Source organism: Streptomyces sp. NPDC051567, from assembly GCF_044454165.1.
In the GTDB taxonomy this organism is placed as follows: Bacteria; Actinomycetota; Actinomycetes; order Streptomycetales; family Streptomycetaceae; genus Streptomyces.
On record NZ_JBITDK010000031.1, the window covers coordinates 1 to 57,671 of the forward strand.

Annotated in this window: 46 protein-coding genes and 1 pseudogene (1 of these 47 running past the window's edge); 29 read left to right on the forward strand and 18 right to left on the reverse strand. The window is 72.7% G+C overall.

Annotated features, from left to right (window positions below; all coding sequences use genetic code 11):
* The 6 genes from ACIA5F_RS26220 to tyrS all read left to right on the forward strand — a co-directional run.
* On the forward strand, positions 1-522 hold a 522-nt coding region (locus ACIA5F_RS26220; protein ID WP_399357003.1), incomplete at its 5' end, for a hypothetical protein.
* Positions 519-1,535 (forward strand): hypothetical protein, encoded by a 1,017-nt coding sequence (locus tag ACIA5F_RS26225; protein WP_399357005.1) that lies wholly within the window; start codon positions 519-521, stop codon positions 1,533-1,535. The genes ACIA5F_RS26220 and ACIA5F_RS26225, both read left to right, overlap by 4 nt.
* A gap of 16 nt (positions 1,536-1,551) precedes the next feature.
* On the forward strand, positions 1,552-2,253 hold the full coding sequence (locus ACIA5F_RS26230) for a class I SAM-dependent methyltransferase (protein ID WP_399357007.1): 702 nt from the start codon (positions 1,552-1,554) through the stop codon (positions 2,251-2,253).
* Positions 2,254-2,258: 5 nt separating this feature from the next.
* Positions 2,259-3,347, forward strand: a complete 1,089-nt coding sequence (locus ACIA5F_RS26235; protein ID WP_399357136.1) for a hypothetical protein — start codon at positions 2,259-2,261, stop codon at positions 3,345-3,347.
* Complete coding sequence (locus ACIA5F_RS26240; RefSeq protein WP_399357009.1) at positions 3,344-4,249, forward strand: glycosyltransferase family 2 protein; 906 nt, start codon at positions 3,344-3,346, stop codon at positions 4,247-4,249. Before ACIA5F_RS26235 ends, ACIA5F_RS26240 begins: the two co-directional genes overlap by 4 nt.
* 101 nt (positions 4,250-4,350) lie before the next feature.
* Positions 4,351-5,754, forward strand: a complete 1,404-nt coding sequence (tyrS, locus tag ACIA5F_RS26245; protein WP_399357011.1) for a tyrosine--tRNA ligase — start codon at positions 4,351-4,353, stop codon at positions 5,752-5,754.
* Positions 5,755-5,872: 118 nt separating this feature from the next.
* Here tyrS and ACIA5F_RS26250 read toward each other — a convergent pair.
* Positions 5,873-6,325 (reverse strand): annotated as a pseudogene (locus ACIA5F_RS26250) (NUDIX domain-containing protein); the annotation flags it as partial.
* Between the two features lie 175 nt (positions 6,326-6,500).
* Between ACIA5F_RS26250 and ACIA5F_RS26255 the strand changes: the two are divergent.
* Positions 6,501-7,304: a class I SAM-dependent methyltransferase gene (locus ACIA5F_RS26255; RefSeq protein WP_399357013.1), complete on the forward strand. Its 804-nt coding sequence runs from the start codon at positions 6,501-6,503 to the stop codon at positions 7,302-7,304.
* A 1,052-nt stretch (positions 7,305-8,356) separates the two neighbouring features.
* Here ACIA5F_RS26255 and ACIA5F_RS26260 read toward each other — a convergent pair.
* Positions 8,357-9,520 (reverse strand): magnesium and cobalt transport protein CorA, encoded by a 1,164-nt coding sequence (locus ACIA5F_RS26260; RefSeq protein WP_399357015.1) that lies wholly within the window; start codon positions 9,518-9,520, stop codon positions 8,357-8,359.
* Between the two features lie 297 nt (positions 9,521-9,817).
* Here ACIA5F_RS26260 and ACIA5F_RS26265 point away from each other — a divergent pair, with 297 nt between their 5' ends.
* Positions 9,818-11,359, forward strand: coding sequence for an AMP-binding protein (locus ACIA5F_RS26265; protein ID WP_399357017.1), 1,542 nt, complete (start codon positions 9,818-9,820; stop codon positions 11,357-11,359).
* A gap of 229 nt (positions 11,360-11,588) precedes the next feature.
* Here the strand turns inward: ACIA5F_RS26265 and ACIA5F_RS26270 are convergent, their stop codons facing one another.
* From ACIA5F_RS26270 to ACIA5F_RS26295, 6 genes are all read right to left on the reverse strand, one after another.
* Positions 11,589-13,487: an ABC transporter ATP-binding protein gene (locus ACIA5F_RS26270; protein WP_399357019.1), complete on the reverse strand. Its 1,899-nt coding sequence runs from the start codon at positions 13,485-13,487 to the stop codon at positions 11,589-11,591.
* On the reverse strand, positions 13,484-15,175 hold the full coding sequence (locus tag ACIA5F_RS26275; protein WP_399357021.1) for an ABC transporter transmembrane domain-containing protein: 1,692 nt from the start codon (positions 15,173-15,175) through the stop codon (positions 13,484-13,486). Before ACIA5F_RS26275 ends, ACIA5F_RS26270 begins: the two co-directional genes overlap by 4 nt.
* 462 nt (positions 15,176-15,637) lie before the next feature.
* Positions 15,638-17,218 (reverse strand): AMP-binding protein, encoded by a 1,581-nt coding sequence (locus ACIA5F_RS26280; RefSeq protein ID WP_399357023.1) that lies wholly within the window; start codon positions 17,216-17,218, stop codon positions 15,638-15,640.
* Positions 17,219-17,257: 39 nt separating this feature from the next.
* The gene (locus ACIA5F_RS26285) at positions 17,258-19,030 is read right to left on the reverse strand and encodes a condensation domain-containing protein (protein ID WP_399357025.1); all 1,773 of its coding nucleotides are present in this window, start codon (positions 19,028-19,030) and stop codon (positions 17,258-17,260) included.
* Positions 19,027-20,760, reverse strand: coding sequence for a carbamoyltransferase (locus ACIA5F_RS26290; RefSeq protein ID WP_399357027.1), 1,734 nt, complete (start codon positions 20,758-20,760; stop codon positions 19,027-19,029). Before ACIA5F_RS26290 ends, ACIA5F_RS26285 begins: the two co-directional genes overlap by 4 nt.
* A gap of 69 nt (positions 20,761-20,829) precedes the next feature.
* Entirely contained in the window at positions 20,830-21,537 is a 708-nt protein-coding gene (locus ACIA5F_RS26295) for a helix-turn-helix domain-containing protein (RefSeq protein ID WP_399357029.1), read from the reverse strand.
* A gap of 423 nt (positions 21,538-21,960) precedes the next feature.
* Here ACIA5F_RS26295 and ACIA5F_RS26300 point away from each other — a divergent pair, with 423 nt between their 5' ends.
* The 9 genes from ACIA5F_RS26300 to ACIA5F_RS26340 all read left to right on the forward strand — a co-directional run bounded on the left by ACIA5F_RS26300 (position 21,961) and on the right by ACIA5F_RS26340 (position 33,596).
* Entirely contained in the window at positions 21,961-23,352 is a 1,392-nt protein-coding gene (locus ACIA5F_RS26300) for a KamA family radical SAM protein (protein ID WP_399357031.1), read from the forward strand.
* A gap of 57 nt (positions 23,353-23,409) precedes the next feature.
* Positions 23,410-24,534 carry a capreomycidine synthase gene (gene vioD / locus ACIA5F_RS26305; RefSeq protein ID WP_399357033.1) on the forward strand — a complete coding sequence of 375 codons (1,125 nt, stop codon included), beginning with the start codon at positions 23,410-23,412 and terminating at the stop codon, positions 24,532-24,534.
* Positions 24,531-26,369 (forward strand): amino acid adenylation domain-containing protein, encoded by a 1,839-nt coding sequence (locus ACIA5F_RS26310; RefSeq protein WP_399357035.1) that lies wholly within the window; start codon positions 24,531-24,533, stop codon positions 26,367-26,369. Before vioD ends, ACIA5F_RS26310 begins: the two co-directional genes overlap by 4 nt.
* Positions 26,370-26,557: 188 nt before the next feature.
* Positions 26,558-27,592, forward strand: a complete 1,035-nt coding sequence (gene vioC / locus ACIA5F_RS26315; RefSeq protein ID WP_399357037.1) for an arginine beta-hydroxylase, Fe(II)/alpha-ketoglutarate-dependent — start codon at positions 26,558-26,560, stop codon at positions 27,590-27,592.
* Positions 27,593-27,599: 7 nt separating this feature from the next.
* Positions 27,600-28,355, forward strand: a complete 756-nt coding sequence (locus ACIA5F_RS26320; RefSeq protein ID WP_399357039.1) for a hypothetical protein — start codon at positions 27,600-27,602, stop codon at positions 28,353-28,355.
* A gap of 61 nt (positions 28,356-28,416) precedes the next feature.
* Positions 28,417-30,459 (forward strand): NAD-dependent epimerase/dehydratase family protein, encoded by a 2,043-nt coding sequence (locus ACIA5F_RS26325; protein ID WP_399357041.1) that lies wholly within the window; start codon positions 28,417-28,419, stop codon positions 30,457-30,459.
* On the forward strand, positions 30,456-31,175 hold the full coding sequence (locus ACIA5F_RS26330) for a PIG-L deacetylase family protein (RefSeq protein WP_399357043.1): 720 nt from the start codon (positions 30,456-30,458) through the stop codon (positions 31,173-31,175). The genes ACIA5F_RS26325 and ACIA5F_RS26330 overlap by 4 nt, the downstream gene beginning before the upstream one ends.
* Positions 31,168-32,397 (forward strand): acetyl-CoA carboxylase biotin carboxylase subunit family protein, encoded by a 1,230-nt coding sequence (locus ACIA5F_RS26335; RefSeq protein ID WP_399357045.1) that lies wholly within the window; start codon positions 31,168-31,170, stop codon positions 32,395-32,397. The genes ACIA5F_RS26330 and ACIA5F_RS26335 overlap by 8 nt, the downstream gene beginning before the upstream one ends.
* A 113-nt stretch (positions 32,398-32,510) precedes the next feature.
* Positions 32,511-33,596 carry a glycosyltransferase family 2 protein gene (locus tag ACIA5F_RS26340; RefSeq protein WP_399357047.1) on the forward strand — a complete coding sequence of 362 codons (1,086 nt, stop codon included), beginning with the start codon at positions 32,511-32,513 and terminating at the stop codon, positions 33,594-33,596.
* Here ACIA5F_RS26340 and ACIA5F_RS26345 read toward each other — a convergent pair.
* Positions 33,561-35,162 (reverse strand): CocE/NonD family hydrolase, encoded by a 1,602-nt coding sequence (locus tag ACIA5F_RS26345; protein ID WP_399357049.1) that lies wholly within the window; start codon positions 35,160-35,162, stop codon positions 33,561-33,563. The genes ACIA5F_RS26340 and ACIA5F_RS26345 overlap by 36 nt on opposite strands.
* 58 nt (positions 35,163-35,220) lie before the next feature.
* Between ACIA5F_RS26345 and ACIA5F_RS26350 the strand changes: the two genes are divergently transcribed.
* The 4 genes from ACIA5F_RS26350 to ACIA5F_RS26365 are packed head-to-tail and all read left to right on the forward strand — an operon-like array spanning position 35,221 to position 39,341.
* Positions 35,221-36,735 carry an AMP-binding protein gene (locus ACIA5F_RS26350; RefSeq protein ID WP_399357051.1) on the forward strand — a complete coding sequence of 505 codons (1,515 nt, stop codon included), beginning with the start codon at positions 35,221-35,223 and terminating at the stop codon, positions 36,733-36,735.
* Positions 36,732-37,712, forward strand: coding sequence for a macrolide 2'-phosphotransferase (locus tag ACIA5F_RS26355; protein ID WP_399357053.1), 981 nt, complete (start codon positions 36,732-36,734; stop codon positions 37,710-37,712). Before ACIA5F_RS26350 ends, ACIA5F_RS26355 begins: the two co-directional genes overlap by 4 nt.
* Complete coding sequence (locus tag ACIA5F_RS26360) at positions 37,709-38,563, forward strand: alpha/beta fold hydrolase (RefSeq protein WP_399357055.1); 855 nt, start codon at positions 37,709-37,711, stop codon at positions 38,561-38,563. Before ACIA5F_RS26355 ends, ACIA5F_RS26360 begins: the two co-directional genes overlap by 4 nt.
* A complete protein-coding gene (locus tag ACIA5F_RS26365) occupies positions 38,553-39,341 on the forward strand; it encodes a nucleoside 2-deoxyribosyltransferase domain-containing protein (protein WP_399357057.1) in 789 nt (262 codons plus the stop codon). The genes ACIA5F_RS26360 and ACIA5F_RS26365 overlap by 11 nt, the downstream gene beginning before the upstream one ends.
* Here the strand turns inward: ACIA5F_RS26365 and ACIA5F_RS26370 are convergent.
* The 3 genes from ACIA5F_RS26370 to ACIA5F_RS26380 all read right to left on the reverse strand — a co-directional run bounded on the left by ACIA5F_RS26370 (position 39,317) and on the right by ACIA5F_RS26380 (position 41,767).
* The gene (locus ACIA5F_RS26370) at positions 39,317-39,901 is read right to left on the reverse strand and encodes a GNAT family N-acetyltransferase (RefSeq protein ID WP_399357059.1); all 585 of its coding nucleotides are present in this window, start codon (positions 39,899-39,901) and stop codon (positions 39,317-39,319) included. The two genes, ACIA5F_RS26365 and ACIA5F_RS26370, sit on opposite strands and share 25 nt — an antisense overlap.
* Before the next feature lie 452 nt (positions 39,902-40,353).
* Positions 40,354-40,842, reverse strand: coding sequence for a glutathione peroxidase (locus ACIA5F_RS26375; protein WP_399357061.1), 489 nt, complete (start codon positions 40,840-40,842; stop codon positions 40,354-40,356).
* A 130-nt stretch (positions 40,843-40,972) separates the two neighbouring features.
* Positions 40,973-41,767: a hypothetical protein gene (locus ACIA5F_RS26380; protein ID WP_399357063.1), complete on the reverse strand. Its 795-nt coding sequence runs from the start codon at positions 41,765-41,767 to the stop codon at positions 40,973-40,975.
* Positions 41,768-42,156: 389 nt separating this feature from the next.
* Here ACIA5F_RS26380 and gcl point away from each other — a divergent pair, with 389 nt between their 5' ends.
* The gene (gcl, locus tag ACIA5F_RS26385) at positions 42,157-43,938 is read left to right on the forward strand and encodes a glyoxylate carboligase (RefSeq protein ID WP_399357065.1); all 1,782 of its coding nucleotides are present in this window, start codon (positions 42,157-42,159) and stop codon (positions 43,936-43,938) included.
* 160 nt (positions 43,939-44,098) lie between these two features.
* Here gcl and ACIA5F_RS26390 read toward each other — a convergent pair whose 3' ends face one another.
* From ACIA5F_RS26390 to ACIA5F_RS26400, 3 genes are all read right to left on the reverse strand, one after another.
* Entirely contained in the window at positions 44,099-45,418 is a 1,320-nt protein-coding gene (locus tag ACIA5F_RS26390; protein WP_399357067.1) for a serine hydrolase domain-containing protein, read from the reverse strand.
* A 741-nt stretch (positions 45,419-46,159) separates the two neighbouring features.
* A complete protein-coding gene (locus ACIA5F_RS26395; protein WP_399357069.1) occupies positions 46,160-47,059 on the reverse strand; it encodes a 2-hydroxy-3-oxopropionate reductase in 900 nt (299 codons plus the stop codon).
* 185 nt (positions 47,060-47,244) lie between these two features.
* Positions 47,245-48,078, reverse strand: a complete 834-nt coding sequence (locus tag ACIA5F_RS26400) for a TIM barrel protein (protein ID WP_399357071.1) — start codon at positions 48,076-48,078, stop codon at positions 47,245-47,247.
* Positions 48,079-48,205: 127 nt separating this feature from the next.
* Here ACIA5F_RS26400 and ACIA5F_RS26405 point away from each other — a divergent pair, with 127 nt between their 5' ends.
* From ACIA5F_RS26405 to ACIA5F_RS26435, 7 genes are all read left to right on the forward strand, one after another.
* Entirely contained in the window at positions 48,206-48,457 is a 252-nt protein-coding gene (locus ACIA5F_RS26405) for a hypothetical protein (protein ID WP_399357073.1), read from the forward strand.
* Positions 48,454-48,837, forward strand: a complete 384-nt coding sequence (locus ACIA5F_RS26410) for a helix-turn-helix domain-containing protein (RefSeq protein WP_399357075.1) — start codon at positions 48,454-48,456, stop codon at positions 48,835-48,837. Before ACIA5F_RS26405 ends, ACIA5F_RS26410 begins: the two co-directional genes overlap by 4 nt.
* A 194-nt stretch (positions 48,838-49,031) precedes the next feature.
* Positions 49,032-49,538 (forward strand): 2-oxo-4-hydroxy-4-carboxy-5-ureidoimidazoline decarboxylase, encoded by a 507-nt coding sequence (uraD, locus tag ACIA5F_RS26415; protein ID WP_399357077.1) that lies wholly within the window; start codon positions 49,032-49,034, stop codon positions 49,536-49,538.
* A gap of 2 nt (positions 49,539-49,540) precedes the next feature.
* Positions 49,541-49,975, forward strand: a complete 435-nt coding sequence (gene uraH / locus ACIA5F_RS26420) for a hydroxyisourate hydrolase (protein WP_399357079.1) — start codon at positions 49,541-49,543, stop codon at positions 49,973-49,975.
* Positions 49,976-49,980: 5 nt separating this feature from the next.
* Positions 49,981-50,916 carry a factor-independent urate hydroxylase gene (gene pucL, locus ACIA5F_RS26425; RefSeq protein WP_399357080.1) on the forward strand — a complete coding sequence of 312 codons (936 nt, stop codon included), beginning with the start codon at positions 49,981-49,983 and terminating at the stop codon, positions 50,914-50,916.
* 193 nt (positions 50,917-51,109) lie between these two features.
* Positions 51,110-52,531 carry an 8-oxoguanine deaminase gene (locus ACIA5F_RS26430; protein ID WP_399357082.1) on the forward strand — a complete coding sequence of 474 codons (1,422 nt, stop codon included), beginning with the start codon at positions 51,110-51,112 and terminating at the stop codon, positions 52,529-52,531.
* 221 nt (positions 52,532-52,752) lie between these two features.
* Complete coding sequence (locus tag ACIA5F_RS26435) at positions 52,753-54,237, forward strand: nucleobase:cation symporter-2 family protein (protein WP_399357084.1); 1,485 nt, start codon at positions 52,753-52,755, stop codon at positions 54,235-54,237.
* A gap of 38 nt (positions 54,238-54,275) precedes the next feature.
* Here the strand turns inward: ACIA5F_RS26435 and ACIA5F_RS26440 are convergent, their stop codons facing one another.
* The 3 genes from ACIA5F_RS26440 to ACIA5F_RS26450 all read right to left on the reverse strand — a co-directional run.
* A complete protein-coding gene (locus tag ACIA5F_RS26440) occupies positions 54,276-55,466 on the reverse strand; it encodes a GDSL-type esterase/lipase family protein (protein ID WP_399357086.1) in 1,191 nt (396 codons plus the stop codon).
* 277 nt (positions 55,467-55,743) lie between these two features.
* Positions 55,744-57,372, reverse strand: coding sequence for a malate synthase A (gene aceB, locus ACIA5F_RS26445; protein WP_399357088.1), 1,629 nt, complete (start codon positions 57,370-57,372; stop codon positions 55,744-55,746).
* Positions 57,373-57,636: 264 nt separating this feature from the next.
* A protein-coding gene (locus tag ACIA5F_RS26450) for an NTP transferase domain-containing protein (protein ID WP_399357090.1) crosses the window boundary here: on the reverse strand, positions 57,637-57,671 show its final stretch. The gene runs 637 nt beyond the window's last position; the window shows 35 of its 672 coding nt (coding positions 638-672); its start codon lies off the right edge, out of view; it ends in the stop codon at positions 57,637-57,639.

Genomic DNA, 57,671 nt, shown 5'->3' on the forward strand with positions numbered 1-57,671 from the left:
CCCATCCGCATATTTCACATACCACGGATACACCCACCCACCCACACCCATCAGGAAGTTCGGACGGAATCACCCCAACGAGCTGAAGTCAGTAATACCTTCACCACGGCGCACTCCATCCAGACTCTCCAGGACCTGGCCCGGCTCGTCAGCACTCTGGCCATCACCACCCCGGTCGAGTACTGGCTGATTTCCCAGTACCGGCCCATCGGTCGCGCCAACCCCCAAAAGGCGGAGATCTACGGTTTCGGACGCGAGGACTTCCTCCAGGCCGTGGACGATGCCCGTGCGCTCGTCCCCGACATCCCGGTCTTCGCCCAGCCGACACGCGCCCCGCACGATGCCTACCCGTTCCGCGTCTGGGTCCTCGCGGACGGCACGGTCACAGCTGACCTCGGCAGCGTCTCGGCACCACGCAACGCCGTGCTCGGCAACCTCCTGACCGACGGCTTCGAGCCGCTAGTCCGCCGCGCCTTCGCGCTCCGCGCAGCCTCCCCTTCGCCTCAGGAAGTGACCTCATGAAGTTCGACACCGCCTACTACGAGAACGTCATCGACCAGCACCGCTACGAGCGCCTCGGGCTCGGGGCCATCGACTTCGCCCTCGCCGGCATGAGCCCCGACGACCTGCGCACCAAGTGGGTGTGCCACACCGGTGCCCGCGAGTTCGCCGAGGCGGTGACGTCCGGCGAGCCCGCGATCGTGACCACCGGTGTCGGTCTCGGCGGCCCTCCCCACGCCGGCACCGTGTTCCAGCTGCTGCGCGCGATCAAGCTCCAGCAGCAGGGGCTCGACGTGCAGATCGTCCTCGGGGACCTTGATTCCTACAACGCACGCCGCACCCCGCTGGACGTGGTGCGCCGGATCGCGGACCAGTACGAGGAGTTCGTACGCCGCCTCGGGTTCGACGATCAGCGTGGAGTTCTGCGCCGTCAGGAAGGCCACACCGACGTGCTGGCCACAGCCTTCCTGCTCTCCCGGCACCTCGACGACGCGGACTTCCAATGGGCGGAGGAGGACCTCTCCGGCCTCTACCGCAGCCACGGCGTCTTCGACCACCTCTCGTACGGCATGAAGCAGGCCACCCTCCTCATGGCCGCCGACTTCGTGCATCTCCTCTCGGAAGGGCGGCACGTACTGGTCTCCCTCGGCGTCGACGAGCACAAGTACGTGGCCCTCGCCCGCCGCGGCGCCGAACGCTGGGGGCTCCCCGCACACCGCCTGTCCGGCATCTACACGAAGATGATCCCGGGCCTGGGCGGCCTGCCGAAGATGAGCAAGAGCATCCCCGGCTCGGGCATCGACGCCTCGATGTACGCCGAGGACATCCGCGCCCTGCTCTCCGCCGACACGGATACCGCCCCCGAGGACGACGGCTCGGCCCTGCTCCAGATGTACGCATGCCTCCCCGAGGTCGACGGCCTGGCCTACGACCGCGCGGCGACCGCACGCCGCAGCGGCGCTCCCGAGTGGCAGGCGCTGCGCGAGGAGCTCGTCGAGCGCGTGATCACCGTCTTCTCCCTCTGGCCGAAGTAACCGAAGGAGCCTCCCGATGCACCCCGCCCCCGCCCTGTCCAGTCGCCCGATAGGCGACGCCGCCTCGTACTTCATCAGGAACGGCTACAGCAGCCGCGACACCGTGGACTACTTCGCCGACGAGACGGAAGACGCCACCGTCTGGCAGCCCGACGTCTACCCCTACGCCGCTGCCCAGGCGCAGGAACTCGGCCGTGACGTCCTGATCGACATCGGCTGCGGCCGTGCCGGCAAGCTGGCCACCCTGGCCACTGCCCGCCCCGACTACACCTTCATCGGCGTCGACTTCGGCGACAACCTCCACTGGAGCCGTGCCAACCATCCCTTCGGCCAGTGGATCGAGGCGGACCTGGAAGCCGCCCTCGTCCTCCCGATCGACTCCGCCACCATCCGCCGATCCATCGTGGTCTGCTCCGACGTCGTGGAGCACCTTCTCAACCCCAGGCCGGTCCTCACCCTGATCCGCAGGCTGCTCGCGGAAGGATGCGCCGCCGCAGTCTTCTCCACCCCCGCCCGGGAGTTCCGCAGCGGCTACGACGCCCCTGGACCTCCCCGAAACCCCAGCCACGTCCGCGAATGGGCGAGCGACGAATTTCAGGCCCTGCTGCGTTCCTCCGGCTTCGAGATCCATTACGCCGGGCTCACCCGCAGCGACGACGATTCCAACGGTCTGTCTACCCAGCTGGTGCTCGTCGGCCCCGGAAAGGAGGACGAGTGACCGAGATGGCACCACCCTCGCCGCCACACGCGTTGCGCGTGGTCCACCTACCGGCCCGCACCCCGTACGCACGCAAGCTGCACGGCCAGGACATCCGCATCCTCAACGAGACCACGATCCGCCCCGGCGTCACCGTCCCCGCCGCAGTGAACGCCTCCTGGCTCCTCGCCCACACCCCGCTCAACTGGCTCGATGCGCTGCACCTACACCACATCGACATGGAAGACCTCTCCACGCTGGAGCGCCTCCTCGACGCCTGCGCCACCTCCGGGGTCCGCGTGGTCTTCACCGCACACGACACCCGCCCCATGTACGGCAACACGGCGGAATTCACAGAACGCCTCCGGCTCCTCCTCTCGGCCAACGTCCAGTGGGTCTGCCTGACCGAGAACTCCCTCACCGAGCTGGCCGGCCTCCTGGGAACTCGCCCTCCCGCGACCGTCATCCCTCACGGATACGTCGCACCGCCAGACACCCTGCTCCGCAGAGAACGGGAACAGGGCACCGGCGCCCGCTTCCTCATGTACGGAGCATCCCGCCCCAGCCGCGATCAGCTCTCCCCGGTCATCAACTGGAGCCTGGGAGTCACCGACCCCGCGAGCACCCTGCGGCTCCTCCTCCGCGCCTTCAGCCCAGCCGACTTCACCCCGGACAGTCGCGTACCCCTGCTGCTAGACACCGCACGCCACGACCCCCGCATCCGCTTGTCCATGCACCCGTACCCCACCGACGACGACGTGATCGACGCCGGCCTCACGTCCGATGTCCTCCTGCTCCCCTACCTGTGGGGCAGCCACTCAGGCCAGTTGGAACTCGCCTTTGACCTGAATCTGATGCCGGTCTGCTCCCGCACCGGCCACCTGCCTGAACAACACCGCCAGCACCAGGGACTCGTCGGCGAACCCGAGTGGTTCGACTGGACGACCGGCCACCCCAACCTCTTCGGCGAACGCTTCCTCACAGCCGTCGAGAACGCCACGGCCCGCCTGGCCGCCGCCCCGCGCCACCTCGATCGAACATTCCTCGACTACCGCACCGAGGAGCACAAGGCCATCCTCACCGCCCACGCCCAGATATACGGGAGCGGCCGGTGAACAGCCTGCCCCGGATATCGTGCGTCATCCTCTGCCACAACTACGGCCGCTACCTCGACCGCGCCATCACCAGCTGCTTGGAACAGGAGCCCGGGAGATACGCCCTGCACGAGATCGTCGTCATAGACGACGGCTCCACGGACGAGACCGAGGAAGTATGCGCCCGCTACGAGGGCCGCATCCGAGTCATCCGGCGAGACAGCCGGGGCTTCGGCCAGACCCTGACCGACGCCTTTCGCCTCAGCAGCGGTGACTGGGTGGCCCCGCTGGACGCCGACGACTGGTTCCACCCGACCAAACTGCATATCTGCGCCGAGGCCGTCACCGCCGACCAACTCTTCATCGAGCACTGGGAGCACGTCGTCGATGCCGACGGTCACCAGGTTCTCGCGGAACCACACCCTGGCGGCAACACCAGCACCCTGCTCGTACACCGGGAGGCGGCCCTCACCCTCCTCCCCGTGACGAACGAGATCTTCTTCCACGCCCTGCGGGAAGCCGGCCACGGTCACACCCTGCATGTCCCGCTGGTGCACTACCGACTCCACCCGCTCAGCATGACCGACCGGCACAACCGCGGAGTGTCACAGCTGTACCGGGCCGAGGTCTCCACAGCCCTCGCCCGCCGGCTCCGGACCATGGCCGTCGCACCGCCGAGTTGGACAACGCGCCGCGACCTCCACCGCATGTCCCGGCACTTCCATGCCCTCGCCGCCGGGCACCTCGTGGAAGCACAGGTACAGCTCGGGCACCGCCGCACCTGCGTGCGTCCCCTCACCACCATGCTGATCGATACAGCCTGCTCCAGAGGGTCTCTCACCCCCTGGGTCAGGGCTCTGTCGAGCACCGTAACCGGACGACCGCAGGCACCTGTTTCGAATGATCAGGAACGGCGCCGCTGAGAGTGACTATTCGAATACGGCGGATGAGCAGCGATGATAAAATCGCCCCTTCCAACCACACTGGCCTAGCCAGTTGTCAGACCCAGGAGCGTATAGGCACCATGAGCCGTCTGAGCGAGTCCGTCACCCGCGTCATGCAGATCCTCGAGGGATCGGACCTGGGCGTGGACTATACGGTCGCTCAGCTCCTGGACGAGACAACTGCCCGGCGCTCTCTCGACCTCTCCGACCTCTCCCCTCGGGAGCAGGCCGCCCTGGTCGAAGGGCGCGCGATCAACATGATCCCCTCAGCCGCGGCACTCGCCGAGAAGATCACCGCCGCCCAGGCGGCGGGCCGTCAGTTCGTCATCAAGTACGGCATCGACCCGACGTCCCCCGATGTGCACCTCGGCCATGCGGTGCCCATCATCATCGCGAGCCGGCTCCAGCGCATGGGTCACCATGTCGTCTTCATCATCGGTGACGTCACGGCGAAGATCGGCGACCCCTCCGGGCGCTCGTCCGAAAGGCCCGCCCTCACCGACGACGACATCGCTCGGAACCTCAGTACCTACCAGCAGCAGGTGACGCCGTTCATCGACTTCGAGCGAGCCGATCTGCGCTTCAATGGTGAGTGGCTCAACAAGGTCAGCCTGCCTCAGCTCGTGGAGATCCTGGCCCGCGTGCCGGTGTCCATGTCCCTCCAGCGTGAGGACTTCCGCACCCGGCTCGCCGAGGGGCAGGGCCTGTCGATCGCCGAGTTCGTCTACTCGGTCGTCATGGCCATGGACTCCGTGGCCATCACCGCCGACGTCGAACTGGGTGGGGTGGACCAGCTCCTCAACCTCCAGATGTGCCGCAAGGTCATGGAAATCTCGGAGCAGACTCCCGAGGTCGTCATCACGACCCCGCTCATCGAGGGCACTGATGGCACGGGCGCCAAGATGAGCAAGAGCAAGGGTAACTACGTCGGCCTCACTGCCACCCCGGACGACGTCTACGGCCGCCTGATGTCCATCCCCGACCATGTCACCGAGCCGTACCTGAAGCTGCTGACCGAGTGGACGGACGAAGAGATCCAGGTGATCACCAAGCGCCTGGCGGAGGGCACCGCACACCCCATGGCGGTCAAGCGCATTCTCGCCGGCGAAGTGGTGGCTGCCCTCCACGGCCTGGACGCAGCCCAGGCTGCCCGCGCCGAGTTCACGGCCCGCTTCTCCAAGCGCTCCTTCGGCGACACGCAGAACCTCCCGGTCGTCTCCCTCAAGGAACATGCCGAGACTTCCCTGGGCGTCCTGCTCAGCCAGACGCTGGACTTCGCCCCCAGTCTCTCGGCCGTCCGTCGCATTGCCCAGCAGAACGGACTCCGCCTGATCACCGAGTCCGGCGGCGAACAGCACGCCACCCCGCTCGCCGAGGCCGTTGTCCAGCAGACACTGGCCGCGGTCCTGACCGAGGCCGGCGCGGCCGATGGCGCTGAGCTTTACCTCAAGGCGGGCCGCAAGATCGCCCGCATCAATGCCTGACATCAGGCCAGGCGACGCGTCACCGAGGAGGGACGCTGTCGGTGATTGAAGGCCTTGCTTCGCCCCACCGATTCATTCGGTGGGGTGAAGCGCTGTCTGAGTGCCGGCGGGTGGAAGCAATCTGGGCGTCGAGCACGGCCGTGATGGCCTCGACGTTGCCAGCGGCGAACTCTGCCAGCTCGGGCGGCATCAGCTTGAGCCTTCGGATTGCCGCCGCGGTGAACGGAATCCGCACGACCTCGTAGCCGCCCCGCTCGGGCTTGTCGAACTCGGTGCCCGTGCGCACCTCGGTGTCCATCCGCTCCAGACGCGCCGCGAAGATGTGCTGGACACCTACGCCCCCCTCCAGCGAGTCGGTGATCAGATGAACCAGCTCGGCCCTGCTCAGCTCGCCGCCGAGCTCCTCGAACACCTCCCGGTGCAGGGCGTCCTCGATGCTCGCATCCTCGTCCTCGACGCCGCCTCCGACCGTCACCCAGTACGGCTCCCGCCCCGGCTTGGTTCGCTTGATCAGGACGAGCTCGTCGCCGTACAACAGGATGGCTCTGGAGCTCCGCTTGATGATCGACACCGCTGGTCACCCCTTCGATTGCCGATGGGAGAGGCTGTTGCCTTGGGTCAACTGACGGCTAGCACGGATGCCGGTTGCACCCCGGGCATTCCGTAGAGCCAACTGGATCTTCTACCCCTGCGCCGGCCATGCCGCGGTCGGATATCCGCCTTGCTGGGCCCTACTCTCGCAGGGCATGAAGAACGTCGATGCACGGATCACCGACTTTTACGCCGAGTACGACGAGGCGTCCCGGCTGCACGCAACCGCAGTGGGCCGTCTGGAGTTCGAGAGGACCCGTGAGCTGGTCCGAGGTCACCTGCCTCCGGCGCCGACCCGTGTGCTGGACGTGGGTGGAGGCCCGGGGACGCACGCCCGCTGGCTCACCAAGGACGGCTACGAGGTGCTGCTCGTAGACCCCGTCCCCAAGCACGTGGAGCAGGCCCGCGCGTACGCGCCTGGGTGTTCGGCCAAGCTCGGCGACGCCCGCGATCTAGCCCTCCCGCCCCACTGTTTCGAGGCGGTCTTGCTCTTGGGCCCGCTCTACCACCTGGCGGACCGTACGGATCGGCTCAGGGCCCTCCGGGAGGCCCGCCGGGTCGCGGTGCCGGGCGGTTTGGTGGTAGCCGCAGGGATCTCCCGCTACTCCCTGATGCAGGACTACACCGTCAGCGCGGGTCTGACCCCAGAGCTGCTGGCCGGTGAGATCACGCAGGTCATCAGCACAGGTTCCTACGACGGCAGCAGGGGGTTCACGGTGATTCACTTCCACACCGCAGCTGAGCTCGCCCAGGAGGCCATCGAGGCTGGACTCACTGGTGTGAGCGTGCACGGAGTCGAGGGCCCAGGGTGGGCGTACGTCGTCGCGGCTGGCCGCTTCGCGGACCAGGAGGCGGCTGGAGCGCTGCTTGCGGACGCCATCGCGACGGCCCGCTTGGCAGACGAGCACGGCGTACACGCCGACGCCTCGGCGCACGTTCTCGTGGTCGGTACAGCTTGAGGCGCCGCAGCAGCAGCGGCCACCGTGCAACGCCTCGTCAGGGATATGCCGCATATGGTGACTGTGGTCCCACGTCGAAGCCTGCCCAGCCGGACAGGGGGCCGAGACGCCGCAGGTTCGCGCGGAGAGCGGAGATCTGAACCGCCGGGGCAACTGCGGCAACAGGTCCCGAACTCGACCTCGTATACACGTTCAGCCTGCAAGGAGACTGACGGACGGCCACGAGGACGCGTGCAGTCCCGATCGCCGGCTACGAAGATCTTGCAATGAACCCGGACGATTTGCAGCCCGACCGATCAGGCCGACGGGTGAGCGTCCCGGGTCTGCGCTAGCGAAACTCGCCCATTGTTCACTTCGGCGCACCAGAAGAGCCAGCCGTTGACCCTGCCGCTCCGGCCGCAGCGGCAGAATCCGGTCCGGAGTACGCGCGGGCGCCGACTTCCAGCCGTCCGTCGGGTAGGAGGATGGCGGTCACTTCACCGAACGATGCCGTACCAATCAGCTCGATCCCGGGCTTTAAGATGCTCGAATGGATTAGATCTAGCAAAGCCGTAGCCGTAGCCGACTGGCTGGAACTCCCATCAGAATCGTTCACTCCCATCTCTTCGCTAAAATTCTGAACAATAACTGGCATGCCTCGCTGCATGCGCAAGGCGGATAGTGCGGCGCTACTAAAATATGCTCGGAGTTAAGGGAGATCGTGAGACGGATTCGGCTCGCCATATTCGGGGCGCCGAATTCCAGAAAGTTCGCTACGGGCATAAGGTCACTCATGACTTGCTTTCGCGCTACATCAAGGCCGCCCCGCTGTATCGCCACCCATGCCGATGGCATCGTCGCCGGATCAGCCACCCGGCGCGGTGGGGCCCGCTCTCGGTGATGTTCCACAGGGGCGGAGTGCTTGGGGTCGGGCTGCATCAGACGTGTGGAACGGAAGGTGGGGGTGAAGTGGCTTGCTCCCCAGCGGAGTGGATTCCCCCCCCCAGGCCCTCGAAAGTGGCCTGTTAGGTCATTCGTGAATGTGAATCCGATCAATGGGGTGGAGCTGCTTCCTACAGCCAGTCGCGCTTCTTGAAGATGACGTACAGGCTGACGCACACCACCCCCATCAGGGCCACCGCGAAGGGGTAGCCGAAGGCCCAGCGGAGTTCCGGCATCATCTCGAAGTTCATGCCGTAGATGGTGCCGACCAGGGTCGGGGCGAAGAGGATGGCCGCCCAGGAGGAGATCTTCTTGATCTCCTCGTTCTGTTCGAAGCCCGCCTCGGCCAGGGCGCGCATTTCGGAGTTCTGCTGTTGGGAGACCAGGGTGGCGTTGACCGTCAGGATTTCGGTGAGGGCCTGGCGGAAGCCGTCGACGCGTTCGCTGGTGTGGGTGACGTGGTCGGCCACGTCGCGGAGGTAGCGCTGGAGCTCCTCGTCCGTGCCGTACTTGGCGAAGCCGGCCATCAGGCCGTGGAGCATGCCGACCAGGGGGCGGGTGGCGCGCTGGAACTCGACCGTCTCGCGGGAGAGCTCGTAGATGCGGCGGGAGACCTCCGGGTCGCCGCGGAAGACCTCGGTCTCGATCTCGTCGATGTCGGTCTGGACCCCCGCGACGACCGGGGCGTAGCCGTCGACCACCGCGTCGAGGATGGCGTACAGGGCGGCCTCCGGTCCCAGGGCGAGCAGCTCCGGGGTCTGTTCCATCCGGCGGCGGACGCTGGAGAGGTCGGGGGCGGCGCCGTGGCGGACCGTGATCAGGAAGTCCGGGCCGACGAAGACGTGGAGCTCGCCGAAGTCGACCTCCTCCGGGGCGTCCAGGTAGCGGGCGGCGCGCAGGACGACGAAGAGGGTGTCGCCGTAGCGCTCCAGCTTGGGGCGCTGGTGGGCCTCCATGGCGTCCTCGACGGCGAGTTCGTGGAGGTTGAACTCGGCGGCCAGGGAGTGGAGTTCGGACGCGGTGGGGCGGTGCAGGCCGATCCAGGCCATGCCGTCGGGCTGGTCGCGCAGCTGCCGGAAGGTGTCCGCGAGGGTGGTGGGGGAGGCCACCCGGTGGCCGTCGCGGTAGACGGCGGAATCGATCACGCTGCGGTGGTTCTCCGCCGTGGTGTCCTTCGGCGCGGGCGGCGGGGGCGTCGACGGTCCCGCCGTGGACGCGGCGGCCGGGGCGGCGGGGCGGCGCCATCCCGTGCGCTTCGCGGGCGGCGAGGGGCGGCGGTCTGGGCGCTCCGTCATCGCGGGTCAGCTTCCGGTCGAACGTGTGTTTACGGGCAGGAGCAGGATATATGGGGAAAGGTGCGTCGGACCCCTGCCCGCCCCGCGCCCCGCCGCCTGCCCCGCGCCCCGCCGCCCGGCCCGGACCCGGGCCCGCCCCGGGGCAGGCAGGCAGGCGGTTCCCCGTTCCCGATTGCGGTCGGCATCCTGACTGCCGACAATGCGGTGGCGCCGGCGGATCACGAGGCACCTGCCGGACTCCCGTCCATCATGTGAAGCAGTCCTATGGACACAGTCGTGCCGATACAGGAGAGAGCTATGCGGATTCCGATGACCGTGGCGGACTTCCTCGACCGGGCGGAGCTGGGGTTCTCGTCCAGCCTCGGTGTGGTCGACGAGCCGGATCAGCCCGGTTCGCCGGTCCCGGAGCTGACGTACGGGCGGCTCGGTGAGCGGGTCCGGGCCTGGCAGGCGGGGTTCGACGCGCTCGGCGTCGGCGAGGGCGAGCGGGTGGCGGTCGTCAGCCACAACTCGGCGCGGATGCTTGAGCTGCTGTTCGCGGTGCCGATGAGCGGCCGGATCTGTGTGCCGGTCAACTTCCGCCTCAAGCCGGAGGAGATCGACTACGTGGTGCGACAGAGCGGGTCCTCGGTGCTGCTCGTAGACCCGGAGCTGGACGGCGCGCTCTCCGGCATCAAGGTGCGCCACCGGTTCGTCCTCGGCGAGCAGACCGAAAGCGGGTTGATGCGGTTCGGCGTCGAGCCGCGCCCGTGGTCGCACCCGGACGAGGACGCCACCGCGACGATCAACTACACGTCGGGCACCACCGCCCGGCCCAAGGGCGTGCGGCTGACCCACCGCAACATCTGGGTCAACGGCCTCACCTTCGGGCTGCACGCCCGTGTGTGGGAGCGCGACGTCTACATGCACACGCTGCCGATGTTCCACTGCAACGGCTGGGGAATGCCGTACGTGATGGCCGGCCTCGGCGTCAGGCAGGTGGTGCTGCGCAAGGTCGACGGCACGGAGATCCTGCGCCGGGTCGAGGAGCACGGCGTCACGCTCATGTGCGGCGCGCCCGCCGTCTGGAACGCGGTGCTCGACGCGGCGGCGGCCTGGGAGGGCGCGATTCCGGGCCGTGACCGCGTACGGGTCGTCTGCGCGGGGGCCCCGCCGCCGAGCCGGATGATCCAGCGGATGGGCGAGGAGCTGGGCTGGGAGTTCACGCAGATCTACGGTCTGACCGAGACGTCGCCGCTGCTCACCTTCAACCGGGCCGGGCCGGCCGACGCAGGGCTGCCCGCCGGGGAGCGGGCCCGCAAGCTGTCCCGCGCGGGGCTGCCGGCGCTGGGCGTCAAGCTGAAGGTCTCCGGCTCCGGCGAGGTCCTGGCCCGGTCGAACGTCGTGCTCGACGGCTACTGGGACAAGCCGGAGGAGACCGGGGAAGCGCTGGAGGGCGGCTGGTTCCACACCGGCGACGGCGGCACGGTCGACGAGGCCGACGGCCACCTGACGATCTCCGACCGGAAGAAGGACGTGATCATCACGGGCGGCGAGAACGTGTCGTCGATCGAGGTGGAGGACACGATCTTCAGTCATCCGGCGGTCGCCGAGGTCGCCGTCATCGGGGTGCCGCACGAGAAGTGGGGCGAGACGGTCAAAGCCCTCGTGGTTCTCGCAGAAGGGGCGACGGCGGGGGAGGCCGACATCATCGCCCACTGCAAGCAGCGGATGGCCGGCTACAAGGCGCCGACGACCGTCGAGTTCCGTGAGGCCATCCCGCGCACGGCCACGGGCAAGATCCAGAAGTTCAAGCTCCGCAGGCCCTACTGGTCCGGCCTGGACCGGGAGATCAACTGATCGCCGGTCCCGTACGCGAGGCCGGACGGGGGGTGAGCGGCAGCGGTGTCCGGCGGTCGGCGGGTGTCACCGGCGGTTCTCCGGGGCGCGGGCCGTCGGGGGAGAGGCGTTCCGGGCCCTCGCACCCGTGTGCCGGGTCGGCCCCCGCCGCACGGGGAGCACGTGCCCGCCGCCGACGACGGTCCCGAGGGGACGGAGCCCCTCGGGACCGTGGCGTACGGCCGTTCCGTCAGCCGTTGTGGCGGCGGGCCGAGTCCCAGGAGTGCCACAGGGCCGCGTAGGCCCCGCCGGAGGCCAGCAGGGCGTCGTGGCTGCCGAGTTCGACGATCCTGCCCCGGTCCATGACCGCGATGCGGTCGGCGTCGCGTACGGAGTCCAGGCGGTGCACGATCGAGATGACCGTGCGGCCCTCGATCAGCGCGGCGAGCGACCGCTCCACGCGCCGCGACGCGGTCGAGTCCAGCAGCGCGGTGGCCTCGTCGAGGACCAGCGCGTACGGGTCCGACAACAGCAGCCGGGCGAGGGCCAGCTGCTGGGCGTGGGACGCGGACACCGGCGCGGCGCCGGGCCCGATCTCGCTGTCCAGGCCGTCGGGCAGGGACCGGGCCCAGTCCCCGAGGAGTACGGTCTCCAGCGCGTCCCACAGCGGCGTGTCGGACGGGCCGGAGACCGCTCCATCCGGGGGGCCCTCTTTACCCGGGGGGTCCTCGCCGTCGCGGACGAGCGTCAGGTTGTCCCGTACCGTGCCGGCGAACACGTGCTGTTCCTGAGTGACCAGGACGATCTCGCGCCGCAGCTGGCCGACCGGCAGGGTGGTCAGGTCGGCGCCGCCGATGCGCACGCTTCCCCGGGTGGGCAGGTGCACGCCCGCGAGGAGCTTGCCGAGGGTGGACTTGCCCGCGCCGGAGGCCCCGACCACGACCAGCCGCTCACCGGGGGCGATCTCCAGATCGATGCCGGAGAGGACCTCGCGGCCCGCCCCCGCCCCCGTCCCGTAGTCGAAACCGACGCCCTCCAGGCGGATGGCGTGGCCGTCGGTGGGCACGGGCGGGCGGGACTCCTCGTGGGGCAGCAGATCGACACCGAGGACCCGGCGCAGCGCGGCGTTGCCGATCTGGAGTTCGTCGGTCCAGGTCAGCAGGTCGTTGAGGGGTTCGCCGAGGGCCTGGACGTAGAGCACCACGGCGGTCAGCGCCGCGAGCCCCACCTCGCCCCGCTGGTAGGCGAGTCCGCCGATCAGCAGGGTGAGGGCCATCGGCACCATGGTGGCGAGGTCCAGGCTGGGGAACCAGATGGTCTGCAGCCAGGTGGTGCGCTGCCGGGTGCGCACGACCCGGTCGACGGTCTCGCCGTGGCGCCGTACCTGGCGGGGGCCGAGCCCGAGCGCCTCGACGGTGGCGGCGCCACGGGTGGTCTCGTGCGTGGCGGCCAGCACGTCGGCCTCCTCGGCGAGGAGACGTGCGTACGCGCGGGTGGCGCGCGGCCGGTACCACCAGGTGGACAGCACCGCGAACGGTACGCCGGCCAGCAGGCCAAGGGCGAGCAGCGGCGAGGTGAGCAGGATCGCCACGACCGTGAACAGCAGGGTCACGGCGGCCAGCGCGATCCGCGGCAGGGCCTGGCGGATGCTCTCGTTGAGGCGGTCGGCGTCGGTGGTGGCGCGGCTGAGGAGGTCGCCGGTACCGACGCTCTCCACCTCGGACAGGGGCAGCCCCAGGACGCGGCGGACGAAGTCCTCGCGGGTACGGGCGAGGACCCGCTCGCCGAGCAGGGTCGCCTGGGTGCGGGCGGCGCGGGCGAGCAGGGCGTGGCCGACGAGGACGGCGACGAAGACGAGCGCGAGGACGTCGATCCGGCCGGCGGTGGTGCCGTTCTTGACCGACTCGACCAGGTGGCCCAGGAGCTGCGGGCCGACGAGGCTCGCCACCAGGGCGGCCGCGAACAGCCCGAAGGTGAGGGCCAGCCGGCGGGCCTCGCCGCGGACGAAGCCGCCGACCCAGCGGCGGACCTCGGCCCGGCCGGCGAGCGGCAGCCGTCGGGTCGCGCCGGGCGGGCCGCCGGACGCGGGAGCCGGGACGGCGTCCGGGCCGGCCTCGGGGGAGTGGGCGGGGGCGGGGGCGGTGGTCATGAGGGCACTCCTGCGGAGCGGTCGGGGCTGCCGGGGGCGGTGTCCGCGCCGAGACGGAGCTCGCGGTCGGCGACGCCCCGCCACAGTGGACTGTCGCTGAACACCACGGTGGTCCGCCCGGCACGCAGCGCCGCCACCCGGTCGACGATGCGGGCCTCGGTGTGCGCGTCGACGGAGGAGGTGGGGTCCTCCAGGACCAGTACGTCGGGGGCCGCGAGCAGGGCGCGGGCGAGGAGCAGACGCTGGCGCTGGCCGCCGGACAGGGTCCGGCCGTCCTCGTCCAGGCGGGCGTCCAGCCCTCCGGGCAGGGCGTCGACGACATCGGCGGCGTCGGCGGCGAACAGGGCCCGGTCCAGGTCCTGCCCGGACCGGGCCGTCCCGGCGGTGAGCTCCTCCCGGACGGTGCCGCTGAAGAGGGTGTCGGAGGGGCCGGAGCGCAGGACCCGGGAGCGCAGCTCGTCGGGGTCGGCCCGGTCCAGGGGGACGGCGCCGAGCCGGACGGGGGCCGGGCCCTCGCCGGCGCCGGGGCGGGTGAGCCGGTCGGCGAGGCGGCCGGTGCGGTCGGCGGGCGCGGTGACCACGGTGAGCCGGCCGGCCTCGGCGGTGATGCCGGTGCCGGCGTCGGTGAGCCCGAGGGCGCCCACCGGCAGCGGTTCGGGGTCGGCGGGGCGGACGGTTTCGGGGACCAGGCGCAGCAGGGCGCAGACCCGGCCGGCCGCGACCTTGGCGAGGCTGAGTGTCTCGGCGGCCTCGGTGGCCGTGCTCACCGGCAGGGTGAGGAAGGCGGACGCGCCGTAGAACGCGATGAGTTCACCGGCGGTGATGGTGCCGTTCAGGGCGAGGCGGGCGCCGAGCCAGACGATGCCCACCGTGACCAGTCCCGGCAGGAGGACACCGGCGGCCTGGAGCCATGCCTCCATCCGGCCGGCCGACTCGCCGGCCCGCCGGACCTGCTGGCTGGTGCGGCGGAACCGCTCGGCGAAGCCGGCCTCGCCGCCGATGCCGCGCAGGATGCGCAGCCCGGCGACGATGTCGCCCGCCTGCGAGGTGGCGATGCCCATCTGCTCGCGCTGGGCCTCGTCGCGTTCCTGCAGGGGCCGCAGCAGGGGACCGATGCCGAGGACGGCGGCGGGGACTCCGATGAGCACGGCGAGTCCGAGCACGGGCGAGGTGACGGTGAGGGCCACGGCCACCAGGACGGCGGCGACGACCGCGCCGATGGTGCGGCCGACGACCTCGAAGGCGTTGCCGATGCTCTCCACGTCGGCCGCCGCCGAGGCGGCCACCTCCCCGGAGCGGGTCCTGCCGCGCAGGGTGGCGCCGAGCCGCACGACCTGCCGCACCAGTACCCGGTGGGTGTACGAGAGGGCGTGCGCCTCGGCGCCGACGGCGGCCTGGATCAGCCCGGCGCCCGCGGCGGCCTGCACGAGGCCGAGACCGAGGGCGAGCAACGACCACAGGTAGAGGCCGGCCTGCCCCGAGCCGTGCCCGGCCTCGTCGATGGCCCGGCCGATGATCAGCGGGATCAGCGCGAGCGGGGCCATCCAGACGGTGCCGAGCACGGCGGCGAGGACCAGCGGCCAGGGGCGGATGCGCACCAGCCACCACAGGTAGGCCCAGGGGCCGCGGGCATCGGCCTCGGGGACGTCGTCGGGACGGACCGAGGCGTCGAAGAGTGCGTTCGTCACCGGATCTCTTCCAGGGTGCCCTGGGCTTCGGCCCGGGGAGGAACGGGTCCTCGGGGCGGAGCCGCAGAGCGGCGGAGATCTCTGCGCATCTGGTGTGACCTGTGCTTTCTGTCGATGGTCAGTGGGGGCGGTCAGCTTCCGGACCGTGACGGCGGACGCGACAGCCGATCAGGGGACCGGGCACGCCTCAGGGGACCGGGCGCGCCCGGTCCGCCTGCCGGCTGTGTGCGTCGTCCACGGCCCGTACCGCCCTGCCGGGGGAGTGGGCGCGGTGCCGGTGGGGCCGGAACGCGTGCGTGGCCCGTCCCCCGCCCCCGTCTCCCGCCCCCCGGTACGCGTGTACCGCGACGCCCACGGCCCGCCCCGCCCGCGGCACGGCAGGAGCGCCGCGCGGTGTCCGGCCCGCTACCGGCGGAGGACGGCCCGGCGCTGTCCCCCGAAGGGGGAGCCGGGGTCGCGGCGTCAAAGGTACTGGTCCCGGGTCCGGGTGCGGTCGACCTTGCCGGTGCGGGTGTGTGCCAGTGCGGGGACCACGATGATCCGGTCGGGCACGAGGGGCTCGGGGACGGTGGCCCGCAGTCGCGCGCGCAGTGCGGTCCCGGTGTCCGGGCCGGGGGCTCCCGCGCCCTTCGGGCCGCCGCTGCCGCCTTCCGGGGCGGACCAGCCCGGCAACGGCGGCCGTGCGGTCTCCCGTGCGTCGGAGGCGAGGACCACGAAGGCCACCAGGGTGGTGTGTTCGCCCTTGTCGTGCCCGGCGGCGGCGACGGCGCCGACGCCCGGCAGGCGCCCCAGCGCCTCCTCGACGTCCAGCAGGTCCACACGGTGGCCGCGGATCTTGACCTGGTGGTCGATGCGGCCGTGGAAGACGAGTGAGCCGTCGGCGGCCTCGGAGACCAGGTCCCCGGTGCGGTACCAGCGGCCGGAGCCCCCGTCGAACTCCGCCTCGACGAACCGGGCGGCGGTGCGGACCGGGTCGTCGAGGTATCCGGTGGCCAGCTGCGGTCCGGCCACCCACAGTTCGCCCGGCCCGTCCGGCACGTCGGGCCGTGGCACCACCGCCTGCCGCACCGAGGGCAGCGGGTACCCGATCGGTACCCCGCCGGGGAACCCCGCCGGGGCGCCCGGGCCGGCGAGGACCGCGCTGTGGGTGACCAGCGCGGTCTCGGTGGACCCGTAGGTGTTCAGCAGGACGGCGCGGCCTGCGTCGAGCCGGTGCCAGCGCTCCAGCATGTCGGGGCGGACGGCCTCGCCGCCGATCACGACGGTCTCGATGCCGCGGGGCAGCCTCCGGCCGGTCTCCAGGAGGTGGCCGGTGTAGACGTGCCAGTAGTCCACGGGCAGGTTGACGAGGGTGATCTCGTGGTCGGTCAGCACACGGTCGAGGTCCGCCTCACTGTCCTCCTCCAGGACGACGAGCCCGCCGGCCAGGAGGGTCGGCAGGATCTCCTCCAGGCTGGTGTCGCCGTCCGCCCGGTGGAAGTTGAGGGCGACGGTGTCCGGTCCGACGCCGTACCGCTCGCGCAGGTGCGGCAGAACCGCGTGCAGCGCCCCGTGCGGGACCGCGGCCGCCTTGGGGGCGCCCGTGGACCCCGAGGTGAACAGGACGTACGCCGGGTCCTCGGCGCGCACGGGCTCTCCGCTCTCCCTCACGGGGGCTCCGGAGCGGCCCCAGTTGGGGCGCACGACACGGTCGACGGCGGGCAGCGGGCCGGTCCCGGCGGTGGCGACCAGCTCCCGGCAGCCGAGGGCCCGCAGCGCCGCGTCGGCGTGGCCGACGGGCTCGACGGCCACGGGGACGTAGGCGCGGCCGGCGGTGAGGACGCCGAGGATCGCCGCGATGTCGCGGACGCTGTGGTGGACGACGACACCCACCGGCGGCTGCGGGCCCTCCGGGGCCCGGACGGCGAGGAGATCGGCGACCGCCCCCGCCCAGCGGGCCAGTTGGCCGTATCCGACGGTCACCCCGTTGTCGACGACCGCGGGCCGGCCGGGATCTGAACGGGCGATGGCGAAGAAGGGGTCGAGCACGCTGGGCAGGGTCATGGCGGCGTCTTTTTCTCCTGTTCCGTCCGTGGAGGCGTTTCAGCGGGAGAGCGCGCCGGGCGCGGCGTGCTCGGCCGCCGCGCCCGGGAGGGCGTCGAGGAGCGCGGTGAGGGCGGCCCGGTGGCGGGCGGCGAGCGCGCGCACCGTGGCCTCTTCGTGCAGGGCGCTGGAGTACCACCACTCGACGCGCAGGGTCGCGTCGTCGGTGGTGGCGATCACCTCGACCAGGTGCGGGCGGACCCAGTGCGGGGCCGTGATGTCGCCGACCGGTTCCGGTGCCATGTCCGGCAGGAGGGTGCCCAGCGGCAGGGAGTCCGCTTCGTCGCCCTCGAAGTCGAAGGAGACGTCGCTGGGCGGGGCGGCCCGGAGCGCGGCGGCGACCCGCGGCCGGCCGTGCCGGGCGAGTGCGCCGTGGCCCACGCCGCCGCCCGGCAGGGCCGCGAGGTGGCCCACGGTCCGGGCGAGGCGTTCGGCGGGCGTGCCCGGTGCCAGGTCGAGGCGGACCGGGACGGTGGTGGTGAACCAGCCGGTGGTGCGGGCCAGCCGGGTGTCGCCGACGGTCTCCTCGCGGCCGTGGCGCAGGACGTCGACGCGGACGGCTTCCTCGTGGAGCCGTTCGGCCAGCGTCTCGCCGAGGGCGTGCAGGACGAGGTCACCGGGGTGGGCGCGGTGGGCGCGGGCGGCCGTGTGGAGGCGGGTGGTGAGGCCGGCGGGGAACTCCTCGCGGTGGGTGGCGGCGGTGGCCGCGGTGTTCGCGGCCCGGGGGTCGCCCACCGGGTGGTCCGGGGGGAGGGCGGCGGGGGTGCGGGCGACCTCGGTCCACCACTCGGCCTCGGCCTCCGCCTCGGGGGTGCGGGCGTGGGCGGCGAGGGCCTGGGCCCACTCCGGGTACGAGGTGCCCTCCGCCGGCCACACGTCGTGGCGGCCCGCTTCGAGAGCCGTGTACACCTCCTCCAGGTCCGCGAGGAGCACGGACCACGACACCATGTCGATCGCGAGCTGGTGCACGGCGACCAGCAGCCGGCCCGGGCGGCCGGGCCCCGCGTCGAAGTGGACGAACCGGGCGACCCGGCCGGCCCGCGGGTCCAGGGAGCGCTGCTCGACCTCGCACCGCAGAGTGACCGCGGCGGTGCGTTCGGCGTCGGTGAGTTCGCGGATGTCGACGGTGTCGAGCAGGTCGCCGAGGGCCGTTCCGGGCGGACCGTCGGCCGCCAGGGCCGCGGCGTGCTGCCGGGGCCGCCGGGCGGGCCGCTCCTCGACGGCCAGCCGCAGCGACGCGTGCCCGGCGACGAGGCGCCGGACGGCCTCGGCGAACAGCTCGGGGTCGATGCCGGGCCGGGTGGTGAACAGCATGGCCTGGTTCCAGTGGCCGAGGTCCGCGGGCTGCTCCTCCCACGCCTGTTCCTGGGACGGTGTCAGGGCGACCGGGCCGTGTGCGGCGCCGGGCGGGGCGGCCTCGCCGCCGCCGCGGCGGGCGGCCCGCCCGGCGACGAGCTCGGCGAGGCGCGCCGTCGTCAGCTCCGGGTCGAACAGCTCCCGCAGTTGCAGCCGTACGCCGAACCCGGCCTCGATGCGGCGGGCGGCGCGGATCAGGTCGAGGGAGTCCACACCGAGGTCGCGCAGCGGCGCGTCGAGGTCCGGGTCCGTGGCCAGCACCGCTTCCGCGAGCCAGTCCGCGAGCCGGGCGCGCACTGCCCCGGCGGCCGGGGCGGGTGGGGCGCCTGGGGTGTCCGCGGCGGGTGGGGTGCCCGGGCGCGCGGGGTCGGGCGCCGGGACCGCCCCGGCGGTCTCCGGCCGGGTCGGGGCGGTCACGAGCCGGCCTCCCCGGTCCCGGCGGTGGCACGGCGTATCAGGAAGGGGCCCAGGGCGAGGGCGTCCAGGGGCAGCCGGTGGAAGGTGGCGAGGGCGTCCTGGGGGCTGCACACCACCGGCTCGTCACGGCCGTTGAAGGAGGTGTTCATGATGACGGCGGTGCCCGTGTGCCGGCCGACCTCGCCGATGAGGCGGTGGTAGAGCGGGTCGACGGCGGCCGACACGGTCTGCGGGCGGGTGGTGCGGTCGCTGTGGACGACGGCGGGCATGGCCGCGGCGCCGGCCGCGGTGACCGGAGTCGTGACGATCATGTACGGCAACGGGGTGGAAGTGCCTATGAGGGCCTCGGCAGCCTCCTCCTGCATGCTCGGGGCGAACGGGCGCCACGCCTCCCGGTCCTTGATGCGGACGTTGACCCGGTCGCGGGTGGACTCGGGGTCGGGCACGGCGACCAGGCTGCGGTGGCCCAGGGCGCGGGGCCCGCTCTCGGCGCGGCCCTGGAACCAGCCCGAGACCCCGCCCCCGGCGAGCACCCCGGCGGTGGCGGCGGCGATGTCCGCGGGTTCGGTGTAGGCGGTTCCGGAGGCGTCCAGGGCGCGGCGAATCTCGTCGGGGGTCCACTGCGGGCCCCAGGCGACGGACCCGTTCATGGGCTGGATACGGTCGCCCTCCCGCGCCGCGACCCAGACCGCGGCACCGAGCGAGACGCCCTGGTCGCCCGCGAGGGGCTGTATGAAGAGGTCCCGGACCTCGGGCATGCGCATGATCTTGCCGTTCAGGGTGGCGTTGAAGCCGACACCGCCCGCGATCAGCAGCGTCGTCTCGCCGGTCTCCCGGAGCAGGCCGCGGACCAGGCCCATGACGGCCTGTTCCAGGGCGGCCTGCGCGGTGGCCGCGATGTCGCGGTACTCGAAGGGGTCCCGGTCGGTGACCTTCGTGAAGCGGCGGGTGCGGGGGTCGAAGCGGCGCGTGGAACGGTTCGGGGCGTCGGGAAGGGCCTTCTCCAGGTGCTCCAGCCAGTGCCGGATGGTGGCGCTCTCCTCGTCCGTGGTGCCCGTGGAGCGCAGGCCGGGCGGGACGACGCCGATGGTGAAGTCCTCGTCGGTGAAGCCGAACGCGCCGCCGAACGTGAGGTCGCCGGGGGTGCCGTAGGAGGCCAGGCCCATCATCTTTCCGGCGTTGTCGGAGCCGAGACCGGCGTACTCGCAGACGGCGGCGTAGAAGTAGCCCAGCGACCAGCCGGGGGGGTACGCGCGCAGGGTCTTGATCGCGCCGTCGATGCCGACCGCCAGGGTGGTGCTCTCGTTCTCGCCCTGGCCGTCCAGGACCAGGATCGCGCCGCGGTCGCGCCCGGACAGGTGGTAGGCGCTGGCGGCGTGGGCGATGTGGTGGTTGACGAAGGTCAGCCGGGGGTCGCGGGTGCGCGGGAACAGTTTTCTGGGCAACAGGTGCTCCAGGGCGTCCGCGTCGCCGGCGAACCAGTCCAGGGCGCGGTCCGCGAAGAGCGTGGGAAGGTCCCACCCGTGGGCGACGACGTCGATGTCGTCCAGGGTGAGACCTCCCTCCGCGAGGCAGTACGCGGCGGCGTTCAGCGGCGCTTCCCCGTAGGCGTGCTTGTTACGGGTGAAGCGTTCCTCCTCGGCCAGGGCGACGACTTCGCCGTCCACGACGAGGCAGGCAGCACCGTCATGACTGGCCCCGGGCCAGCCGTTGACTCCGAGCACACGCATGGTCAGTCCCCAAGGGTCGGTCGGGCTCTTCCGGCTCCGCCTCGGGCTCATAGGGCGCTCGGCGTCCGGTCACGCCAACCGATCTTGTCTGCCTGCCGAGTTGTACACGACCTGTGAAGTTGTGCGGAGATCCGCGGCGAATATCGCGGAGGCCGCCTTGAGGACCTCGTTGGTGTGCCGGAGTTCCTCGACCTCGTTGCGCAGCCGGTCCAGTTCGGCCCGTTCGTCGGCGGCCAGCGCGTCCGCGCCGGCCCGGCCGGGGGCCCGGTCCGGGGCGGTCGGCAGGGCCGGCGCGGGCCGGGCCGGGCGGGCTGCGGAGGCGTCCCGGAGGAGGCCGCGCGCGCCCTCGCCTCGCGTGTCCCGTGCGGGGCTTCGGCCCTGGTCCCGCTGTTCCGGGGCCGGGCGGCGGGCCTGGTCCCGCGGCGGGGCGCCGCGGTGCCCAGGGCCCGGCCGCGCGGGGACCGGGCCGGTGTGCCCCGGCTGGCCGCGCGCGAAGGTGGAGCCTCTGTCCTCCAGTTCGTGCCCGAGGCCGTACCAGCGGCGCGTCCACAGCTCCGGGTCGCCGCCGCACGCGGCTATGTAGGCAAGGGTCACTTTCAGGGAGGGTCTGTGCAGGCCACGGGCGGCTTCGGAGAGAGTGGCCACCGAGTAGTGGGCACGCTTCGCCATGATCCGGTAAGAGGGATTTCCGGCTCGTTTCCGCAGACAACGCAGTTCGTGGGCGAAGTTCTCCAGTGGTCCGGCTGTGGGGTCCAGTAACCGTTCTGGCCTGGGCATTCTTCTCCCCTGGTGATCGATTGTGTAGGACGGAACGCGCGTTCCTCCGAGACGTACAACACGATCGGCATATACGGCCCGGTGGGATAATCAGTTGAAAACTCAACAGGAGGAAGGTAAAATCTCCTTATGGGATCTCCCCCATTGGTACATCCTATTTGACATGTCGATCAAGTCGATGTCTGGGATATCCAGCCACTGCCAGGGTGTGAGTTGTCTGATTCCTGACGGGCTCCTGTATCCCACTTCCAACGTCTGCCGGTGGTTTCCGGTTCCTGCTGTACGACAACAGGTTGTACGGATTCCGTCCGTCCCGCGCCCCGCGCCCCGCACAACTTCCCCTCGTGTACAACGCCGCCGCTCTGCAAGATCGAGTCCTGTCAGGCGATACGGCCGAACCGAGCGGGATGGGGTGGCGGGTTGGTGGAAGAAGCACGCAGCCAGACGGAATCAGCAGCGCTAGAGGGCGTCTACGAGTACCGCAGCCGTCCGCTCGTCGAACCGGACTGGCGGCGCTTTCCCGGGTGGCGCGATGTCACCGAAGCCGAGTGGGCGGACCCCCAGTGGCAGCGCGCGCACTGTGTGAAGGACGCGAAAGGACTGCGCGCCGTCGTGGGCGACCTGCTCGACGAGGGTTTCTACGAGGACCTGGAGCGGGACCGGCTGCGACGCGCCACGATGTCGGTGCTGCTGCCGCCCCAGATGGTCAACACGATGGCCCCCGAGGCGCCGACGGCCCGTTCGGGTGAACTGACCAAAGCTTTCTACGACGACCCGGTGCGCCGCTACATGCTGCCGGTGTTCTCCGACCGGCACCCGCACTGGCCCTCACACCCGATGGCCAGCCGCGACTCCCTGCACGAGCAGGACATGTGGGTGGTGGAGGGACTCACCCACCGCTACCCCACCAAGGTGCTCGCGGAACTGCTGTCGACCTGCCCCCAGTACTGCGGGCACTGCACGCGCATGGACCTGGTCGGGAACTCGACCCCCCAGGTCACCAAGAACAAACTCACGCTCAAGCCGACCGACCGGGCCGACCGTATCCTCGCCCACCTCCGCTCCTCGCCCGGTATCCGGGACGTGGTCGTCTCCGGCGGTGACCTGGCCAACATGCCCTGGCCACGGCTGGAACGCTTCATCGACGGCCTGCTGGCCATCGACTCGATCCGCGACATCCGGCTCGCCAGCAAGGGCCTGATCGGCATCCCCCAGCACTGGAACTCCCCTCCCGTGCTGGAGGGCGTCGCCCGCATCGCCCGCACGGCCCGCTCACGGGGCGTGCGGGTCGCCCTGCACACCCACGCCAACGCCGCCCAGCAGGTCACGCCCGGCGTGGCGCGGGCCGCGTGGGCGCTGCTGGGCGCCGGTCTGCACGACGTGCGCAACCAGGGCGTACTGATGCGCGGGGTCAACGACAGCGCGCACGACCTGCTCGACCTGTGCTTCGCGCTCACCGACCACGCGGGGATCACCCCGTACTACTTCTACATGTGCGACATGATCCCGAACGCGGAGCACTGGCGGGTCCCGCTGCACCGGGCCCAGCTGATCCAGCGCCAGATCATGGGTTACCTGCCCGGCTTCTCCACTCCGCGCATCGTGTGCGACGTCCCGATGGCCGGCAAGCGCTGGGTGGACCAGACCGACTCCTACGACCGCCAGCTCGGCGTCTCGCACTGGAGCAAGAGCTACCTCACCCCGCTGGAAGCCGCGGACCCGGATGCCCGCGGCGGCTCGTACCACTACTACGACCCCATCGACACGCTCCCGCTCTCCGGACAGCGTTGGTGGCGGGAAACCCGTCAGGGGTAGAGAAGGGAAACCCGCACAGCCATGAGCAGTCTCCGTCCCCGGCATGAAGATCCTCCGGTGCTCGAGGAGTGGTACCGCCGGCACCTGGGCCCCGATATCCACGACATCAGCTCCAGCGGCGTCCACCCGTACACCTTCGCCGAGATACGCGACCTGTGCGAGATACCGGCCGCCGACCTCGACGAGATCGTCATGGACGACAGCGTCTCGCAGGGCGGCGCCGGCATCCGCCGGGCCGTCGCCGACCGCTACGCGGACGGCGACGCCGACCGGGTGCTGGTCACCCACGGCTCCAGCGAGGCCATCGCGCTCACCCTGAGCACGCTGCTCCACCCCGGCGACCGGGTCGTCGTCCAGGAAGGCATCTACCACTCGCTGGGGCACTACCCGCGGGCCGCGGGCTGCCGGGTCGTCGAACTGCCGGCGACCTCGATCCGCGACGGCGAGATCGACCCCGGCGCGCTGACGGAGCTGGTCACCCCCGGCACCGCGGCCGTCATCGTCAACTTCCCGCACAACCCCAGTGGCGTCACGCTCTCCCCTCAGGGCCTCAAGGAGCTGACCGAGCGGACCGCCGCCACCGGGGCCGTGCTGGTCTGGGACGCCGCCACCGCCGAGATCGCCCACCGCTGGGACGTCCTGTCCGACCCCGGCGCCGACGGCGGGAACACCGTCTCGTACGGCACCTTCTCCAAGACCTTCGGCCTGCCCGGGCTACGGGTCGGCTGGGCCATCGCGCCGAAGGAACTGCTCACGGCCACCTTCCCGCTGCGCGACCGCACCACCCTCTTCCTCTCCCCGCTCGTCGAACTCGTCGCCGAGCGGGCCATGCGCCACGCCGACGTGCTCATCGGCGCACGGGCCGCCGAAGCCCGGCGCAACCTCGCACACCTGACGGACTGGATGGCCGGGCACGAGGGCCTGGTCCGCTGGACCCCGCCCGAGGGCGGCGTGTGCGCGCTGCCCGTCTTCCCCGAGCTGGAGCGGGCATCCGCCGGACCGGAGGCGGTGGAACGGTTCTGTCTGGAACTGCTCTCCCGCCACCGCACCCTGCTGGTGCCGGGCACGGCCTTCGGCGCGCCGTACGGGGCCCGGCTCGGATTCGGCGGCCCGGAGGAGCCCTTCCGGGCCGGCCTCGCGGGACTGTCGCGGTTCCTGCGGACGCGGGGGACCCCCCGGTGACCGCCGCGACCGGGTCCGACGTGCTCGACCTGTGGGACCGGTCCGCCCGCGAACACGCCGGCGCGCCCGCCCTGATGACCCCGCACCGGGTGCTCACGTACCGGGACGCGGACCGGCTCACCGACGCCTGGGCCGCCGGCCTGGCCGGGCACGGCGCGGCCCCCGGACGCCTGGTCGGCCTGGCCTTCGGCGACCCCGCCCGCACCGTTCTCGGCATGCTGGCGGCCCTGAAGGCCGGGGCGGGCTTCACCGTCCTGGACGACCGGCTCCCGGCCGCCGCCCGGGCCGCGCTCGTCCACCGGACCGCGGCGGCGGTGTGGCTCGGCGACGGCTCCCACGCCCCCGACGGCGCGTACGTACCGGCGGACGACGTACTGGCGGACGGCGGCGCCCGACCGGTACGTCCCGCACCGCGGGCCTCCGGCACGGACGTGGCGTACGTCCTGTTCACCTCCGGTTCCACCGGCCGGCCCAAGGGCACCGTCGTCGAACGGGACGCCCTCGGCCGGTTCGCCGCCGGGGTCGCCGAGCGGCTGGAACTGGCCCCGGGCGACCGCTGGCTGCAAGTGGCCTCGCTCGGCTTCGACGTCATGATCGAGGAGGTGTTCCCGGCCCTCGCCGCCGGCGCGGCCGTCGTGTGCCGCGCCGACACCCGGGCCCTGGACGCCGAGGAACTGCACACCGTCATGGCCCGGACCGGGACCACCGTGGTCGAACTGTCCACCCAGTACTGGATGGAGTACGCCCGCTGGCTCGACACCGGCGACGTCACCACCCCGGCCGCCCTGCGCACCGTGGTGGTCGGCGGCGAACGGATGGACCCCCGGCCCTACCGGGCGTGGCAGGCCCGGCAGCCCGCAGCTCTGGCCCATGTGTACGGACTCACCGAATGCACCGTCAGCTCGACCTTCTACACCGGGCTGCTGCCGTCCGCCGCCGTGGAGGTGCCCCTGGGCACCCCGCTGCGGGACGTGGAGATCAGCGTCCGGCGCGACGGCCGCCCGGTACCGGACGGCGAGAGCGGCGAGATCCACATCGGCGGGCCGCTGCTGGCCCGCGGGTTCCTCGACGACGAGGCCGCCACCGCCCGCCGGTTCGTGCCGGACCCGGTCTCCGCCACCCCCGGCGCCCGCCTGTACGTGACCGGCGACCTGGGGCGCATCGACGCCGACGGGCACCTGGTCTTCCTCGGGCGCGTCGACGACCAGGTGAAGATCCGCGGGTACCGGCTGGAGCCGGCCCGGGTGGAACGCGCCCTGTGCGAGGTGGAGGGCGTGGACCAGGCCGTGGTCTTCCCGGACCCGCAGACCGCGACGGTCCTGTGGGCGTTCACCGTGCCCGCCGGACCGCAGGCCGCGCCGCTGCCCGGCGAAGCGGTACACCTGACCGGCGCCGACCGGGACGCGCTGGTCACCCCGCTGGAGGCACAGCTGCCCGACTGGGCGGTGCCACGGATGCTGTACCGGGTCGCCGTCCTGCCGAAGAACCCGCACGGCAAGATCGACAAGCGGCTGCTGGCCACCTGGGCAGCAGCAGCGGCCGTGGCCGGCCCGGCCACGCCCGCGACCCCGGCCGCGGGGCATCCGGACGCGGCGGGGGAACCCCTGCGCACGGTGCTGGGCCTCTTCCGCGAGGTCCTGGGCGCCCCTGGCCTCGGCCCCGACGACAACTTCTTCGACCATGGCGGGCAGTCCCTGCTCGCCATGCGGCTGCTCGCCCGGCTGCGGGAGTCCTTCCCCGCCGCCACGGGGCTGCGCGCGAGCGCGCTGTTCGCCGCCCCGACCCCCCGGCTGCTGGCCGAAACCCTGGCCACCCGCGGGCCCGCCCCCCTCTGACCGGCCGGCACCCCGATCACCCGGAGGCCCGCCGCCACCTGGCGGACCGGCCCGTACCCCCGGCCACCGGGCGGGGTTCCCGGCCGGCCCCGCCGACCACCCGTACACCGGCACCACCCGAGGGCCCGCGGTCCAGGCTCCGGCCATCCGCGGGCGGTAACCATCCCGACCATTCAGCGAGAGTTGGCATGTCGAACCTCACCGACCAGTCCACGCCCGGCTACACCCTCACGGCCGACGAGGCATCCGCCACCGCGGAACTTGGCTTCGAACTGGCCGCCACCTACCCGTCCTTCGGTGACCCCGCCCTCCTGCGCGACCTGCCGCGGCTCGCGGCCCGGCTCCCGGAGGGCGTCCAGCACTTCCTGCGCGAGTTCAAGCTGGCCGACCGTCACGGTCACACCGTGATCCGGGGACACGCATTCGACCAGCGGCGCATCGGCCCCACCCCGGACCACTGGCGCGGCCGCACCCGGCCGGGCCCGGAGTTCCCCGAGGAACTGCTGCTGATGCTGTACTCGGCGCTGCTCGGCGAGCCCTTCGGGTGGGCCACCCAGCAGGACGGCCACCTGGTGCACGACATCTTCCCGATCCGCCAGCACGAGAACGACCAGCTCGGCATGGGCAGCGCCGAGTTGCTGACCTGGCACACCGAGGACGCCTTCCACCCCCACCGCAGCGACTACCTGATCCTCGGCGCGCTGCGCAACCCCGACCACGTCCCCACCACCGTCGGCGAGCTGGACCTGTCCTCGCTGTCCGTCGAGGACGTCGAGATCCTCTTCGAGCCGCGGTTCTGCATCGCCCCCGACGAGTCGCACCTGCCGAAGAACAACACGATCACCTCCGAGGCGGAGGCGGCCCGCTTCGCCGCCATCCAGAAGATGCTCGACGAGCGGCCCCTGGGCCCGCTCCTCTACGGCTCCCGCCAGGACCCGTACATGCGCCTCGACCCGTACTTCACCTCCGTGCCGCAGGACGACGCCGACGCCCGGCGCGCCTACGACGCGCTGTTCAAGGTGATGGACGCCGGGATACGGGAGGTCGTCGCGGACCAGGGCGACGTGCTGTTCATCGACAACCACCGCGCGGTGCACGGCCGGCTCCCGTTCCGGGCCCGCTACGACGGCACCGACCGCTGGCTGAAGCGGGTGTGCGTCACGTCCGACCTGCGACGCTCCCGCGAGATGCGGGCCACGGCCGAGACCCGGCTGCTGGGCTGACGCGCCCGTGTCCGTGTCCGTCCTCACCCTCACCGATCTGTCCCGCGACCCGTGGCTGCTGCCCGGGGTGGACGCCCTGATCGGCGCCAACATGCCCGCGTTCATGAGCTGGGAGTCCCCCGGCAACTGGCGCTGGCACGGCATGTACGACCGCTACCCCGCCCACCAGCTGTGCCTGCTGGACGGGGACGGGCGCCTGGTGGCGGCGGCCAACGGGCTGCCGGTCCGCTGGGACGGCCTCGCCCTGTCGCTGCCCTCCGGCAGCGACGGGGTACTGGTGGAGGCCGTCGACCACGACCCGCCCGGACGGCCTGACGCCGTGTGCATGCTGTCGGTGTCCGTGGACCCCGCCCACCGGGCGGCCGGCCATGCCGAGCGGCTGCTCACCGAGGTCCGGCGGCGCGCCGCCGGAACCGCCCCCCGCGGTGTGATCATCCCGGTCCGGCCCACCCGCAAGCCCCGCTACCCGCTGATCCCGATCGCCGAGTACGCGGCCTGGCGCCGGCCCGACGGCCGCTGCTTCGACCCGTGGCTGCGCACCCACCTCGAACTCGGGGCCCGTCAGCTCGGCATCGCCGAACACTCGCTGGTGATCCGTCAGCCGGTGCCCCGCTGGGAGGAGTTCCTCGGCCACCCGCTGCCGGGCCCGGGTGACCACCCGCTGCCCGGCGGCCTCGTCCCGCTGCGCGTCACCGAAGACGGCCACGGCACGTACGCCGAGCCGAACGTGTGGGTCCACCACCCGGCCGCCCCCGCCCCGTGACCGCCCGCCCGGACGAGGTTTCCCCCTTCGACCTCCCCTTCCGACGAACTCTGGAGAGACCATGACTGCCGTACGCCTCGCGATCGTCGGGTGCGGCGCCGCCGCCCGCGGTTGCCACCTGCCCGCACTGCCCCTGCTCAAGGGCGACGTGCGGCTGACCGCGCTCGTCGACCACGACCCGCGCCAGGCCGAGGCCGCGCTCGCCCTCTACCGCGAGCTCGGGGGCGCCGGCGCCGACCAGGTGGTGACAGCCGCCGACGCGGCCGAGGTCGCCGACGCCTTCGACGCCGCCGTCGTGGTCGCCCCGCACACCCTGCACGCGCCGATCGTCGAGGCGCTGCTGGCCGCGGGCAAGCACGTGCTGCTGGAGAAGCCGATGACCACCTCGGTCGAGGACGCCCGGCGCCTGGCCGCCACCGCCGCCCGCGACGGCGCCCCGGTGCTGGCCATGGCCCACCCGCGGCGCCTGTTCCCCGCCTACGCCTGGGTCAAGCGGCTCATCGACGGCGGTGACCTCGGCGACGTGCTGCGCGTCGACTGGGCGGAGGGCCACCCGTACGCGCACGAACCGGTCTCCTGGTCGATGTTCGACCGGCGTCTCGCCGGCGGCGGTGTCCTCACCGACACCGCCTCGCACGTCTTCGACACCCTGCTGTGGTGGCTCGGGCCCGAGGTGCGGGTCGTCCGCGCCGAGGACAACTCCCTCGGCGGGGTGGAGACCGATGCCACCGTCCACCTGAGCTTCGGCTCCGTCGACGCGTACTGCGACTTCAGCCGCCTCCGTGACCTCGGCATCTCCTGCAAGGTCACCGGAACCAAGGCGACCGTCACCATCGGCACCGACTTCCCGGCGGGGGAGTGTACCCTGACCGGCGCCGACGGCGAGGAACTGCACCGCGGCGACGTGGACGCCGTCGCCCCCGCCCAGGACGAGTGGGAGCTGCTCTTCACCGAACAGCTCGCCAACTTCGCCGCCGCCGTCCGCGCCAGTGCCCCCGCCCACTCCACCCCCGAGGACGGCGTCCGCGTCGTCGAGCTGATCCAGGAGTGCTACGGCGGGCCCGCCCGCGAGCGGTCCGCCCAGCCGTGGACCACGCGGGGCCCCGGAGCCGACGGCGGTGGCGGCCTCCCGGTGCTCGCCGGCCGCACCGTCGCGGTGACCGGCGCGAGCGGCTTCATCGGCGGCCGGACCGTGGAACGGCTCGTCCTCGGCACCGGGGCCCGGGTCCGGCCGGTCGTCCGCGGCTTCGGCCGGGCCGCCCGGCTGTCCGTCCTGCCCCAGGACCGGATCGAGTTCCGGCAGGGCGACCTGCTGGACACCGACTCGCTGCGGGCGGCGTTCGAGGGCTGCGACACCGTCGTGCACTGCGGGTTCGGCAGCTCCGGCGACGAGGCGGAGCGCTGGGCGGCCTCCGTCGAGGGCACCGCGAACGTCCTGGCCGCGGCCCGCGCCGCCGGCGTGCGCCGCGTGGTGCACCTCAGCACCGTCGACGTCTACGACCCGGCCGTCTCCGGCTCCCTGACCGAGGACTCCCCGGCCCGCCCCGCCGATCCCGCCGACCGCGAGTACGAGCAGCAGAAACTCGCCGCCGAACGACTCGTCCTCGACGCCCACGCCCACGACGGTGGCCCCGAGACGGTCGTGCTCCAGCCGGGCGTGGTCTACGGACCGTCGGGCGGCCAGTGGACGACCGCCCAGCTGCGCCGCCCCGAGGGCCACTTCGCGCACCTCCCTGCGGGCACCGGCGGCGGTGTCTGCAACGCCGTGCACGTGGACGACCTGGCCGACGCCGTGCTCCTGGCCGTGGACACCGAGGCCGCGGCCGGCGAGCGGTTCCTCGTCGGCCATGCCGAGGAACTGCGCTGGGGCACCTTCTTCGACGCGATCCGCGCCCTGCGCGCCCTGGGCGCCCCCACCGCGGACGGCGCGGGGGAGCCGGTCGAGGAGTGGGAGCTGGACCTGTACCGCTCCACCGCCCGCGCCGACTACGACAAGGCCCGCCGGATACTCGGCTTCACGGCCCGCGTCCCGTTCACCGAGGGCATCGCCCTGACCGGGCAGTGGGCCGACTGGGCCGGGGAACTTCCGGGAGCCCGGGCATGACCGCCGTCACCGACGTCCTGGTCGTCGCCCCGCACCCCGACGACGACGTCATCGGCTGCGGAGGGTCCATCGCCAAACACGTCCGCGACGGCGCCCGCGTGAGCGTCGTCATCGTCATCGGCCGTGAGCGCAGCGCCCTCGACGACGCGGTCACCGACGCCGAGTTCACCGCCGAGACGGAGGCCGCCGCCAAGGCCCTCGGCGTGCACCGCTGCATCCGCTTCGACGAGCCGTCGCGGGACTTCGCCCTCAGCCGCCGGGTCCACCTGGACCTCGTACGGGTACTGCGCGAGGTGCGCCCGCAGGTGGTCTACCTGCCGCACGACAACGATGACGACGTCGAGCACCGCATGGTCCACCAGCTGACCACCGAGGCGCTGTGGATGGCGCAGTCGGAGTTCTTCCAGGAAGCGGGCGCGCGGCCGATGCCCCCGCCCCGGCTGGTGCTCGGGTACGAGGTGTGGGCGCCGATGGCCCGGTTCCAGTACGCCGAGGACATCGATGGCCAGATCGAGACCAAGGTCGAGGCGATGCGCGCGTACGTCTCCCAGCTGCGGCACGCCGCCTGGGACGAGGGCATCCGGGGCCTGGCCCGCTACCGGGGCGCCGTCACGACCGGCTCCGGGCACGCGGAGGTGTTCCAGGTGCTGAGCCTGGCCGGACCGGCACCCGGGGCACGGGTCGCCGTCGCCCCGGCGGGAGGCGGCCGTGACTGACCGGCTCCTGGTCTGCGGGATCGGCTCCGGCATGGACCACTCGCTGGCCGAACTGCGCTCCCCCCGCCGCGAGCTCGTGGTGGCCACCGGCCGGCCGACCGGCCGGGTCCGGGCGGCGGCGGACCTGCTGCTGGAGTGCGACCCGGACGACGCCGTCGCCGTCCTCGCCGCGCTCGCGGCGGCGGGCGTCGACCGGATCGACGGGGTGTTCTCGCTGGGCGCGGACAACCCGCCGGTGATCAGCACCCTCGCACAGCGCTTCGGCTGCCCGGGGCTGCCCCTGGAGACCGCGCTCGGCTGCACGCTCAAGGACCGGCGGCTGGCGGTCCTGCGCGGGGCCGGACTGGACCTGCCCCGGTTCACGACCGCCGAGAGTGTCGGCGAGGCGGTGCGGGCGGTCGCCGGCATCGGCCTGCCGGCGGTCATCAAACCCAGCGACCAGACCGGTTCGCTGGGCGTGCTGAAGGTGGAGTCCGCCGACCGGGTGCGCCCCCTGGCGCGGGAGGCACTGCGGCTCAGCCCCGGTGGCCGCATCGTGATCGAGGAGTTCCTGGAAGGTACGGAGCACACCCTCGCCGCGTTCATGGCCGACGGCGAACTGCACCGCTTCGGGTTCGCGGACCGCGAGTACGGGCGCAAGGAGGAGTTCGCCCCGCACTTCTTCGAGGGCGGCGACACCCTGCCGAGCCTGCTGAACGCCGAACAGATCGAGGAGGTCACCGACACGGTGCGGCGCGGGGCACGCGCCCTGCGCCTGGACCCGGCGGTGATCAACACCGACATCCTGCGCACCCACGACGGCCGGGTGATCCTCCTGGAGATCACCGGCCGGCTGACCGGTGCCCGGATCGCCACCGAGGTGATGCGGCTGGCGACCGGGGTGGACCCGCTGCCCAACGTGGTCCGCCTGGCCCTGGGGCAGCCCCTGGACCTCACCGAACTGGAGCCCCGGTACGACCGGGCGGCGGTACAGCGGTTCCTGCCGGCGGACGGCGGGGTGGTCGAGTGGGCCGGCGACCCGCGCGACGCCGCCCGCCGGGCCGGGGTGCACGACGTGTTCTGGGGCCTCGACCTGGCCCCCGGCACCGTGTTGCCGTCCTACCGCGGCGGCGCCGACGTCCTGGCCGGGGTGATCGCTCACGCGGCGGAACCGGCCGAGGCCGAGGCCATCGCCGAACGCACCCTGCGCACCCTGCCCCTGCGACTGAAGACACCGGCCTGATGACCGCACCCCGACCCCCGGGCGCGGGCCGTCCGGCCCGCGCCCGGGGGGCACGCCGTACGGACACCGACGGCACGACCACGAACGGCACGACCGAGACAAGGGAGAACGGGATGGCCACCGCCCCGGTGGACGAGACCGCGGTCGACAAGGGCATCGCCCGGACCAGCGTGATCATCGCTCTGCGCGACGATCTGCGGATCGCCGACTGCATCGCCTCGATCGACGAGGACGTGGAGATCGTCCTCGCGCTCAACGGCCCCAGCGACGCGGTACTGAAGCTGATCGCCGGACACCCCCGGCCGCTGACGGTCACCGAGATCGAGGACGTCGGCAACCTGGGCGCCGCCTACAACGCGGGAGCCGTCGCCACCGACCGCCAGTACCTGCTGCTGATGGACTCCGACTGCACCTTCGCCCCGGGCGTGGTCCGCGCCATGGTCCGCGCCGTGCTCACCGCCCCGGTGGTCAAGGGGCAGGTCGTGTACGGGGAGTCGGACGGAACCCTCAGCAAACTGACCGCCCGGGTGAGGGAGTTCGACGAGGGGGACTACGTCAGCGCGCTGTCCCCGCCACTGATCTACAACCGCGACATCGTCGACCACATCGGCGGATACCACTTCGACGAGCTGATCCACTGGTGCGAGGACCGGGAGTTCGACTTCCGGCTCCAGCTGGCGGGCATCCCCGTGGTGTACCTGCCGGAGGCCCGGATCTTCCACGACGCCCAGCACGGCTTCGCCAACATGCGCAGCTACTTCCGCTACGGCGTCGGCGAGGGCATCGCCCAGGAGACCGGCGTGTTCACCACACCGGCCGTGCCCGTGGTGTGGCGGGTGTTCGAGGCGTCGCGGACGCTGGTGCACTGCGCCCGCGACAAGGGCGTCGGCGCGGCGGCCTACTACGCCCTGCTGAAGGCGGCCTTCCACGTCGGTACCGCGCACCACCTGCTCAACGACCCGTACGCGGTGCGCGAGCGCTACCCGGCGGCGGCCAAGCGGGCCCGGATGGTCCGCTCGATCCCGCAGCACAGCACCGAACTGACCGGCGCCCAGGCGCGGCGGCTGCGGCGGGCGCACTGGGAGGCGGGCCGGCGGATCGAGAAGGTGGCCGACCTGTCGGTCTTCCACCCCGACGCCGCCGGCCCGGGCCCCGCGCCGGCGTCAGCCGCCGGCGAGGCGCGGCAGCAGCAGGCGTGAGGGATGGCCGCCGCCGTGGTGGACGGTGTGGTGTGCGAGGACCGGCGGATGCACGTCGAAGCGCGGCGCGTTGCTCGACGCGACCTCGACGCGGACGCGGTGACCCGCGCGGAACACGTGCCCGACGGCGCCCAGCCGCACGGTGACCTCGACGGGCCCGCCGGGGGCGGCCGGCCCGTCCGCCCCCGCCGCGGGCCCCAGGCGGCGGATGCCGTCGCACAGCAGCTCCGCCCGGCCGCCCGGGTGGACGTCGACGAGCTTGCCCGTCACGTCCGCGCCCGCGGCGTCCGGGGTGACGTACACCGTCAGCACGGTGTCCCCGACCACGGTCAGCGGGGCGGCGAGCGGCTCGCCGGTGAAGCACAGCACATCGGCGCGCCGCTCCACCTCCCGCTGGTCGAGCGGCCCGCAGTCGCCGCCGGTGAACTGGCCGGGCAACGCGGTCGCGCCGCCGGTGGTGGGCACCGGGTCGGCCGGATCGTGCCGGAGCCGGTCGGCCCCGGCCGCCACCGGGGCGGGGCCGGGCGTCAGACGCCTGCCGTCGAGGTGCAGGAGGAGCTCCCCGGTGCCGGGGACCGGCCAGTCGGGGAAGGCGCGCCACGTGTCGGCGCCGGTGACGAACAGCCGCACCGGTTCTGGTTCCGGCGCGCCGCCCCGGCCCCGGAGATGCCGGTCGAAATGGTCCAGGTGGAGGCCGGTGACATCGAGCCGGTCTTCGTCCGCGGCCAGCCCGTAACGGCGCTGCGGGAATATTCCGCCGGTCACGCAGTGGGACCACGGCCCGACCACCAGACGGGAATCTGTTCCGCATTCCCGAATTCCCCGGTAATTCTCCAGGGCGCCGGCCAGGAATATGTCGTACCAGCCCGTCAGGTGGAGTGCGGGGACATCGATCCCCGCATACGCGTCGCGGGGTGCGGCGCGCCGCCAGTACGGGTGGCCGCCGGGGTGCTCGCGCCACTGCCGCCAGTACGGGGCCAGCCGGTCCAGCAGCTCCGAGGCGGCCTCCGGGTCACGGTACAGCTCGTCGATCCGGTCCACGGAGCCGGCCACCTCGGCGAGATCGGCCCCCTCCAGGCCGGCCCCGTCGAGCAGCAGGTCGTACAGCACCCAGTACAGGACGAACCCCAGCTGGAAGGCGCCGCCCTGGCGGGTCCAGCCCTCGTCGAAGCCGGAGCCGGCGACGTGCGGGACGACCGCGCCCAGCCCGGGCGGCCGCTCGGCCGCCGCGAGCAGCGCCGCCATCGCCTCGTACGAGCGGCCGAACAGACCGGCCGAGCCGTCGCACCACGGCCGGCCGACCGCCCAGGCCACGGTGTCCGCGCCGTCCGCCGCCTCGTTCCAGTACGGCTCGAAGGCGCCGCCGGAGGCGAACCGGCCGCGTACGTCCTGCACCAGCAGCGCGTACCCGGCGCGCACCAGCCGCAGCCCGTCGACGGAGGCGCCGCCCGGGGAGCCCGATTTTCCGTAGGGGGTTCGGCGCACCAGCACCGGTACCGGATCTGCCGTTTCGGGACGGTAGAGGTCGGCACTCAATAGTGTGCCGTCCCGCACGGGTATTTTCACGTCATGTTCCACCACGATGCGCACCCGCCCATATTCCAACAGGACGAGGACGATCACAATGCAGTCCGCCGGAATTGCTTTCCTGGAACCCTTCTTCGCGACGGCGCGCGCCGACCCGGCCCGCCCCGCCGTCGTCGACAACGGGCTCGCCGTCGGTTACGGCACCCTCGCCGCGTGGGTGCTGGAAGTGGCCGCCGCCGTCGCCCCGCGCACCGGGCCGCCGCAGCCGCCCGTGGGGATCGTCGTGCACCACTCGGCCCGGGACGTGGCGGCCGTCCTGGGCGTGCTCGCGGCGGGCCGCGCGTACGTGCCGCTGGAGGCCGGCCACCCGGCGGCGCGACTGGAGGCGGTCCTGGCCCGGCTCGGGGTCCTTGAGGCCGTCGCGACCGCGGACACCGGCTGGCAGCCGCCCGTCGCGACGGTGCACCGCCCCCGCTGGACGCCCGCCCCGGTGACACCCCCGCGGGCGGCCGTCCACCCCGACTCCGGCGTCCGGCCCGAGGACCCGGCGTACGTGCTGTTCACCTCGGGGTCCACCGGCGAGCCCAAGGGCGTCGTGGTGCCGCACCGGGCACCGGCCGCCGTGGTGCCGACGCTGCGCGCCCTGTACGGCGTCGGACCGGGCGAGACCGTGCTGCACTTCCACGGCGCGGGCGGCGACACCAGCCTGGAGGAGATCCTCCCGGCCCTGACCGGCGGCGCCACCCTCGTCATCGACGACGCGGCGCGCGAGGGCTTCGCCCAGGTCGCCGAGGACCAGCAGGTCACCGTCGCCGTGCTGCCCACCGGTTTCTGGCACAGCCTCGCCGGTGACCTGCTCCACCAGGGCGCGGAGCTGCCAGGCTCCCTGCGCACGGTGGTGATCGGCGGCGAGGCGGTCCGCGCCGACATGCTCCGGCGCTGGCGGCGCCTGGGCGCGTCCGGAGTACGGCTGCTCAACACCTACGGGTCCACCGAGACCGCGCTCGTCACCCACGCCGTGCGGCTGGCCGGCCCGGGCGCCCCCGAACTCCCCGACACCGATGGTGACCTGCCCATCGGACGGCCCCTGCCTCATGTCGGCCAGCGCGTCGACGACACCGGCGAACTGTACGTGTCCGGGCCCGGCCTGGCCCTCGGCTACCACGGCGACCGAGCGGCCACCGACGCCCGGTTCGCCGAGCGCGACGGCACCCGCTGGTACCGCACCGGTGACCTGGTCTCCGAGACGGCCGACGGCACCCTGGTCTTCCGGGGCCGGTCCGACCACCAGGTCAAGATCCGCGGCCACCGGGTGGACCTGGTCGCCGTGGAGGCCCTCGTCGGCGGCTGCGAGGGGGTGCTGTCCGTCGGGGCGGCCCGGGTGGAGCGGGCCGAGCACAGCACGCTGGCCGCGTTCTTCGTGCCGCTGCCGGACCGCGACCCCGCCGAGGTCGCGGCGGGGATTCGCGCCCTGCTGGAGCGGACCGCGCCCCCGCACATGGTGCCGAGCCTCCTCGTCCCGGTCGCCGAGCTGGAGCGGACACACACGGGCAAGGTGGACCGCGACGCCACCCGGGACCGGCACCTGCCGGCCGCGGGGGCGGCCCGATGAGCGCCGTACCCGCCGCGCGGGCGGCGGCATCCGCCTCGGACGCCGTACCGGGCACGGGCACGGGCACGGCCGGGCTCGCCGCGTACGCGTCCCGGTGCCTGAGCGTGGAACTCGACCTGGCGAGCGCCCGCCCCGACGACAGCGGCTGGGACTTCCGGGTCACCCACATCCTGGCGGCCGACGGAACCCCGTGGATCTTGCGGCAGCCCCGCCGGCCCGAGGCATCCGCCCAACTGGCCGTGGAGGGCGTCGTACTGGCCGCCGTACGCGACCGGGTCCCGGTCCCGGTGCCCGACTGGCGCCTGCACACCCCGGACCTGGTCGCCTACCCCCGCCTGCCCGGCGAGCCGGCCGGCGCCGAGGACCCCGACACCCTGGTCTACGGCTGGTCGACGGACCCGCTCGCCCACCCGGCCCACTACCTGGAGCCGCTCGCCCGCACCCTGGTCGCGGTGCACACCACCGCCCTGGAAGCCTCTGACGGCACCCCGCTCCTCCCCGGCGCGGCGCCGGCCGACCCCGCCGCCGTACGCGCCCGCGTCGCGGACCGGCTCGCGCGGGCCCGGGCCGAGTTCCCGCTGCCCGCCTCCGGGGTCCGGCGCTGGCGGGCATGGCTTGAGGACGACGGCCTGTGGCCGCGCCGGCTGACGCTCGTCCACGGCGACGTGCACCCCGGCCACACCCTCGTGGTCCGCCCGCCGTCCGGCCCGCCCACCCTGTCCGGCCTGCTGGACTGGGCCAACGCCGGCCCGGGAGACCCCGCCGCCGACTTCGTCGACATGCTCTACGCCGGCGGCACCGGCCTCCTCGACCGCCTCCTGGACGCCTACCGGGCAGCCGGCGGCGAGGTCCGCGACGGCATGCGGGCGCACATCCTGGCACGGGCCTCGTTCCTGTGGGTCCACGTGGCACTGCGCGGCCTGGACACCGGCCGCCCCGCCTGGGTGCGCACGGCACTGAGCAGGATGGCGCCGTGAGCGGGCCCACGGACGCGGCGCGGCCCGCGCGGGCGCGGGCGCGGACGACGGGACGCACGCCCGGCGGACTGGCGTACGCCGTGCACGGGACCGGCGGAGCACCGGTGGTGCTGGTCGCCGGAGCGGGCGGCGGCGGGCGCGTCTGGGAGCACCACCAGGTGCCCGCGCTGACCGCGGCCGGACGGCGGGTGGTGACCTTCGACCATCCGGCCGGGGAGCCCGGACCGGCCGGAATCGCCCGCGCGGTACGGGACCTGATGACCGCGCTCGCCCTGCCGCCCTGCCCGCTGGTGGGGCACTCGCTCGGCTCCCTCGCGGTCCAGGAACTGCTCCTGACAGATCCGCACCTGGCGAGCGGCGCGCTGCTCGCCGCGACCCGGGGGCGGCCCGACCCGGTCGGCCGGGCGATGGCGCGCGCCGAGGCCGGGCTCGCCGCCTCGGGAACACGGCTGCCGCCCGCGTACGAGGCCTTCGTCCGCCTCGGACAGAACCTCTCGCCGAGGACACTGGCCGACGAGGGCGCGGTCGAGGAATGGCTCGACCTCTTCGAAATCGCCGCGCTGACCGGAGAATCGGCCATCAGCGTGCCGACCGGACCGGAGCGCGACCGGCTGGCCGACTACGCCCGGATCACCGCCCCGGTGCTGGTGGTGGGCTTCGCCGACGACCAGCTGGTGCCCGCGCCACTGGGCCGGGAGGTCGCCGAGGCGATCCCCGGCGCCCGCTGGACGGCGCTGCCCGACACCGGCCATCTCGGCTTCCTGGAACGGCCCGCCGCCTTCAACACCCTCCTGCTGGACTTCCTCGCCACCCTGGCCCCGACCGACCCTGGAGCAGCTCGTGTCCACTGAAACGGCCCCCACCATCCCCGCGCGCCCCACCACCCTCGCGCCCCCCACCGAGCCCGTCGTGGACGTCGTGCACGTCGGCCAGGACCCGCCCGCGTCCTGGGCCGCGGCCGTGTACCTGTGCGGCCCGACCCCCGTCGACCCGGCGGAGCCCTCGTGGCGCCCGGACGCCGTGGCCGCGCTGCGGGCCGCGTGGACGGGTACGGGAAGGCTGGCGGTGTTCCTGCCCGAGCCGGTCCCCGGCGGCGGCTATCCCGCGTACGAGGACCAGATCGCCTGGGAGGAGGATGCCATGCGCCGCTCGGACGTGATCCTGTTCTGGATACCCAGGGACATGGCCCGGCTGCCCGGCCTGGTCTCGAACATCAAGTGGGGTACCTGGTGCGGGTCCGGCCGAGCCGTGCTCGGCGCACCGCCGGAGGCCGAACGCATGGCGTACCTGCTGTACTTCGCCGGGGCACTGGGGGTGCCCGTGGAACGCACCGTCGAGGGTGCCGCCGCCGCGGCCCTGCGCGCCGTGGGACCGGGGGAGGAACGTACCGGCGGCGAGCGGTCCGTGCCGCTGGCGGTGTGGCGCAGCCGGGAGTTCCGGGCCTGGTACGCCGGTCGCCGCGAGGCCGGCGACCGGCTGCTCGACGCGCGCGTGGACTGGTACGCGCCGGCCGCCGGTCCGGACGGCGCCGCCGCCTGGCTGGTGACCGTCGAGGTCGTGCCGGGCGACGGCTCGGGCCCCGCGGCCCGTCGGCTGCTCGCGGCTCAGGGGCAGGGCATGCTCATGTAGAGCGCCTGTTCGCCTTCCGACTCGGTGCCCTGGTAGAGGACGGTGTCCAGACCGCAGAAGGTGAAGCCCATCCGGCGGTAGGCCCGGATGGCCGGGGCGTTGACGTTGGTGACCTCCAGCCAGAGGTGCCCGGCGCCATGCTCACGCGCGACGTCCACCGCGTGCCCCATCAGGGTGCGGCCCACGCCCCGGCCCCGGTGCTCCGGGGCGACCTCGATGTCCTCGATGGTCAGCCGGCGGTTCCACGGGTGGTAGGAGACGGCGGCGAACCCGGCGAGGCCGCCGGCGGCGTCGATGGCGACGAAGGTGCGGCTGTCGTCCTCCTCACCGTCCTCCTCGTCCTCGTCGCTGCCGTCGTCCTCGGGGAACACCTTGGTCAGGGGCGGGTCCACGGGGACTTCGCGCAGGGCGAAGCCGTCGTCGGTGACGGCCACCCGGAAGACGGTCGAGGTGGTGAAGGACCCGTCGATGGCCCCGATGGCCTCGGCGTCCTCGGGCAGGGCGGCCCGGAACTCGTATGCCGCGCCGACGGTGCCGGGGGTCTGAGAGGTTGTGGTCATGGTGCGAGGTTAAGACCGTCCTGCCGGGACACGACAGGTTTCGGCCGGTCGCGGCACCCCGGCCGGCCCCCGCCCCGCCCGGGGCACCCACCCTCCCGGGGGGCGGGGGGGCCCCAGGCGCTACCCGGGGGCACCCCCCACACCCACCGCCCGCGCGCGCCCCCCGCCCCCCCCCCCCCCCCCCCCCCCCCCCCCCCCCCCCCCCCCACCCCGCCCCCCCCCCCCCCCCCCCCCCCCCCCCCCCCCCTCGCCCTCTGCCGACGGTACACGGGGAGCATCGGTCCGCACCGGTCCGCACCGGCCCACACCCATGTCGACCAGCCAGAACGACGGACGAGGGAGCCGGGTGCGGGGTGCCGGCCCGCGAATGGCCCGGATCTTGGTGCGTGTGGAGACGGCGGGCGCGTGTACCCGGCTCCGGGCCCGGAACCCGTACGGGTGGCCCTACGGGGCTACGCGGGCAGGTGTGCCTCGATCGCGGCGACGAGCTCGGGGGCCTCGGGCTCGGTGCGCGGACGGAAGCGGGCCACGACCTCACCGGCGGGGGAGATCAGGAACTTCTCGAAGTTCCACTGGATGTCCCCCGCCTCGCCCTGCGCGTCCGGGGACTTGACCAGCTCCTGGTAGAGCGGGTGCCGGTGCTCGCCGTTGACCTCGGACTTCGCCAGCATCGGGAAGGTCACACCGAACCCGGCCGCGCAGAAGGTCCCGATCTCCTCGGCGGTGCCGGGCTCCTGCCCGCCGAACTGGTTGCAGGGCACGCCGATGACGGTGAAGCCCTTGGCCTCGTACTGCGACTGCAACCGGGCCAGGCCCGCGTACTGCGGGGTGAGCCCGCACTGCGAGGCGGTGTTCACGACCAGGATCGCCTTGCCCTTGTGGGCCGCGAGGCTGGTGGACTCGTCGGCCAGCGTGGTCAGCGGGATGTCGTACAGGCTCATCGGGAAATCTCCTCAGCAGGACAGGCAGGACAGGCAGGACAGGCAGGACAGGCAGGACAGGCAGGACAGGCAGGGCGGAAAGGAAGCAGGACAGAGGAACAGGACAGAGGGACAGGGCAGGACGCCGAGCCTAGGACCCCCGGCCGACGAGTTCGTCCGCCGGGTCGTTGACCGGTTGGGGAGTGCCCGTGAGGTCCATGACGAAGAGCGGTATGCCCAGGGCGTCCGCGCGGGTGCGGGCGTCCTCCGTGTACCCGGCGAGCGCGAAGTAGACGCTGGTCGCGGAGGCGGTGAGCCCGTTCAGCCAGACGCACTCCACCGCCCGCAGCCCGGCCGGAGCGGTGGTCGGGTCCACCTGCGCCACCAGCCCGGGTGCCCGTAGGTCCACCGCCGCCGCAGGGGCCGGGCGGGCCTCGGGCGGGTGTACGTCCTCGAACCCGAGCCAGCGCAGGTACAGCGCGGCGGCGGTCACGGCGTCCCGGGCGGTACGGATCGTCACCGGCCGGAAGTCCGGCCGGGGTGTCGGCCGGGGCGCCGGTACGGCCTGCCCGGGGCGCGGGTGTGGGTGCGGGGGCGTGCCGGAGGGCGGCGGGGCGCTCCGGCCGCCGTCGGCCGCGTCGGCGCGCGGCCCGGAGCCTCCCGGCGGCGGGCCCTGCGGTTCCAGCGGGTGGACCGGGATCAGCACCACCGTCCCGCAGGAGCCGCATCCCAGCTCGGGGTGCGGCCACTCGCTCTCCCGCGCGCAGGCCGCGCACCGCACCGCCACCCAACTCCCCGACCAGGTCCGGTGGGTCAGTGTCAGGGGTGGCGCCGTCAGGTCGAGCGGAGGCACGACCGGGCTCCCGCAGGCGCACGGGAAGACCGGCGCGGTGTAGTTGCTCTCGCGCAGGCAGGCCGGGCAGCGCACCGGTACCGCTTCCGCCATGAGATCTGGACCCCCTTCGTCGCTGTGCGTAGGTCCATGCTCCACCACCCGCCACCGCTGGGGTGACCGTGTCCGTGTTCTCCCGGTCTGACGCCAGCCGGCCCTTGGCCGGCCCTCGATCGGCCCACAGCGGACCCACAGCGGACCCACAGCGGACCCGCAGTGGTCCCACAGCGGGCTCTCGGCCGCCCCGGCGATGACGTCGGCGGTGTCGGCGGGGCCCGTGGCGACGGCTTCCGCGTGCCGGGTCCGGGGTCTGCGGCTTCCGGGCCCCGGGTCCGCCCTTGACGGCTGGCGGCAGGAGAGCCGAGACTGAGCTTGTTCCGCATAGCAGAACAAAGTTTCCGCATGATGGAAGAATCTGGTCGTCGGACCCGCAGGAGACCTCGATGCCTCGAATGACAGCAGCCGCCGCCGCAGTGGAGATCCTCAAGCGCGAGGGCGTTACGCACGCGTTCGGCGTCCCCGGCGCCGCGATCAACCCCTTCTACCGGGAGCTCAAGAACGTCGGTGGCATCACGCACACGCTGGCCCGCCACGTCGAGGGCGCCTCGCACATGGCGGAGGGGTACACCCGGGCCGCCGCGGGCAACATCGGCGTCTGCGTCGGCACGTCCGGCCCCGCCGGCACGGACATGATCACCGGGCTCTACTCGGCCATCGCGGACTCGATCCCGATCCTCTGCATCACCGGTCAGGCCCCGGTCGCCAAGCTCCACAAGGAGGACTTCCAGGCCGTCGACATCGCCTCGATCGCCAGGCCGGTCACCAAGGCCGCGACCACGGTCCTGGAAGCCGCGCAGGTCCCGGGCGTCCTCCAGCAGGCGTTCCACCTGATGCGCTCGGGCCGCCCCGGACCGGTCCTCGTCGACCTGCCCATCGACGTCCAGCTCACCGAGATCGAGTTCGACCCGCTGACCTACGAACCGCTCCCGGTCCACAAGCCGCGGGCGACCCGCGCCCAGGCGGCCAAGGCCCTGCGGTTCCTGCTGGAGTCCGAGCGCCCGCTGATCGTCGCCGGGGGCGGGATCATTAACGCCGACGCCTGCGAACTGCTGGTCGAGTTCGCCGAACTGACGGGCACCCCGGTCGTCCCGACCCTGATGGGCTGGGGCGCCATCGGTGACGACCACGAGCTGAACGCGGGGATGGTCGGGCTCCAGACCTCGCACCGCTACGGCAACGAGAACCTGCTCGCCTCGGACTTCGTCCTCGGCATCGGCAACCGGTGGGCCAACCGCCACACCGGCGACCTCGACGTCTACACCAAGGGCCGCACCTTCGTCCACATCGACATCGAACCCACCCAGATCGGCAGGATCTTCGCCCCGGACTACGGCTTCGCCTCCGACGCCGGGGCCGCCCTGGAACTCCTGGTCGAACTCGCCCGGGAGACCGGGGCGCGGGGCGGGCTGCCCGACCGCACCGTCTGGGCCGCCGAGACGCAGCACCGCCGGGCGACCCTCCAGCGCCGCACCCACTTCGACGACATCCCCATGAAGCCGCAGCGCGTCTACGAGGAGATGAACAGGGCCTTCGGCCCGGAGACCCGCTACGTCACCACCATCGGCCTCTCCCAGATCGCCGGCGCGCAGATGCTGCACGTCTTCCGGCCGCGCCACTGGATCAACTGCGGTCAGGCCGGGCCGCTCGGCTGGACCATCCCGGCCGCGATCGGCGTCGCCACCGCCGACCCGACCACCCCCGTCGTCGCGCTCTCCGGCGACTACGACTTCCAGTTCATGCTGGAGGAACTGGCCGTCGGGGCGCAGCACCGCATTCCGTACGTCCACGTCCTCGTCAACAACGCCTACCTCGGCCTGATCCGCCAGGCCCAGCGCAACCTGGACATCAACTTCCAGGTCAACCTGGAGTTCGAGAACATCAACTCACCGGAGCTGGGCGTCTACGGCGTCGACCACGTCAAGGTGGTCGAGGGGCTGGGCTGCAAGGCCATCCGCGTGACCGACCCGAACGAGCTCGGGGCCGCCCTGGAGGAGGCCAAGAAGCTCGCCGCGGAGTTCCGGGTGCCGGTCGTGGTCGAGGCGATCCTGGAGCGGGTCACCAACATCTCGATGGGCGGCGCGGGGATCGACGCCATCAACGAGTGGGAGGAGCTGGCGACCGAGCCGGGACACGCCCCGACCTCGATCCGCCCGCTCTCCGTCTGACCCGCCGGGCACCCGAGCCCCCGTACTCGACGGCCCCGTACCCGGCGGGTCCCGCATCTGACGGCCCGTACCCGGCGGGTCCCGGACCTGACGGCGGCCCCCGTCCGCTCCGTACGAACCGGAGGGGACGGGGGCCGCGCGGAGAACCGGAGCCGCAGGGTCAGCCGCGGTCGCCCGGCAGGGCCCGCGGACCCGCCGGGGCGAAGAGCTCCGCCCCGGCCTCCGCCCCGGCCTCCGCCCCGGCCTCCGCCCCGGCCCCGGCCCCGGTCTCCGTCCCGGCCTTCGCTCCCGCCTTCGTGGGGTCGACGCCGCAGAACTCGGCCTCGACGACCCGGTCCTCGTCCACCCAGTCCCCGTTCGAGTTGTACGCGAGACCGTGCCGGCCGTCCTCGGTGGTGACGGCGTTCGAGCGGGAGCCGAGCCAGCCGCCGCTGTGCCCCCACACCTTCGTGCCGCAGCTCGTCGTGAAGGTGTAGAGCCCGAGGCCGTACCCGTACGACGGCAGGCGCGGGTCCATCGCGACCGTGGTCTTCATCGCGGCGAGCTGCTGGGCGGGAAGCACCTTCCCGCCCAGCAGGGCGCTGAAGAACCGGTTCAGGTCGCCGGTGGTGGAGATGATGTCGCCGTCGGCCCACAGCTGGGACCCGTTGTTCAGGGTCACGTCGTAGATCCTGGTGGCGGCCGGGTCGAGCGACAGCTTGGAGTACGCCCGGCTGCTCGGCTTCGGCATGTGGCTGCTGTCGCCCGGCAGGGTGGTCGCGCGCAGCCCCAGCGGCTTGACGATGCGCTTGCGCACCTCCTCCTCGTAGGTGTTCCCGCCCACCTTCTCGATGAGCATTCCGGCGAGGACGTAGTTGGTGTTCGAGTAGTTCCACTGGGTGCCGGGGGCGGCGTGCGGCGGGTGTGTCATGGCCACGCGCACCGCTTCCTCCGGTGTCCGGGTGTCGTACCGGTGCTTCGGGAAACCGGGGGCCAGGATGTATTTCTGCTGGTAGGCGGGGTCCGAGTCGTAGTTGTAGACCCCGCTGGTGTGGTTGAGCAGCTGCCGCACGGTGATGGTGCGGCCGTCGTGGCCGTTGCCCCGTACGAGCCCCGGCAGGTGGCGCTCCACCGTGTCGTCCAGGCTCAGCCGGCCCTCGGCCTCCATCTGCAGCAGCACGGTCGCCACGAACGTCTTGGTGATGCTGGCGATCCGGAACCGGTCGTCCGTGCCCCGCGGTGTCCCCGTGGTGAGGTTCCCGACCCCCGAGGTGCTCTTCCAGACCGTGTTGCCGTTCCTGGTCTGCACCGTGACGCCCGGCACTCCCGCCGCCACCATGGCGTCGACGGCGCGCTGGGTCGCCGTGTGGCCGTGGCCCCGGCCCTTCCCGTTCTCGCCGGACTGAGCCTGCGCGACCCCGCCGGCGCCCGCCACGGTCATCGCCGTCGCCACCGCCAGCCCCACCAGTCCCGCACGTGCTCCCCGTCGTAACGTGGTCATGTCCGCTCCCGTTCCGGCCGTCGGCCGTACTCCCCGTGACCGCGCCGCCCGCTCCCGCTGTCCGGGCGTCGGCGCGAACCTTGACACGGGGAGGGACGCAGCCGGAGGCCGACAGGGTTGACCGCAGCCGGAGATCACAACGGAGATCACTGACGGAGACCGGGCGGACACGGGCCCGGTGACTGCCCGCCCGCCGGACCGCCCGCCGGGGGCTGTCGGGGGCTGTCGGCCGACACGACGGAGCGCCGGGCCACGGGGACTTCCGTGACCCGGCGCTCCGCCGGACGGCGTACGGACGGCGTACGGACGGCGTACGGACGGGGACCGTGGCGGGCGACGACGGGGTCCGCGTTCCGGTCCCCCTCATGTCGGGGGACGGCTCCAGGACCCCTGGCCCCCGCACTGGGCCCGACGCCCGCCACGGTCCCCGCCCTGCCCCCACCGCGTATGACCCTCGTCCGGTCGCGGTGCGGGTGGCACCGGGAACCCGACCTCCCGTCGGGCCCCCGGTGCGGTTCGGTGGGCCGGCCCGGTCCTCGCGCGGGGTGTGTGGACGGTCTCCTCGGCGCGCCCGCCGTACGGAGGGGGCGTGCGAGAGGGGGGGCGAGGGGCCGGGCGTGGTGATCCGGGCGGCGCGGGTGCCTGGGCGCGACAGGACAGGTGTCAGCACCCGCGCCGCCCGGAAACTCGTTCCCCGCAGGGCGGGGAAGTCTCAGGTGTGCCGGATCTCCGGTCCCGGTCTCAGATCTCCGTGCCGGAGAGGCGTTCGACGGCGCGGAGCAGCGCCGAGTGGTCCAGGCCGCCGTCACCCTGGGCGCGCAGCGAGGCCACGAGCTGGGCGACGACCGCCCCGACCGGCAGGGCCGCGCCGACGTGGCGCGCGGCGTCGGTGACGATGCCCATGTCCTTGTGGTGCAGGTCGATCCGGAAGCCGGGCGCGAAGTCCCGGTTCAGGAAGTTCTCCTTCTTGCGGGCCAGCACGGTGGACCCGGCCAGCCCGCCGCCCAGGACGTCCAGGGCGGCCCGGAGGTCCACGCCGGACTTCTCCAGGAAGACGACGGCCTCGGCGCACGCCTGGATGTTCACCGCGACGATGAGCTGGTTGGCGGCCTTCACCGTCTGGCCGGAGCCGTGCGGGCCGCACCGGACGATGGTCCGGCCGAGGGCCTCCAGGACGGGCAGGGCCTCGTCGAAGTCGGCCTGTTCACCGCCCACCATGATCGACAGGACGGCCTCGACGGCCCCGGCCTCGCCACCGGAGACCGGGGCGTCGAGGACGCGGATGCCCTTCCTGGCGGCGTTGCGGGCGAGGTCGACCGAGGTCTGCGGAGTGATCGAGGACATGTCGATGACCAGCGTGCCGGGCCGGGCGTTCTCCAGGATGCCGTGCTCGCCGTAGGCGATGGCCTCCACCTGCGGGGAGGCGGGCACCATCGTGATGACGACATCGGCGTCGCGGACGGCCTCGGCGACCGAACCGGCCACCGCGCCTCCGGCGGCGGCCAGCCGGTCCAGCTTCCCCTGCTCCAGGGTGTGACCGGTGACCCGGTAACCGGCCTTCAGGAGGTTCTCGGCCATGGGGGAACCCATGATGCCGAGACCGATCCACGCGATGGAGGGGAGGGCGGCGGAGTTGCTCATGATGAGGGTCCTTCTCCAGGGCTCTGTGCGGAAGGTACGGGGGTGCGGAGGGTGCGCAAGGCGCGGGCGTCGGTACGGGGGTCCCGCGCGGTCCCGCGCCGCCTCCGCGCGGGGTGGTGCCGTAGCCGTGAGGGCTCACCGGCACACCTTTCCGGTCGCGGCGCTGTCCGGTTCCGGCCGGGGCGCTATCCGGCGGCGCGGGCCCCGGCGGGCAGCCAGCCGAAGGACGCGGCGGCGTCCTGCGCCTTGTACTCCAGGCCCACGAACCCCTCGTAACCAGCTTTGCGGAGCCGGCCGAGCAGTTCCTCCAGGGGCAGGGAGCCGGTGCCGGGGGCGCCCCGGCCCGGCATGTCCGCGATCTGGACGTGACCGGTCCTGGCGGCGTACTTCTCGACGACCTCGAAGAGGTCCTCCCCGTTCATCGCCAAGTGGTACAGGTCGAGCAGGAACGTGGCGTTCCCGAGGCCGGTGGCCTCGTTGACCCGGTCCGCCACCTCGACGGCGGCGGGGGCGCTCACCAGCGGGTAGTGCGGGGACTCGGGCGCGTTCAGCGCCTCGATCAGGAGCACCGCGCCGACCCGGTGCGCGGCGCGGGCCGCGGCGACGAGGTTGCGCAGGGCCAGTTCGTCCTGCGCGGCCGGGTCCACGCCGTCGACGCGGTTGCCGTAGAGGGCGTTCAGCGCCTTGCAGCCCACCGAGGCCGCGAAGTCGGCGGCCACGTCGAGGTTGGCCCGGAAGCGCTCCGATTCCTCGCCCGGCACCGAGGCCGCGCCGCGGTCCGGTCCCGGCAGCCGGCCGGCGTAGAAGTTCAGGCCCACCAGCCGGGTGCCGGCCTCGTCGAGGGCCCTCCTGAGGGCGTCGAGCTCCTCCCGGGCGGGGGTGGGGGTCCCGGTCCAGGGCCACCACAGCTCGACCGCGGTGAAGCCCGCCGCGGCGGCGGCCGCGGGGCGCTCCAGGAGCGGGAGTTCGGTGAAGAGGATCGACAGGTTCACATCGAAGCGCTGGTCCGTGTATCCCATGAGCGGCGTACGCTCCTTCCGTATTGCGGAAGTTGTTTTCTGCTTGATGGAAGATTGCATGGGGTCTTGCGTGGATGTCAAGTGGTCGGCCGCCGGGAGATCGCGGTCGCGGGGTAGCTTGACCAGCGTGCGATTGAGAGTGGAGTTCACGACCGAGCCCTTCGACCTCGAAGAGGCCCCCGCCCATGCCGTGGCCGCCCGCGAGGTCATCCAGCGGGCCCGGCTGGACGCGGTCGACGTCGGGCCGTTCGGCAACACGGGCGAGGGGAGCGCCGAGGAGGTCCTCGGCGCGGTGACCGCGCTGCTGCGCGACGCGCTGGACGCCGGGGCCACGCGCGTCACCCTCCAGCTCAACGTGATCGGGGAGGACACGCCGTGACCGACCCCCGCGACCAGCCGTTCGCCGCCGCGGTCAAGCCGCTCGTGGACGCGATGGGCGGCGAACTGCTCGACCCGGCGCTGGCGGAGGCCGACGACGTCGTACTCACCTGGGAGGGCCGGAAGGTGCTGGCCGTCCGCCTGCCCCAGCTCTCGGACTCCCTGGACCGCATCCTGGCCGCCCTCGAACGCCTGCACGGCATGCCGCTGGCGCAGCTCGACCGCAAGGCCAAGCAGGACGTCGTACGGACGCTGGAGGCGCGCGGCGCCTTCTCCGTCCGGCACGGAGTGGAAACGGTCGCGGCGGCCCTGGGCGTGAGCCGCTTCACCGTCTACAACTACCTGAACAGGGAGAACCCCGGCCGGAGCGGCCAGGGTTGAGGTCCGCCCGCCGGAGCTGACGAGCCGCCGGGGCCGACGAGCCGCCGGAGCTGACGAGCCGCCGCCCCGTTCGCCCGGGCGGCGGCTTCCGCGCACCCGAAATTTCAACAAAGTGTTGACGCCGTGTTGCCGAAGGCGTTAGCTATGGCCAGCCCGTTCAGCGACAACAGCGACAACAGGCCGCGGAGGTCACCGTGACGTCGAGCCCGCCCCCGGGTCTCACCCGGTTCAACGCCCTGGACGACAGCGCCGCCGCCGCCGCGCTCCGCGAGGTGTGCGCCGGCCGGGAGTGGGGGAGCCGGCTGCTCGCCCGGCGCCCCTTCGCCACCACGGCCGCCCTCTGCTCCGCGAGCGACGCCGCCACGGCCCGGCTCACCGCCGGGGAGCTGGGCGAGGCGATAGCGGGCCACCCCCCGATCGGCCGGCCGAAGCCCGGGGACCCGGTCTCCGCCCGCGAACAGCGCGGCCTGGCCGGAGCCTCCGGGGACCTCAGGCGCGAGCTGCTCGAACTGGGCCTCGCCTACCAGGAGAAGTTCGGCCACGTCTTCCTCGTCTGCGCGACCGGCGCCACCGGCGAGCAGCTGCGCGACGCCCTCAGGGCGAGGAGCGGGAACTCGCCCGAGGAGGAACGGGAGACCGCCCGCGACGAGCTCGTGAAGATCAACCGCATTCGTCTGACCCGCCTCGCGGAAGGAGAGTGACCATGAGCAACGGGAGCACGAGCAACGGGAGTACGAGCAACGGGAGTGCGAGCGCCGGGACCACGGCGTCGGTGTCCACCCACATCCTGGACACCAGCACCGGCAGACCCGCCCCGGGTGTCACCGTCCTCCTGTCGGCCCGGACCGGCCCCGACGGCCGGTGGACCGCCCTCGGCTCCGCCGCCACCGACGCGGACGGGCGCTGTACGGACCTGCCGGCCCCGCCGCAGGACACCACCCACGTGCGTCTCGGCTTCGAGACCGAGGCGTACTTCTCGCACCGGCGGGCCGAGGCACGGCAGGACGCCCCCCGCGCGGGGGACAGCGGCGCGTTCTTCCCCGAGGTCACCGTCACCTTCGCGGTCTCCCCGGGCGAGCACCACCACGTACCGCTGCTGCTCAGCCCGTTCGGCTACTCCGTCTACCGAGGGAGCTAGCGGACATGCCCACGATGCTCGGCCAGAACCAGTACGGCAAAGCGGAGAACCGCGTCGTCAGGATCACCAGGGACGGCGCCACCCACCACATCAAGGACCTGAACGTCTCCGTCGCCCTCTCCGGCGCCATGGACGACGTCCACCTCTCCGGCTCGAACGCCCACGTCCTGCCGACGGACACCACCAAGAACACGGTGTACGCGTTCGCCAAGGAGTACGGCATCGACTCCGCCGAGCAGTTCGGCATCCACCTGGCGCGCTGGTTCGTCGGCAGCCAGGAGCCGATCCAGAAGGCACGCATCCGGATCGAGGAGTACGCCTGGGGCCGGATCGCCGCCTCGGAGACTGCCTTGGAGACCGCCTCGGGGTTGATCGGCGCCGACGAGGTCAACCACTCCTTCGTCCGCCAGGGCGCGGAGACCCGCGTCACCCAGGTCACCTACGACGGCGTCCGCTGGGAGGTCGTCTCCGGCCTCAAGGACCTGACCGTCCTGAACTCCACGAACTCCGAGTTCTGGGGGTACGCGAAGGACAAGTACACGACCCTGCGCGAGGCGTACGACCGCATCCTGGCCACCGAGGTCTCGGGCCGCTGGCGCTTCAGCTGGTCCGACGACGCGCAGCAGATGCCCCACTGGGAGAAGTCCTACGCCGAGACCCGCAAGCACATGCTCCAGGCGTTCGCGGAGACCCGCTCCCTCTCGCTCCAGCAGACGCTGTACCAGATGGGTTCGCGCATCGTCGACCACCGGCCGGAGATCGACGAGGTCCGCTTCTCGCTCCCGAACAAGCACCACTTCCTGGTGGACCTCGAACCCTTCGGCCTCAGCAACGACAACGAGGTCTACTTCGCCGCGGACCGCCCCTACGGCCTCATCGAGGCCACGGTCCTGCGGGACGGCGCCGAGGCCCGCATCCCCGTGGACATGACCAACCTCTGACCCGGCCCGTTCGGTCCGGGGCCGTAATGACGGCCGTGGTGACGGCCGTGGTGGCCATGGCGGCTGTGGTGGCGCGGGGCCCGGTTCCCCCGGCGTCCCCGCTGGAGACGGGTGCGCCGCCGCTCACCTCCCCGGGTCCTGCCCCGTCCTGTCCTGCTCGTACCGTCGCTGAAAGCACGAGGCACCCCTCCCCATGACAGCGCCCGCAGCACCGACAGCCCCCGCAGCCCCTGACGGCACGGTCGAACGCACCGTCATCGAGAACTGTGCGATCGCGACCGTCGACGCGCACGACACCGAGTACGCCTCGGGCCACGTCGTCGTCGCGGGCAACAGGATCGAGTCCGTCGGCGCGGGCAGGGCCCCCGGCGGTCTCGACGGCGTCGTCCGCCGGATCGACGGCACCGGGCACCTGGTGACCCCCGGACTGGTCAACACCCACCACCACTTCTACCAGTGGATCACCCGCGGCCTGGCCACCGACCACAACCTCTTCGACTGGCTCGTCGCCCTGTACCCGACCTGGGCGCGCATCGACGAGCGGATGGTCGGCACGGCCGCCCAGGGCTCCCTGGCGATGATGGTCCGCGGCGGGGTCACGACCGCCACGGACCACCACTACGTCTTCCCCCGGGGCTCCGGCGACCTCTCCGGCGCCATCGTCCGCGCCGCGTCCGCGATGGGCGTACGGTTCACCCTCGCCCGCGGCTCGATGGACCGCTCCGCCAAGGACGGCGGCCTGCCGCCCGACTTCGCCGTGGAGAGCCTCGACGGCGCGCTCGCCGCGACCGAGGAGACCATCGACCGCTACCACGACGCCTCCTTCGACGCGATGACCCAGATCGCCGTCGCCCCGTGCTCGCCGTTCTCGGTCTCCACCGAACTACTGCGCCAGGGGGCGGAACTGGCCCGCCGCAAAGGTGTGCGCCTGCACACGCACGGCTCCGAGACCGTCGAGGAAGAACGCTTCTGCAAGGAACTCTTCGGCATGGGCCCGACCGACTACTTCGCGTCGACGGGCTGGCTCGGCGAGGACGTGTGGATGGCCCACAGCGTCCACATGAACGACTCCGACATCGCCGCCTTCGCCCGCACCCGCACCGGCGTCGCGCACTGCCCCTCCTCCAACGCCCGGCTGGGCGCGGGGATCGCCCGCGTACCGGACCTGCTCGCCGCCGGTGTCCCCGTCGGCCTCGGTGTGGACGGCACCGCCTCCAACGAGTCCGGCGAACTCCACACCGAGCTGCGCAACGCGCTGCTGATCAACCGGCTCGGCCCCGTCCACCGCGAACGCGCCCTCACCGCGCGCCAGGCGCTGCGCCTGGGCACGTACGGCGGCGCCCAGGTCCTGGGCCGGGCGGACCAGATCGGCTCCCTCGAACCCGGCAAGCTCGCCGACCTCGTGATGTGGAACCTCAGCACCCTGGCCCACTCCTCCATCGCCGATCCGGTCACCGCGCTGGTCCTCGGCGCGGCGGCCCCGGTCACCCTGTCGATGGCCGACGGCCGGCAGATCGTCGAGGACGGCCGGCTGCTCTTCGCCGACGAGGACGCCATCGCCGTGTCCACGCGCGAGGAGGCCCGGCGCCTGGCCCGGATCGCCGCGCGGACCTGACCCCGATCCCGGACATCCGGCCGACAGGCGCCCCCGGTGGCCGGGGCCGGCCTGCGGGGCCGGTTCGGGCGAACCGGTCCCCCACCCCCCTCCCCTCCACCACCACATACAGGCTCGACTCGCACCGCTTTCGCTGGCCCCTCCCGCCCCGACGGGCCGGGAGGGGCCACCTCCATGACACCCACGTCCCCGCCGACGTGTTCAACCGACCGGAGGAAGCCGTGGCCGCAACGCCCAGGTTTCGCAAAGACGCAGTCGCAGTACCGGAAACCGCAGTACCGGAAGCCGCAGTACCGGAAGTTGGGGTAACAGAAGTCGGGGTACCCGCAGCCGCAGGGTCGGCAGCCCCGGCGCCGACGCCCGCCGCGCCGGAGGGGAAGCACCCGGTCGACGAGGTCCTGCCCCCGCTGAAGATGTTCACCGGCGGGCTCCAGCACGTGGCCGCCATGTACGCGGGCGTCGTCGCCCCACCCATGATCGTCGGCCCCGCCGTGGGTCTCTCCGCCACCGAAACCGCCTTCCTGATGGGCGCCTCGCTCTTCACCGCGGGCCTCGCCACCCTGCTCCAGACCCTCGGGTTCTGGCGGATCGGCGCCCGACTGCCGTTCGTCAACGGAGTCTCCTTCGCCGGGGTCACCCCGATGATCGCCATCGGCAAGGACCAGGGCGAGAACGCCCTCCCCGTCATCTTCGGCGCGATCGTCGTCGCCGGGGCCCTCGGCTTCCTCGCCGCCCCCTACTTCGGCAGGCTCGTCCGCTTCTTCCCCCCGGTCGTCACCGGCACGGTCATCACCCTGATCGGCGTCTCCCTGCTCCCGGTGGCCTTCACCTGGTCCCAGGGCGGCGACAGCGCCGCCACCGGCCACGGCTCGATGAAGAACATCGGCATGGCGGCCCTCACCCTCGTCACCGTCCTGCTGATGCGCACGTTCCTGCGCGGCTTCCTGCGGCAGATCTCCATCCTGCTCGGCCTGGCCGTGGGCACGCTCCTCGCGATCCCGCTGGGCATGACCGGCTTCGAAGCGATCGGGAACGCGCCCCTGATCGGCTTCCCCACCCCGTTCCACTTCGGCGCCCCGCAGTTCCAGGCCGCCGCGATCGTCTCGATGTGCGTCGTCATGCTCGTCTGCATGACCGAGTCCACCGCCGACATGCTCGCGCTGGGCAGGATCGTCGGACGTCCTGCCGACGCGAGGACCGTCGCGGGCGGTCTGCGCGCCGACGCCCTCGGCAGCGCGGTCAGCCCGCTCTTCAACGGCTTCATGTGCAGCGCCTTCGCCCAGAACGTCGGGCTCGTCGCGATGACCAGGGTCCGCAGCCGGTTCGTCGTCGCGGCGGGCGGCGGCATCCTGATCCTGCTCGGCCTCTGTCCGGCCGCCGCCTCCGTCATCGCGCTCGTCCCGCTGCCGGTCCTCGGCGGCGCGGGCATCGTCCTCTTCGGCTCGGTCGCGGCCAGCGGCATCCAGACCCTGACCTCCGCCGCCCTGGAGAAGGACGAGAACGCCCTGATCGTCGCCGCCGCGCTCGGCATCGGCCTGATACCGATCGCCGCGCCCGGCTTCTACCACGCCTTCCCCGAGGACCTGCTCGTCGTCCTCGACTCCGGGATCAGCAGCGGCTGCGTGGTGGCCATCGTCCTCAACCTGGCCTTCAACCACCTCGGCCCCCGCAGGAGCCCGGCCCCCGAGACCACCCCGGCCCACTGACACGGGCCCGGGACGGGGGCCGGGCGGCTACGCGCGCCCTACGCGGCCGGGGTCAGGTACATCCCGTTCTCGTCCGCACCGGCCGTGTTCCGGCAGCCGAAGCCGGCGTCGGCGGGCCGCGCGAGGACCAGCGCCAGACACCGGCCGGCGGCCAGCTGCCCGAAGTAGTTCGGGTGCATGGACTCCTGGACGAGCCCCTGCGTCCCACTGCTGTCGATCCACCGCGCCCACTCGCTCGTCCGCGCCGAGGCCGGGGCCGAGGAACTCACCAGCCTGCTCGCCTTCGCGCACGCCTCACGCCCCTGGAGCATGTCCCGCAGGTCCAGGAACTGGACGCCCTTGGCCGCGGCCACCGCCTTGATCCGGCCGGCGAGCTGCGGCACGAGCGAGTCGCGCGCCCAGTCCGAGTCACGGTTCCAGAAGGGGCACCCGCCGGTGTCCAGCCGGCTCCAGTCGCTCTGCGGGTACCGGTTCTCCGCGCCGCGCGGGATCGGCGAGGGGTAGGACTGGAGCACGATCCGGTACGCCGGGTCGGCGTACCCGGCGCCCCGCATCACGGCCCGCACCTCGTCCACCGACTTCGCGACCCCGGCCATGACGGCGTCGATCTTCCGGTCCACCCCGGCCTGCTGGTCGTCGTGGCAGTACGAGCCCCAGAGGACGAAGTCGTACGCGCACTCCTTGATGATGTCGGCGAATCCGAGGTCGTTCCCGCCGACGGAGAGCGCGATCACCTTGACGTCGTGGGAGGCGGCCACGGCGGCCAACTGGTCGGCCTGCGGCGCCTCGCCCTTGAGGGCCACCCCGCCGCTGACGGCCCGGTACACGTTCTCGGCGGTCGCCCCCGAGCAGGCCAGGTTGACGGCGGCCTCGGCGACCGGCCCGGCGCTGCGCACCTCGGCGGAGTCCGAGCGGTCGCACCCGCCGGCCGTGGCGCCGTACACCCGGGCGGGGTCGTAGGTGCTGCCGCCGGTCCAGGCCCGGTCGGTGCCGCTCCGACTGCCGCTGTCGGTCAGGCTGTTGCCCTTCCACCGGCCGGCCTCGCCGGAGATGTAGCTGTCGCCCATGGCCACCACGGCCGTGGGCCCGCGCCCGGGACCGGCCACGGCGGGGCCCGCCCCGGCGGCCACCAGCGCCCCGGCGACGAGCGGCAGGACCATCCCGGCCCCGGCGGCCCGTCGCACACGGTCGCGGACCCGGTCCTTGCTGACGTTGCGGAATCCGATCACTGCGGAACTCCTGCGGTCGGCCACGCCCGGAGCGGGAACAACTCCGGCGCGTGGCAGGGTAAGTGGGGGTTACCGCCGGCCGGTGGCACGGGAAAGGTGACACGCCCCCACTTGTTACCGCTAGGTAGCCGCAGATCACGATGACATAACGACCGACCGGTCGTTCGGCCCCGCAGAATCTTCCCGGACCGCCCCACCGCCCCGCCCCCGGCACGCCTCGGCCCCCGTCGCCTCGCGGGCGACGGGGGCCGAGGCCGTCCGGCTGTGGTGCGGGAGGTCAGTCGGTGAGCTGGGCGTAGGCCGGGAGGGTGAGGAAGTCCGTGTAGTCCGCGTCCAGGGAGACCTGGAGGAGGAGGTCGTGGGCCTGCTGCCACTTGCCGGCCGCGAAGAGTTCGTCGCCCGTCTCGGCGCGGACGGCCGCCAGTTCGTCGGCGGCGAGCGCGCGGGTCAGTTCGGCGGTGACCTTCACCGCCTGGCCGTCGTGTTCGAGGACGACGCCCGCGTTGATCCACTGCCAGATCTGCGAGCGCGAGATCTCGGCGGTGGCCGCGTCCTCCATCAGGCCGAAGATGGCGACGGCGCCGACGCCGCGCAGCCAGGCCTCGATGTAGCGGATGCCGACCTGCACCGCGTTGCGGAGCCCCTCGTACGTCGGCCGCGCCTCCAGGGAGTCGATCGCGATGAGGTCGCCCGCGGCCACCGAGACGTCCTCGCGCAGCCGGTCCTTCTGGTTCGGCCGCTCGCCGAGGACCGCGTCGAAGGAGGCCAGCGCGATCGGGACCAGGTCGGGGTGGGCGACCCAGGAGCCGTCGAAGCCGTCGCCCGCCTCGCGGTCCTTGTCGGCCCTGACCTTCTCGAACGCGACCTTGTTGGCCTCGGCGTCCTTGCGGGACGGGATGAAGGCCGCCATGCCGCCGATGGCGTGCGCGCCGCGCTTGTGACAGGTGCGCACCAGCAGTTCGGTGTAGGCGCGCATGAACGGGGCGGTCATCGTCACCGCGTTGCGGTCGGGCAGGACGAACTTCTCGCCGCCGTCCCGGAAGTTCTTGACGATGGAGAAGAGGTAGTCCCAGCGGCCCGCGTTCAGGCCCGCCGCGTGGTCGCGCAGCTCGTAGAGGATCTCCTCCATCTCGTACGCGGCGGTGATCGTCTCGATGAGGACCGTGGCGCGGACGGTGCCCTGCGGGATGCCCACGTACTCCTGGGCGAAGACGAAGATCTCGTTCCAGAGCCGCGCCTCCAGGTGCGACTCCGTCTTCGGCAGGTAGAAGTACGGGCCCTTGCCGAGGGCGATCAGGCGGTGCGCGTTGTGGAAGAAGTACAGGCCGAAGTCGACGAGCGCGCCGGGGACGGCGCCGCCGTCCACCCGCAGGTGGCGTTCCTCCAGGTGCCAGCCGCGCGGGCGCATCACGACGGTCGCCAGCTCCTCGGCGGGCCCCAGTGCGTACGCCTTGCCCGTGCGCGGGTCGGTGAAGTCGATGCGGCGCTCGTAGGCGTCGATCAGGTTGAGCTGGCCGAGGACGACGTTCTCCCAGGTGGGGGCGGAGGCGTCCTCGAAGTCGGCGAGCCAGACGCGGGCGCCGGAGTTGAGGGCGTTGACGGTCATCCTGCGGTCCGTGGGGCCGGTGATCTCCACCCGGCGGTCGTCCAGCGCGGCCGGTGCCGGAGCCACCCGCCAGTCGCCCTCGCGCACCCACGCGGTCTCCGGGAGGAAGTCGAGGCGGGAGGTGCGGGCGATCTCGGCGCGCCGCCCGGCCCGGCGGGCGAGGAGCTCGTCGCGGCGCGGGGTGAACCGCCGGTGGAGCTCGGCCACGAAGGCGAGGGCCGCTCCGGTGAGGACCTCGTCCTGCCGGGGCAGGGGCGCGGCGTCGACGACGGCCAGCGGGGACGGCGCTGGTGCGGACATGGCTGTCACTCCTTCGGCGGCGGTGCCCGGCGGCCGTGCGGGCAAGGCCCGCGCGGGGCGGCACGCGGTGCCGTCGGCGCGGGGGAGTCCCGGAGTGCGGTCGCGGGCGCCGTCTGTGGGTTCAGGGCGCTCTGACCAGTGGATAGTAATTTCCTCATCGTGGAAGTTCAATGGTGTGTTGATGCCGAGGCTCTCCGGAACGGCGGCGCGGGCGGCGACAGGCAGCGGCGGGCGGCGGAATCCGGCCGTCCGTGGCCCTCGGTGTCACCGCGCCAGGCGCGCCAGATCGGGCGGGGTGT

Coding starts and splice junctions, on each gene's coding strand:
- ACIA5F_RS26225 (WP_399357005.1), top strand. CDS start 519: ATGAAGTTCGACACCGCCTACTACGAGAACGTCATCGACCAGCACCGC.
- ACIA5F_RS26230 (WP_399357007.1), top strand. CDS start 1,552: ATGCACCCCGCCCCCGCCCTGTCCAGTCGCCCGATAGGCGACGCCGCC.
- ACIA5F_RS26235 (WP_399357136.1), top strand. CDS start 2,259: ATGGCACCACCCTCGCCGCCACACGCGTTGCGCGTGGTCCACCTACCG.
- tyrS (WP_399357011.1), top strand. CDS start 4,351: ATGAGCCGTCTGAGCGAGTCCGTCACCCGCGTCATGCAGATCCTCGAG.
- ACIA5F_RS26255 (WP_399357013.1), top strand. CDS start 6,501: ATGAAGAACGTCGATGCACGGATCACCGACTTTTACGCCGAGTACGAC.
- ACIA5F_RS26260 (WP_399357015.1), bottom strand. CDS start 9,520: ATGACGGAGCGCCCAGACCGCCGCCCCTCGCCGCCCGCGAAGCGCACG.
- ACIA5F_RS26265 (WP_399357017.1), top strand. CDS start 9,818: ATGCGGATTCCGATGACCGTGGCGGACTTCCTCGACCGGGCGGAGCTG.
- ACIA5F_RS26270 (WP_399357019.1), bottom strand. CDS start 13,487: ATGACCACCGCCCCCGCCCCCGCCCACTCCCCCGAGGCCGGCCCGGAC.
- ACIA5F_RS26280 (WP_399357023.1), bottom strand. CDS start 17,218: ATGACCCTGCCCAGCGTGCTCGACCCCTTCTTCGCCATCGCCCGTTCA.
- ACIA5F_RS26290 (WP_399357027.1), bottom strand. CDS start 20,760: ATGCGTGTGCTCGGAGTCAACGGCTGGCCCGGGGCCAGTCATGACGGT.
- ACIA5F_RS26295 (WP_399357029.1), bottom strand. CDS start 21,537: ATGCCCAGGCCAGAACGGTTACTGGACCCCACAGCCGGACCACTGGAG.
- vioC (WP_399357037.1), top strand. CDS start 26,558: ATGTCGAACCTCACCGACCAGTCCACGCCCGGCTACACCCTCACGGCC.
- ACIA5F_RS26325 (WP_399357041.1), top strand. CDS start 28,417: ATGACTGCCGTACGCCTCGCGATCGTCGGGTGCGGCGCCGCCGCCCGC.
- ACIA5F_RS26330 (WP_399357043.1), top strand. CDS start 30,456: ATGACCGCCGTCACCGACGTCCTGGTCGTCGCCCCGCACCCCGACGAC.
- ACIA5F_RS26340 (WP_399357047.1), top strand. CDS start 32,511: ATGGCCACCGCCCCGGTGGACGAGACCGCGGTCGACAAGGGCATCGCC.
- ACIA5F_RS26350 (WP_399357051.1), top strand. CDS start 35,221: ATGCAGTCCGCCGGAATTGCTTTCCTGGAACCCTTCTTCGCGACGGCG.
- ACIA5F_RS26355 (WP_399357053.1), top strand. CDS start 36,732: ATGAGCGCCGTACCCGCCGCGCGGGCGGCGGCATCCGCCTCGGACGCC.
- ACIA5F_RS26370 (WP_399357059.1), bottom strand. CDS start 39,901: ATGACCACAACCTCTCAGACCCCCGGCACCGTCGGCGCGGCATACGAG.
- ACIA5F_RS26375 (WP_399357061.1), bottom strand. CDS start 40,842: ATGAGCCTGTACGACATCCCGCTGACCACGCTGGCCGACGAGTCCACC.
- ACIA5F_RS26380 (WP_399357063.1), bottom strand. CDS start 41,767: ATGGCGGAAGCGGTACCGGTGCGCTGCCCGGCCTGCCTGCGCGAGAGC.
- gcl (WP_399357065.1), top strand. CDS start 42,157: ATGCCTCGAATGACAGCAGCCGCCGCCGCAGTGGAGATCCTCAAGCGC.
- ACIA5F_RS26390 (WP_399357067.1), bottom strand. CDS start 45,418: ATGACCACGTTACGACGGGGAGCACGTGCGGGACTGGTGGGGCTGGCG.
- ACIA5F_RS26395 (WP_399357069.1), bottom strand. CDS start 47,059: ATGAGCAACTCCGCCGCCCTCCCCTCCATCGCGTGGATCGGTCTCGGC.
- ACIA5F_RS26400 (WP_399357071.1), bottom strand. CDS start 48,078: ATGGGATACACGGACCAGCGCTTCGATGTGAACCTGTCGATCCTCTTC.
- uraH (WP_399357079.1), top strand. CDS start 49,541: ATGAGCAACGGGAGCACGAGCAACGGGAGTACGAGCAACGGGAGTGCG.
- pucL (WP_399357080.1), top strand. CDS start 49,981: ATGCCCACGATGCTCGGCCAGAACCAGTACGGCAAAGCGGAGAACCGC.
- ACIA5F_RS26430 (WP_399357082.1), top strand. CDS start 51,110: ATGACAGCGCCCGCAGCACCGACAGCCCCCGCAGCCCCTGACGGCACG.
- aceB (WP_399357088.1), bottom strand. CDS start 57,372: ATGTCCGCACCAGCGCCGTCCCCGCTGGCCGTCGTCGACGCCGCGCCC.